We start from the raw sequence: 56,832 nt of genomic DNA, 5'->3' as shown, positions 1-56,832 counted from the left end.
TCTGCGTAGTCGCTGCCGCTGCGCTTGGAGCGCAGCTCGGTCGGTGTGAAGCAGAACACCGAGGTCATGGCCCGGTGCAGTTGCCGTGGTCCGCCGAACCCTGCGGCGCGCGCGATCTCGGCGAACGTCAGATCGGTGTCGTCGATGAGGCAGCGCGCGAAGTGCGCCCGGCGGGAGCGGGCAATCGTGGTGGGGGTGGCGCCGACATGCTGTTCGAACAGGCGTCGAAGCTGCCGGCCGCTGTAGCCCACGTGGGTCGCCAGCGTCTCCTCGTCATGGCTGTCGAGGTAGCCGTCGTTGATGTGCAGCAGCGCCGCCGCGACCGGCGCGGGCACGTCGAGATCGGCGAGCGAACCGGCGCGGCGTTCGGGGTGGCAGCGCAGGCAGGGCCGGAACCCTGCTGCTTCTGCCGCTACTTGGTTGGAGTAGTGCGTGACGTTGTGCGGCAGCGGCTCCGCCGAGCAGTCAGCGCGGCAGTAGATGCCAGTGGTGCGAACGGCCTCGACCTGCATGCGAGCAGTCTGGCGCCTACCAGTCGGACAGAAACGGACATTATGTTGCGTGTCCGAATATGTCTGGTTCAGCTGTCTGCACGATGGGCACGGCGGCGGCGGAGCCACCACCACGCCACCAGGAGCGCAATCGCGATGACCGGCAGGAACGGCAACAGCGCGCCGATGACCAGCAGCACACCGTTCCCGACAGCCACCAGGGCATCCCAGCCCCCGCTCAGCGCGTCACCGAAGCCAGGCGACGCCTCCTCTTCGTAGACGAAGAGGTACAGACCGTGGCTGCGGGCCAGGCGGGCGAGCTCTGTGCCGGCTTCGGTGACTGGCACGGCGCTGAGGCGCACATCGATCTCAAGTCCCCGCGTGGCCACTCGGCCCGCGATGCGGCCATCGGTCACTGTCTCTGTCAGCGTGGCGACCACTCGTTCACCCGGTTCGATCCGCTCCAGGTCCGCGCCGTTGAGCACGGTCAGATCGTCGTTGGCGAAGCGCAGCGCATGCGAGCTGAGCCGTATGTCGGTCAGCGCCGTCTCGCCGTCGTTCTCCAGCTCTATGCAGAGGCCGACGTCGCCGTCAGGCGGTGAGTCCACGTGCTCGAATCCGAGGCAGGGATCCTCGTCGCCGAGCGCCAGCCAGGCTTGCATGACCACTGAGGTGGGCGGCACCGCCTCGACGGACTCGGTGATGGACAGTGTGATCGTCGACAACTCCACCCGATTTCGCAGCGACCGCAGCTGCCCGCGGAGGCGCTCCAGGTTGGATTCGCGGTTTGCCAGCTCGCGCTCCAGCTCGGCCACGCCGTCTACCTCTGTGGCCTGTGACAGGAATTCCCGCAGCCGGTTCACGCTGATCTCCGCGGTGGAGATGCGGCTGTTCAGGTCCACGACGACGTCGCTGACGTCTTCCGCGTTCACGGACTGCTCGACCAGCTCACCGACGTTGGACAGCTGCGCCAGCGCAGTGCGGAACTGCTCCGGTCGGATCTTGAACGTCAGCGTGGTGTGCGCTCGGCCCTGGGTGCGGGTGTCCTGGGCGAACGTGAAGCCGCCGAGCGTCTCGATGATCGAGCTGGCTCGGGCCGCTGCGGCAGCCACGTCGGCCGACTCCACCGCGATCCAGGCTGTGTAGATGATGTCGCGGTCCAGATCCGCCGGCACTGCGGGCACGCCGGCTGCCAGGGTGCTGGTGCCAGATTCGTCCGACATCTCTTCGTCCGCTGCGGCGTCTCCGAGCGCCCGCCTGCTCGCCTGGCCCTCTGTCAACGTCACCTCAGCGGCCATCTCCTCCTCCGTCATCTCCTCGGCGAACATGGCGTCGTCAGATGCAGCGAAGCTCGCCGGCGCGTCTTCGGTGTAGGCGGAGTCGCTGTCGTCGCTCCCGCCGGCGCAGGCCGCTGCCAGCAGCAGTGCTGCGGCCACCGCCAGCCACCGTGCCCATCTGCCCCCGGAGCGCTTGATCGTTGAATCTGCTGGAACAGCCATGGCGTTCCCTCCCCTCGGCGGCTGCGCGTTGCGCAGCTCTACCCGAATGACGTCCATCGTTCCGGCGGCGTTCCGGCAGCGCCATTGCAGTTCCGTGTCGTTCAGGAAACTATGACGCACCTCGGTGTCATGGGGCGGTGCGCGCCGTCAGCGGAAGGCGGGGATATTGGTGATCTGCTGGCCGAGGATCAACCCGTGGATCTCCTCGGTGCCCTCGTAGGTCATGACCGATTCCATGTTCGCCGCATGGCGCATCGGCGCGTATTCCGTCGAGACCCCGTTGGCGCCCATCATCGCTCGGGCGGTGCGGGCCGTATCGATGGCCACCCGGCAGTTGTGCCGCTTGGCCATCGAGATGTGGTGGGGCCGCAGGCGGTGCTGTTCTTTGAGCTGGCCGAGCCGCATGGCCTGCAGGTTGGCATTGGTGATGTCGGTGAGCATGTCGGCGAACTTGATCTGGCTGATCTGGAAGCCGGCCAGCGGCTTGCCGAACTGCGGGCGTTCGAGCTGGTAGTCGAGTGCCGCTTCGTAGCAGCAGCGGGCCACGCCCACGGCGCCGAAGGCGATGCCGAAACGGGCCTCGGACAGGCAGCTCAGCGGCGCGCCGATGCTGAGTGCGTCGGGCAGGCGCATCGACTCGGGCACCTCGACGTCGTCCATGTAGAACTCGCCGGTCACCGAGGCCCGCAGCGAGAGCTTGTTCTGGATCTTGCGAGCCTCGAAGCCAGGCGAGTCGGTGGGCACCAGGAAGCCCCGGAAGCCGTCGTCGGTGTTGGCCCACACGATGGCCAGATCGGCCAGCCCGGCATTGGTGATCCACCGCTTGGCCCCGTTGAGGATCCAGCTGTCGCCCCGGCGCACGGCGCGGGTCGTCATCGACGCCGGATCGGAGCCGTGGTCGGGCTCGGTCAGCCCGAAGCAGCCGATGACCTCGCCCGCGGCCATGCGCGGCAGCCACTGCTCCTTCTGCTCAGTCGAGCCGTAGCGCCAGATGGGGAACATGCACAGCGATCCCTGCACCGACACGAAGCTGCGCAGCCCGCTGTCGCCGGCTTCCAGCTCCCGGCAGGCCACGCCGTACGCCATCGCCGAGGCGCCGGCGCAGCCGTAGCCGTCGAGATGCATGCCGAGCAGGCCCATGTCGGCGATGGTCGGGACCAGCTCCATGGGGAAGGTGCCCGCCTCGAAGTGGTCGCCCACGATCGGATCCCATTCTTTGGCGACGAACGCGGCGACCGTGTCGCGGATCATGGTTTCCTCGTCAGAGAGGAATTCGTCCATCTCGTAGAAGTCCGACAAGGGCGCAGGCGTCTGGCTCATGGCCGAATACTGCCGCGCAGACGGCACGGGAGCCAACCTGCCGCCGATGAGTACTGTGCGCTGTCATGGGTGATGAAACTGCCGGCGCCCCACAGGCTCACCAGCACGACGAGAGCAGGCTCTACTTCCGCCAGCTGCTGTCGGGACAGGACTTCGCCACCAGCGACCCGATTGCCCGTCAGATGGTCAACTTCTCGTATCTGATCGGCGACCGCGAGACCCGCGAGGCAGTCGTGGTGGACCCGGCATATGCCGTCGACGACCTGCTCGACATCCTGGCTGCAGACGAGATGAACCTGTCGGGGGTGCTGGCCACGCACTTTCACGCCGACCACGTGGGCGGCAACATGATGGGCTACAGCATTGAGGGCGTCGCCCAGCTGCTCGAGCGCCAGGGCACCAAGATCCACGTGCAGGCGCCCGAGGCCGAGCTGGTGCTCAAGACCACCGGCATCTCCGTGAGCGACATGGAGCTGCATGCCCCCGGCGATGTCGTGTCGGTGGGCGACATCGACATCGAGCTGCTGCACACACCGGGGCACACGCCGGGCAGCCAGTGCTTCCTGGTGGAGGGGGCGCTGGTTGCGGGTGACACGCTCTTTCTGGACGGCTGCGGCCGCATGGATCTGCCCGGCAGCGATCCCGCGGCGATGTACCGCTCGCTGCATGACACGCTCGCCAAGGTGCCCGACTCGACGGTGCTGTTTCCCGGTCACCGGTACTCGTTCGAGCCCTACGCCACCATGGGCCAGACGCGCCAGATGAACTACGTCTTCAAGCCGAGCAGCGAACAGCAGTGGCTGATGATGTTCGGGCAAGGCTGAGGCACGCCGCAGTGCTGCCGCCGGTTGTCGAAGCGTCCGAGATCACGGGTCGCGACGAGATCGTCCTGTGCGACGTGCGCTGGTACCTGGACGGACGGTCAGGCCATGCGGCGTATCTCGCCGGGCACATCCCCGGGGCCATATGGGTCGATCTGGATGCCCACCTGTCCGCTCACGGTGCTCCCGAGCTGGGCAGGCACCCGCTGCCCACGGCTGAGAGCTTCGCTGCGTCGCTGGGGAGCCTCGGCATCGGTCCCGATGACCCGGTGGTGGCCTACGACGACTTGGGCGGCACCGCGGCCGGCCGGATGGTGTGGATGCTGCGAGTGCTCGGACACGATGCGGCGTTGCTGGATGGCGGCTTGGGAGCGTGGACCGGCAACTCGGAAACTGCGCCGAATGAGCGCACCGCAGCTCACTGCCCGGTGCGGGCCTGGCCCGCAAGTGCGTTCGTCGACATCGACGGAGCGGCGGGCGCGGGCGCCAGCGGGGAAGTGGTGCTCATCGACGCACGCGGCGGCGATCGTTATCGCGGCGAGACCGAACCGGTCGATCCTCGACCCGGGCACATTCCCGGAGCGGTCAACGTGCCGATGACCGACAACCTCGGCCCCGACGGCCGCTTTGCCGACGCTGCGACGCTGCGCTCCCGCTACCAGGCCGAAGGTGTGACGGGGGCTGGTGGCAGCAACAACGCCGTCGTGTACTGCGGCTCAGGCGTCAGCGCCTGCATGGACGCGCTGGCCATGGAGCGGGCCGGGCTGGGCCGACCTGGGCTGTATGTCGGCTCGTGGTCGCAGTGGAGCCACACCGACCGCCCCGCCGAAACCGCCTAGGTCGGCGAGCCAGGCGGCGGACCTGCTGAAGCGAAGCGCGTGCCGGGCGGATCGACCGCCCACGGCGGGACCTGTTCCCAGCGGTCCTCGTAGACCACCTCGTTCAGAGGCCGCCTCCGCACCGGTCCGTGCCGCCCAGCGGGCCGACCCAACGGGATGGTCGCATGAATCGCCACGCCGTCCGGAATGCCGAGCAGCGTGCGCAGCTCGTCCTCGACCTCACGATGCCATCCGGTGATCACACCGCCATAGCCGAGCGCCCGGGCCGCCAGCAACAGGTTCTGCACCGCCGGATACACCGAACCCCCCTCGGTGGGTGTGGGCCGGCGGTACCGCACCAGGCACGCCAGGATCACCACCGGCGTCTCCTCGAAATGGTCGACGAAGTGCTGCATGGTGCGGGCCATGCGTGCCTTGGGCGAATCGTCGTCGGCGCCGGAGCCCTGCGTGTAGCCGTCGCCTGAACGCTTCGAGTTCCAGCCATTGCGAAAGCACTCGCCGAGCAGCGCCTTGGCTCGCTGCGCAGTCGGACCGTCGCGCAGCACGACGAAGCGGAACATCTGCCGGTTGGAGCCGCTGGGCGCCCGGCCGGCGTGCCACAGGATCGTCGCCAGGTCCTCATCGGGGATCGGGTCGGGCAGGTAACGCCGGATGGCCCGCGTAGTCGCCAGGCCCTCGAGCAATCCAATCGACTCGGTCTCGGTTTCGAATTCGGCCTCACTCATCGTCTGATCTGCCCCCCTCTGGCGAGCTCAGCGGTCGCCCTGTGTCTCATTGAGGAAATCCACCAGCTTGACGATGGCGTTCTCGGTGACCACGCCCGCGATGCGCCCGCCGCTGTCGATCACCGGGTACAGCTCGATATCGGCGTCAGCCATCGCTTCGGTGACCTCGCGCAGCGTCCACGACGGGCGTGCCGGGGTGATGTCGGTGGTCATCACCTCGCCGCACGTCACCGACATCCAGTCGTTTCGGTCCACGTCGCGGGTGTCGCTCAGCCGTATCACGCCTAGGAAATCCTGAGCCGGTCCGACCACGATGGCCTCGAGCTGCTTGCGGGGCAGCGCCACGCCCCACACGAAATCGGCGAGCGGGGCATCGGCGTTCACTGTCGGCACCTCGGTGGACATGGCGGAGTTGACCGGCATCTCAAGGCGTCGTTCCAGATGGCCCGTGCGACTGTCGCGCTGGTACTGCGAGACCGAGGCGTTGCCGATGAGCACCTGCGACACGGCCACTGCCACCAGCGCGGGCACGACGAACAGCGGCGCCCCGGTGGACTCGGCCACGAACATCACCGCTGCGAGCGGGGTGCGGTAGCCGGCGGCTAGGAACGCTGCCACGCCGATGAAGGGGAAGAACGCCAGCGACTCGGGTCCCAGCTCGATCCATCCGCCGACCAGGCGACCCACGATCAGGCCGAAGACGGCGAGCGGGATGAACACGCCGCCCACGCCGCCCCCCGCCAGCACGGTCGACGTCGCCACGATCCGGATCACGAGCAGGACGCCCAGCAACCACAGCGACGCCTCGGGGTTCAGCGCCCAGTCCGTCAGCTGTCCCTCAGCGGTCGGTCCCAGCGACAGGGGCGCGTCGAACAGCACCTCGCACAGCGCAGCGAGACCCACCAGAATCCCCCCGGCGCTCAGCGCGATCAGCCACCACGGACGGTCAGAGGCGTGAATCCGCTTGGCCAGGCTCAGCACGCGGCAGAACGCCGACGCCAGGAGCCCGCAGAGGGCGCCGACTACTGCGGCCCCCAGCAGTTCCTGGCGGCCGAACTGCACGCTTACCAGCTCGGTGCCGATCTCGAAGGGGCGATCGTCGAAGTCGGTGACCAGCACGTACACGACGTAGCTGGCGGCGCTGGAGAGCAGTGCGGGAAGCAAGGCCCGGCGACCGAGGTCGCTCTTGTAGGGGGCTTCGAGCGCGAACAGCACGCCGGTGGCGGGCGCTTGGAAGATGGCGCTGACACCTGCGGCGGCGCCTGCCACGAGCAGCGCGTAGCCCTCGCGGCCTCGGAACAGCCGGCGGACGACCCGCTGCATCGCATTCCCCGCCGTGGCGCCGGCATAGATGGACGGACCCTCGAGACCGACCGCGCCGCCGGAGCCCACCGTCACGATGCCTGCAAGCAGGCGCGTGGGCAGGTCCCGGAATCGCATCGGGTGGTTGCGGTCGTGGAAGGCGCGGATGTACTCCTCGGAGGTTGAGGGCGCGAGCCGCCGGCCGGCGTCGGCCCAGCGCAGCAGCAGCACGGCGCCCCACAGACCGAGTGCCGGCGCGATCATCCGTTGCCAGGGCGGCAGGTGCAGCACTCGCTCCAGCAGCACCTTCTCGCTGAGCTCGGCCACTGCGGCGACGATCAAACCAGTGACGACGCCCACGGCGACATATGTCGCGAAGCGAAGCAGCCGGTTTCTCATGCAGGTCGTTTCACTTCGGGCGATTAGGAGGTGCGGAGAGGGTGGGATTCGAACCCACGAACCACCTTGCGGCAGTTACTTCCTTAGCAGGGAAGCGCCTTCAACCGGACTCGGCCACCTCTCCATTGCAACCAGCCGACAATGGCCGGTGCGCCGACTCAAGATAGCCCCACCTGAGCACGGACCGCGATGCCCCGAGCTGCCGGTGCTGGTGGGACCTGCCGGTAGGTTGGCCGGCGGAGGGGTGGCAGAGTGGACGATTGCGACGGTCTTGAAAACCGTTGAGGCGCAAGCCTCCGGGGGTTCGAATCCCCCTCCCTCCGCCAAGTCGCTCAGGCCAAAGGAGCCGATGCAATGAAGAGGACGCCAGTCAACCCGTGGCCGTGGTCACTGAACTTCGGCTTCAACCAGGCCGAGATCATCGAGGGAGCGAGCAGGCAACTGGTCTGTTCAGGTCAGACATCGGTCGATGCCGAAGGCAAGCCGCAGCACGCCGGGGACATGCGAAGCCAGATGGCGCTGGCGCTCGACAATCTCGAAGCCGTCGTGAACGCCGCTGACATGGATCTCACCAACATCACGCGTCTCACCGTCTACGTCACCGACATGGATGAGGCGCTGAAGCACTTCGGCGCGTTCGGCGAACGGTTCGGACCGCTGGGCGCAACCCCTCCCATGACGTTGATCGGGGCCACCCAGCTCGCCTTCCCCGGACTCATGATCGAGATCGAGGCCATCGCCGCCGACTGAGACACCCGACCCAAGGCCGCCTTCACCGCGGCGATTCGGGCCTCGCCGGCAAGCTGTTACCCGGCTGAGGCGAGTTCAGTGGTTTCGGTAGATGTCGCGGCGGTGGCCGATCCGGACGACTTGGATCACGAGCCGGTCATCGATGACGTCGTACACGATCCGGTAGTCACCTACCCGCACCCGGTACGCAGACGCTTCACCAGCAAGCTTCACGCAGCCAGGCGGACGTGGTTCGTCCGCCAGCAGGTCGATCGCTGCCCGAATCCGGAGTTGATCCGCGCGTTCAAGCCCGGCGATCGTCTTGACCGCCCGGCGGGAGATCTCGACCGTGTACTGGCTCACTGATGTGCCGGCTCACTCGAGCCCGAGGGCAGCCTTGACCTCTTCCCACGGCACGTAGTCATTCTCGGCTCGGGCCGCGTCGAGCTCACGGCGGTCTTCGGCCTCATCGGCCCGATCGACGAGTTGGTCGAACGCGTCGGCGCCCAGAATCACTGCAACACGACGGCCGCGCCTCGTCACCGAAATCGGTTCGCCGGACCGGCTGGTCTCGGTGATCACGTCGGCCAGGCGATTCCGTGCGTCGCTGAACGCGATCTCAGTCATGTACAAATTGTACATATACAGCACTGGCGGATCCGCCCGAGGGTCGCTCTGCGACGTTTCTGGACCAGGCAGCTGGCCTTCGCGTGTGTGTCATACCGGCGAGAGTTGCGAACCCGCCGCAGCCCGAGCTTGAGCGATGAGCTCCTTGGCGATGATGAGTTGCTGGATTTCGCTGGTGCCATCGAAGATCCGAAATGCACGGATCTCCCGGTAGAGCCGTTCAACAATCGTTCCTCGGGTAACACCGAGTCCTCCGAATATCTGCACAGCGTCGTCAATCACCTGCTGGGCACCCTCGGTGGCAAACAGCTTGGCGGCCGACGCCGCCTGAGTGAGCGGTGCATCCGTGTGGTCGTGTCGCCAGGCTGCACGCCAGACAAGCGATGAAGCGGCGTCAACAGTGGTGGCCATATTGGCGAGCTTCGCCTGAATGAGTTGGTGGTCGCAGATGGGTCGCCCCGATGCAGTTCGCGTCAGACTGCGTCGTGTTGCTTCTTCAAGCGCGCGTCGGGCGAATCCGACCGCTGCTGCGCCAACCGTCGGCCGGAATCTGCTGAGCGCCGCCATCGCGAGAGAGAAGCCCTCGCCGGGCTCACCGATGCGATTGCGGGCCGGGACGCCGCAATCGGTGAAACGCAGTGTTCCCACAGTGTGGGGCGACATCACCTCCAGGCGCTCCTCAAGAACAATGCCCGGAGCTTGGCCGTCGACGACGAACGCCGACAGGGCTCGCGGGCCTTCGGCGGGCTCCCGGGCAAAGAGCACATATGCATCCGCGACACCAGCGTTGGACGTCCAGGTCTTCGTTCCGTTGATGAGGTACGTCGCGCCACGACGCTTGGCAGTGGTAGTCATGGCTGCGACGTCAGATCCGGCACCTGGTTCGGACAGCGCGAACGCGGCGAGGCAATGCCCGGAGCGCAGATCGTCAAGGAACTCGCGTGCCGGGCCTTGCGATTCCCGCTGGAGGGGCAGGCTCGCAAGCCACGGCTCAGAGAAGGACACGTCGGCCATAGCACTGCTGTAGGCGAGCAGCTCTCGGATGAGACAGGCATTGATGAGCCCTGACCGGTTCGGATGCTCGGCCAGCTCGGCCGCGGCAAACCAACCGTCGGCGGCGAGCCGGGCATACAGCGTCCGAGCCGGCTCGCCGGTTCCTGCGATGGCTTCGATGTGCGGTTCGGCGTGCGTGGTGACCCACGCCGTGAGATCCGCCGCGAGGTCGCGATGAGCATTCGTGAACCAGGGCGAGCTCAACCAGTCCTCCGGCAGGCCTGCCGGCACTACTGGACCTCTTCGAGGCTGACGGCGACTGTGGTCGTGCGCGAGCGGTATTCCTCGAGCACGACACCGGCCGCCTGACGGTGGTTGGTTTCGCACCACTCCAGCAGGTCGGCGTAAGCGCTTGCGAAAGGGGTGTTTCTCTCGTGGGACACGAGCGCAAAGTCACCCCCGGGCAACTCTTCGATCGGGATCGAATGGGGCCACGGTGGGTCGACATCGGCATAGACAGCCACCTCGACGGGGTCCGACTCCAGGTCGAGCGGAAACATCGCTCCATACCATTCCGGATTCGCTGCTCCAGCCGTTCGGAGTTGGGCTCTCAGGCGCACGATCAAGCGCCGCACGTCTTTGGCGGCGGAAGCAACGGACACATGACCTCGCAACCTCGCGACGACCGCGGGGGGCCGTGTCTCGATCGTCACCCGGCCGCGGGTGCGCCGCCGGGAGGTCGCGAGCAGTTCATCGAGCCGGGAAATCGCGCGTTCGCGATCCTCCATTTCGGAGATCAGCCGATTGCGATGCGCCTTGAGCGCGACGGACAAATCGCCACCACCAGTGACGACGGCAATGTCTGCTGGCGGCATGCCGAGCTGGCGCAGGTCGCTTATCAGCACAGCCGTATCCAGCTGATCCGATTCGTAGTAGCGATAGCCACTCGACGCATCCACGCGAGCGGGTAGCAACACTCCGATCTCGTGGTAGTAGCGCAGCGTCGAGACAGGCAGGCGAGACCAGCGCGCAAACTCGCCGATGGAGAGCTCGCGGTCGTCTGGTTGCTTCACGACATCCAGACTGACATTGACAGTCGACTTGCGTACCACTCCGAGATCATCGACCCTCCAGCTGCTTGAGAGTCAAGGCAGGTTGCCGCGACGACCTCGTGTCAAGCGAGAGGAGCGGTGGCTGATTCGACTGCGGGGACGAGGGCTTCGTCGGTGAGCAGCTGATCGGCTGCGGCGAGTTCGGGGGACAGCCAGCGGTCGGGGCCTGGGCCGGGCACTGCGCTGCGCAGCAGGTTGAGCGCGGCTGCGGTGCCTGCCGCGGGCTGCAGGGGCGCTCGCAGCTCGATGCCGCGGGCGGCGGTCACCCATTCGATCGCGAGAATGCGGCGCAGGTTGGCGACGGCGCGGCGCAGCTTGCGGGCCGCACCCCAGCCCATCGACACGTGGTCCTCCTGCATGGCGGAAGTGGGCAGCGAGTCGACCGCTGCCGGCGAGGCCAGGCGACGATTCTCTGCGCACAGAGCTGCCGCGGTGTACTGGCCGATCATCAGACCGCTGTCCACGCCTGGGTCATCAGCCAGAAACGGGGGCAGGCCGTGGGAACGCTTGGCATCGAGCAGCCGGTCGATGCGTCGCTCCGAGATGGCGCCGACCTCGGCCGCGGCGATGGCGAGATAGTCGGCTGCCAGCGCGACCGGTGCTCCGTGAAAGTTGCCGCACGACTCGACCCGGCCGTCGCCCAGCACCATCGGATTGTCGATCGCCGACGCCAGCTCCCGATCTGTCACCTCGGCGGCGAAGTCGAAGGTGTCGCGAGCCGCGCCGTGCACCTGGGGGGTGCACCGGATGGAGTAGGCGTCCTGCACACGGTCGTCGTCGTGGCGGTGGCTGGCCACGATGGGCGAGCCCGCCAGCACCGTGCGAAGGTTGGCGGCGCTGGCCTGCTGGCCGGGATGGGGTCGCAACGCCAGCAGGTCGGCGGCGAAGGCCCGATCGGTGGCCAGCAACGCCTCCACGCTGCAGGCGGCCACGATGTCGGCGACGCGCAGCAGCCCGGCCAGATCGTGGACGGCCAAGCACAGCATTCCCAGGATCCCGTCGGTGCCATTGGTGAGGGCCAGACCCTCCTTCTCGGCCAGTACCAAGGGCTCGATGCCCGCCGCCGCAAGCGCCGCGGCCCCGCTGATCGTGCCCCCGTCACCGGTCAGGGCCTCGCCTTCGCCCATCAGCACCAGCGCAGCGTGGGCCAGCGGGGCAAGATCGCCGCTGGCGCCGAGCGAGCCGTGCTCGGGCACCACGGGCACGACACCGGCGTTGATCAGACGCACCAGCGTCTCGGCCACCTGCGGTCTCGCTCCCGAGGCTCCGAAGGCGAGCGTGCGTGCTCGCAGGAACATCATGGCCCGCACGACTTCGGCCTCGACTGGCGGGCCCATTCCGGCGGCGTGGGAGCGGATCAGCGACTGCTGCAAGGCGACCCGGCGCTCGACGGGAATCGTGGTGTTGGCCAGGGCGCCGAAGCCGGTGGAGATTCCGTAGGCCGGCTCGCCCTCGGCCAGGGTCTCGACGATGCTGCGGGCCGCGGCCATCCGGTCGAGGGCGTCGGCGCTCAGGTGCACATGGGATCCGTGGCGGGCAACCGCGACGACATCGGAAACGGCGACGCCAGGACCGTCCAGTTCCACGGCTAGGTCACCTCTGCAAGGCCGGACGACAGCGCGGACGAAGTGGCCATGGCCGCTTGGGTCACGGCGTCGGCTGCCGTCTGCAGGCGGGTGCCGGTGAGCCGATCCGCCGGACCCAGCACGGACAACGCCGCGATCGGGCCCGCCAGGCCACCGATCGGCGCGCACACTGCGGTGACGTCGGGCTCGATGGCGCCGGTGTTGAAGATGGGAGCGGGACGCGCGCCGGGCTCGAGCGGCGCTGCCAGCAGTGCCTCGCCCACCGCGGTGCCCTCGATGGGCACCGAACGGCCCACCCAGCCGACATGGCGGATGGCCCGGCGGCCTTCGACCGTGGCGATGTAGACAGCGGCGTCGCCGTCGCGCACGGCCAGGTATGCGGACTCCTCGGTGACCTCGACGATCCGCTCGAGCTCGGGCTGGGCTGCGGCCCTCAGCCGTGCGTAGGGGCCGGACTGCAACGATGCCAAGGCGGTGCGCACGAAGGCCGGGCCCACCGAGTACGAGCCGGAACTGCCCTTGACGAGGTAGCCGCGGCCGGTCAGCACCCGCAGATGGCGCAGGGCCGTGCTGGCCGGCATGTCTGTCTGGGCGGCGGCTGCCGTCAGGCTGAGTTCGCCGCTGGTCACCACGGCATCCAGCAGCGCCAGTACCCGTTCTGCCGAGCGCGACCTGTGCAGGGGAGTAGCAGCGTCTATTTCAGTCTCTGAAACCTCTTGCTGCATATTGACAGCATAGGCGGCCGCTCACTAACGTGTGGCACACCGCACATCTCGCAGTTCGAGGTCGTTTATGGCTTCCAGCACGCAGCACTCCGCCGACGCCCCGCCCGGCGGGGTGAGAGCCCCCACCGGCACTTCGCTGACCTGCCGGAGCTGGCCCCAGGAAGCGGCGTTCCGGATGCTGCAGAACAACCTCGATCCCGACGTGGCCGAACGTCCCGAAGAGCTCGTCGTGTACGGGGGGACCGGCCGTGCGGCCCGCTCGTGGCCTGCGTTTCACGCCATGATCCGGGCGCTGACCGACCTGGCCGATGACGAGACCCTGCTGGTGCAGTCAGGCAAGCCGGTGGGCGTGGTCCAAACGCACGAATGGGCGCCAAGGGTGCTCATCGCCAACTCCAACCTGGTGCCCGACTGGGGCAACTGGGACGAGTTCCGCCGCCTCGAGCATCTCGGACTCACCATGTTCGGCCAGATGACGGCCGGGTCGTGGATCTACATCGGTACCCAGGGGATCCTGCAGGGCACCTACGAATGCTTCGGGGCCATCGCCCGCAAGCGCTTCGGCGGGTCGCTGGCCGGAACGCTCACCGTCACCTCCGGCCTGGGCGGGATGGGCGGCGCACAGCCGCTGGCCATCACCATGAACGAGGGGGTTGCCCTGTGCATCGAGGTCGACCCCGAACGGGTCGCTCGACGCGTGGAGACCCGCTATCTCGACGTGGTCGCCGACGACTACGCCGATGCGCTTCGCCGCTGCGAGGAGGCCGTGCGGGCGCGCCGCCCGCTGTCGGTGGGGCTGGTCGGCAACGCGGCCGACCTGATGCCGCGCCTGCTGGCCGACAGCGTCGCTGCTGACATCGTCACCGACCAGACCTCCGCGCACGATCCGCTCACCTACGTGCCCAACGACCTGTCGCCCGAGGCGTCAGAGGAGATGCGCCGCAACCAGCCCGACGAGCTCATCCGCCGCTCCCGTGCGGCCATGGCCACCCACGTGGAAGCCATGGTGGGCTTCCTCGACGCCGGCTCGGAGGTGTTCGACTACGGCAACAGCCTGCGAGCCGAAGCTGAGCTGGGCGGCTACAACCGGGCGTTCGACTATCCGGGCTTCCTGCCCGCCTACATCCGGCCCCTGTTCTGCGAGGGCAAGGGACCGTTCCGCTGGGTGGCGCTGTCGGGCGACCCCGCCGACATCGCCGCCACCGACCGGGCCGTGCTCGAAGAGTTCCCCGACGACGAGCCGCTCAAGCGATGGATCACGCTGGCCGGCGAGCGAGTGGCCTTCCAGGGCCTGCCGGCTCGGATCTGCTGGCTCGGCTACGGGGAGCGTCACCGGCTGGGCCTGCGGTTCAACGAGCTGGTCGCCTCAGGCGAGATCAAGGCGCCCATCGTCATCGGGCGCGACCATCTCGACTCGGGCTCGGTGGCCTCGCCCTACCGCGAGACCGAGGACATGGCAGACGGCAGCGACGCGATTGCCGACTGGCCCCTGCTGAACGCGATGGTCAACACGTCGTCGGGAGCGTCGTGGGTGAGCATTCATCACGGCGGCGGCGTGGGCATCGGTCGGTCGATCCATGCCGGCCAGGTGAGCGTGGCCGACGGGAGCGACCTGGCGGCGCAGAAGCTGGAACGGGTGCTGCTCAACGACCCGGGCACCGGGGTGATGCGCCATGCCGACGCTGGTTACGACCGTGCGTGGGAAGTTGCCGCCGAGCGCGGCGTGCAGATCCCGGCCGACCGGCCGGCCGCGCAATGAGCGTCAGGCGACACGCATGACCGTCCGGGAGATCCTGCAGATCGGCCATCCGTCGCTGCGGCAACCGGCTGCGGCCGTGCCGCCTGCGGACATTGCCGGTGCACGCGTGCAGGGCATCGTCGATGATCTCATCGACACAATGCGCCACGCCAACGGGGCGGGCCTGGCGGCGAACCAGATCGGCGAGACGGACCGGATCGTCGTCATCGAGGTGAATGACAACCCCCGCTACCCCTATAAGCCGCGCATTCCATTGACCGTGGCCGTCAATCCTGAGCTCGAGGTGCTCGGCGACGAGACCGTGGTGATCAACGAGGGCTGCCTGTCGGTGCCGTTGCGCGGCGACGTGGTCCGCTCGGTCCATCTCGGGGTGCGCTACCTCGACCGGGATGGCAACGAGCACTGCATCACCGCACGAGGCCTGACGGCAGGGACGTGGCAGCACGAGTGCGATCACCTCGACGGGGTGCTGATCACCGACCGGGCCGACCCCTCCACGCTGTGCACGTGGGAGCAGTTCGAACAGCACCACCGTGACGCCTTCATCGAGCGCATCACCCGCTTCAACGAGCGCGTGCTCGCATGACCGCTCACTACTGGTGCGAGCTGGCCTGGCTCGGCGGTCCCCGGGCTGACGAAGGCGTGGTGATCGCCGTCGACGACGACCGCATCACCGCAGTCTGTGCCGGTGTGCCAGTCCGGCCCGAGGGGGCCGTGCCTCTGGCGGGCCTGACCCTGCCGGCGATGGCCAATGCGCACAGCCACGCCTTCCACCGGGCCCTGCGGGGCCGTACTCACGCAGGCCGGGGCAGTTTCTGGAGCTGGCGCGACCTGATGTACCGGGTGGCGAACCGCCTCGACCCCGACTCGTATCGCAGGCTGGCCCGGGCGGTGTTCGCGGAGATGGCATTGGCAGGCATCGGCACCGTCGGCGAGTTTCACTATGTCCACCACCGTCCCGACGGCACTGCGTACGACGATCCCAATGCGATGGGCACAGCGGTGGTGGAGGCGGCTCGCGACGCCGGCATCCGCCTGACCCTGCTCGACACGCTGTACCTGCGCGGCGGGCTGGACGCCGCGTCGGACGACGGCTACGAGCCGCTGCAACCGGCTCAGGCCCGCTTCAGCGACGGCAGTGCCGACCGATGGGCTCATCGGGTCGAGCGGCTGGCCTCGACCGTGTCGGGGCCGATGACCCGGGTCGGCGCGGCGGTGCACTCGGTGAGGGCGGTCGATCCGCCGTCCATCAAGGTGGCCACCGATTGGGCCCGCGAGCGCGGCGCTCCGCTGCACTTCCACGCTTCCGAGCAGCCCGCAGAGAACGAGCAGTGCGTCGCCGTGCACGGCATGTCACCGGTCGAGGTGATCGCCCAGGCCGGAGGCTTGGGTTCGGGCACGACCTTGGTGCACGCCACCCATGCCAACGAGCGCGACCAAGCGCTGATCGGCGAGGCCGGTGCGCTCTGCTGCCTGTGCCCGTCGACCGAGCGGGACCTCGCCGACGGCACTGGACCCAGCGTCGGCCTGGCCCGCCACGGTGTCGGACTGTGCCTGGGCTCAGACTCCCACGCCGCTATCGACCTCTTCGAAGAGGCCCGCACGGTCGAGCTCGACCAGCGGGCGGCTTCCGGTGTCCGCGGCGTGTTCAGCACCGAATCGCTGGCAGAGATGGCCACCTCCGCCGGCTGCCGGTCGCTCGGGTGGCCGGAGGGCGGGCGGCTCGAGGCCGGTGCGCTGGCCGACTTCGCCACGGTGGCATTCGACTCGGTGCGGATGGCCGGGACCGATGCCGGCACTGCGCTGGATGCGACGGTTTTCGCGGCCACCAGTGCTGATGTGCAGCACCTGGTCGTCGGCGGCAGAACGGTCGTGCGTGACGGGCGCCACACGACCGTTGACGTTGCGGCCGAGCTGGCCGCAGCCATCGCGGAGGTCACTGCGCCATGACCTTGGTCATCGACAACATCGCCGAGCTGGTCACCAACGATCCTGAGCTCGGCGACGGCCCGCTCGGCATCGTGACCGATGCATCGCTGGTCATCGACGGCGACACTGTGGTGGCGGTGGGCCCGTCTGGGGCCGTCGCCGATGAGCGTCTCGACGCCGGCGGCCGCTGCGTGCTGCCCGGCTTCGTCGACTCCCACTCTCACCTGGTGTTCGCCGGCGACCGGGCCGAGGAATTCACCCGGCGGATGGCGGGCGAGCCCTACGACGGCGGCGGCATCCGGGTCACCACCGAGGCCACGCGCAGCGCGGGCCGGGACGCGCTGGCGGCTTCGCTCGATCAGCGGCTGGCCGAGGTGCACCGGGCAGGCACCACCACGGTGGAGATCAAGACCGGTTACGGCCTGTCGCTGGACTCCGAGATCGAGCTGGCCTCGCTGGCCGCGGACGCCACGCCCGAGGCCACGTTCTTGGGCGCCCACCTGCTGCCTCACGAGTACGCGAGACGCGCCGACGACTACATCGACCTGGTCTGCGGGCCGATGCTGGAGGCGGTCAAGGACCGCGTGCGCTGGATCGACGTGTTCTGCGAGACCGGTGCCTTCAACGTCGAGCAGTCCCGGGCAGTGCTCGAAGCTGGACGTGCCGCCGGGCTAGGTCTGCGCGTGCATGGCAACCAGCTCGGCCACGGGCCGGGCGTGCAGCTCGCCGTCGAGATGGGCTGCTCGTCGGTCGACCACTGCACCTACCTCTCCGATGACGACATCGAGGCCTTGGCCGGCAGCGACACCGTGGCCACGTTCCTGCCGGCCACCGACTTCTCCACCCGCCAGCCGTACCCCGATGCCCGACGGGCGATTGACGCCGGGGTCACGGTGGCGATGGCCTCGAACTGCAACCCCGGTTCCAGCTACACGACGTCCATCTCGTTCTGCATTGCGATGGCAGTGCGCGACATGGGCATGACGATCGACGAAGCCGTCGCCGCAGTGACGGTCGGCGGAGCAGTCGCGCTGGGCCGGACTGACGTTGGGCGGCTCACCAACGGCAGTCCGGCTCACGTGACCATCCTGGACGCGCCCAGCCGCTACCACCTCGCCTACCGGCCCGGCGTCCCCTTGATCTGGCGGACACTGGGGGCTGACTACAGGCTCCCGCCCGCCGACAACCAATCGTGATCCCAAGATGACTGAACAGAAAGAACAACAGCCATGACCAACACCATTCCCAATCCGACCGGACACAACCAGTGGTACCCCTTCGCCAACCGGCCCCTGCCGCCAGAGGTGGAGGGCCAGGCGGTCAACCCGGCCGCCATCCCGGTGTTCGACGCCGTGCCGTTGCCGGCCCACGCCCGGTTCGTGGTGGTCGGCGCAGGCGTGCACGGGCTGTCGAGCGCCTACCACCTGGCCATGTACCTCGAGCGCACCGGCAAGGGCTCGGGCAGCGACGTGGTGCTGATCGACAAGCAGGGTCCGGGGGCGGGCGCCACCGGGCTGGCGTGCGGCTGCGTCCGCAACATGTACATGACCGGTCCCCTGCACGCGATCCTGCGGGCCAGCGTGGAGGTCTGGGAGTCGGACCCGGTGAACTTCGGCTTCCAGCAGGTCGGCTACGTGTCCGTCGGCGAGGCCAACCAGACCGACGACTACCTCAAGCTGCAGGCGTCCCAAGCGGCCAGCGGGTACCCCTCCGACGTCTACACCGGTGCAGAGGCTCGCGCCTTCCTCACCAACCTGTGGCCCGACTTCAAGACCGAGAACTGCGATGTGGTGCTGCACGAGCATCGCTCCGGCTACGCCGGCACCCACCTGGCGGTGTGGGGCTTGGACCAGAAGTGCCGCCAGTGGGGCGTGCAGCGGGTGTACGGCGCCACGGTGACCGGCTATGAGTTCGACAACTCAGGCTCGGTGACCGCGGTCGAGACCACTCAGGGGTCGATTGCCTGCGAGCAGGTCGTCGTGGGTGCGGGGGCGTGGACGCCCACGCACTGGGAATGGCTGGGCGGCCCCAGCCACCTCGACGTGGTCTATCCCGACGGTCATGTCGAAAAGCAGATGGACATGTGGACCTACTGGCGGCTGCTGGAGGGCGAGGTTCTGCTGCCCCCCGGCGTCGACTTCCGCACCGCCCAGCACCGCGACTCGCCGGTGCTGCACGTGGAGCTCATGAATACGCCCGTGTACTCACCCGACGGCCGGTTCTTGAAGGACCACTTCTACACCTACACGCGCTATGCGGCGGAGCGGGTGGGCGCACCCGGGCTGCAGGGCGGGACGATCCCGATCAAGATCGGTCCGCGGGCTGCAGTGGAGCCCTACGGCCACCTGAACGACGAGTACCAGGCGGAGGAGTGGTTCGCCGACTACTACTGCGCAACCCTCGGCATGCTGTTCAAGCGCCTGGAAGATCTGCGGCCGTACTTCAAGGAGCGCCGCAACGGCGGCATCGGTGCGTTCACCCCCGACAACGTGCCGGTGTTCGACTACGTGGCCGACAACGCCTGGGTGATCGCCGACTCCAACCACGGCTTCAAGATGATCGGGGTGGGCAAGCTCACCGCCGAGATGATGGTGCACGGCGACAAGCCCGACGAGCTCAAGCCGTTCACCCTCGACCGCTACCGCACCGGCGGCACCTTCGGCGACCGCAACTCCAACTGCCCCTGGGTGTAACCCGCCGCGGCTCCGCGCTGCGTGTGTTGATGCCGCATCAATCAGATACGACGAGTGCGATGTCGTCACGCTCGCATTCGGGGTAAGGACGCGTCTTTCAGTCCCAGATCTGATCGGCGTCGAAGGCAAGATCGATCGCGACGATGTCGCCGCCCGGCGCGAATCCAGTCGCGCCGTCAGGCGCATCTAAAGAAACATACATAGATGTTTGGAACATATAACTAAACGACATATGCCCTCGCCGAAATTGTCTCATCTCAGCCCAAAGGAGACGCAGAAGTGAGAACCACAAGACATGTCGGCACAATGTTGCGCTTGTCGGCCGTGCTACTCGGCGCAGCCGTCCTCGCCACAGCCATCGCCAGTCCCGTAGGTGCCGAACCCAAGATCGACCAGCCCGAACAGGAGCAGCAGGCACCTGAGCAGGAATAAGAGGCGCCCCAATCAGAGCAGGAAGCATCTGAACCAGAGCAGCAGGCACCTGAGCAGGAACAAGCGGTGCCCCAGTCAGAGCAACGGGCACCTCGACGGGTCACCAAGGCTGTATGTGGCACTCACGAGCACTACTCGACAACGAGTGGGATGACTCCGGCATCGCAAGGTTGCAACTCCGCATGGGATCCGGCGCCAGCTCCGACCCCGACGCCAACCGTCGTCCAAGGTGTCATCATGGTCGGCGGCGCTGTCGCAGTCGGATGGGCTGCCGGCCCAAAACTCGGTCTAGCCGCCGGGGGCGCATACGGACTCACTGTATTCATGCAACAGAACGACTAATCAGATGCAGCCCACAGGCAACGCGATACGCCAGTGGGACCGCGCCCGCTGGTCCCGAGCACGGCTCACTAGCTCCGACGTTCGCCAGTTCGTCCGGGTCTTGGGCTACTTCGCGGTATTCGCGGCGTTCTTCGGCTACCTCCAAATGGGAGAGCCGGACGGCGGCGCGTTTGTCTTCGTGAGCGCTCTCCTGCTTGGGGCACTCCTGGTCGTCGAGCAGGTCGCGAAATGGGCCTCAGCAGCTCATACCCGCGCCACCTCTGACGACTCATGAACCGCACCCGCTGACTCGCCCGCGTTCATCGCGGCCGCGATAACCCCGTGCGTCAACGGCGGGTTCCTATGGTGATGACTGGCCACCAATCGTGGTTTGGTGCATCGAGAAATCGCCAGTCGGTCAATCGCAGGCGAGTTCGGCGTAGCGGGCTTCGTACTGGCTCGGGTCGGCGTCGATGAAGGGTGGCGCCTCGCCGGTGTCGACCAGAGCGCACAGTTGGTCCAGGCAGATGTGGTAGCCCGCTGCCACGAGGTGCACGGCTGGGCTCTTGGTTCCGAGATCGATGTTCAGCTTGAGCTGTGTGCCGGCGGGTGATGGCTCGAGGTCATAGGTGAGCAGCTCGTCGTCCCATTCCCATGCGAAGGTGCTGGGTGGGTGCCAGGTGACGATGCGTCCGGTGAGCACCGTGTCCTCGATGCCGTACTTGGCGACGATGTCGTCCCAGAATGGGGCGGCGACCTCGGCTCCTGCTTCCCGAGGCCCGACGATGTCGCACGGCATCCAGTGCCGGAGTTGGTCGCTCTCGGTGAGCGCCTGCCACACCCGCTCTGGCGGGCGCGCCAGCTTGCGTTCGAAGCGCAGGCTCGTGTCCCCGTTGCCGTGACGGACGATGTCGCCAAGTGGTTGGGAGGTCTGCTTCATCTGTCAGTCCAGTTCATCGAGGCGAGCTGGCGGCTGCTCGTTGCGGCGGGCAACCATGCGGACAAGTCCCAGCGTTCGCCCTGCATCGACGGCGAGCATGTCCGCCTCGTCGGCGGGCTTGTTGAGCCGTTCGGACCACATCAGGTCTGACTGCATCCAGTGCCTCCACCCGTCCGGTGCGAGGTCCGCGAGCTCGACGGTCACCATCCCGCTGCGTTCCCAGTGACGCTTCCACCACGCTGGGCTGTGGAAGCTGAAGAATGCGGGCTCCCAGTAGCGCCGGAGATGCGCCGGCGGCCCGGTTGGGGTCAGCTCGTCGACCAGGCCGGGAACCACGATGCCGAGCTGACCGCCGAGCGTGACCAGCCCGCCCAGATGACTCTCCAGATAGAGGTCGTCGGTGCCGAAGTAGTGATAGGCGTCGATGCTCACCATGGCGTCGAAGAACCCCTCGGCAAAGGGCAGTGCATGTGCTTCGGCACCGATGGGAAACACCCGGTCCTCGACGCCGGCGGCGCAGATCCGGCGGTAGTTCTCGCTGGCGTCGATCCATAGGTCGGTCGCCCACACCTGCACGCCGAACTCCTTGGCGAGAAAGATCGAGCTCAGTGCCCGGCCACAGCCCAAGTCGAGGACGCGCATTCCCGGGCTGAACTCCATGGTTGCAGTCAGCGACTCCGTGAGCCACAGCGCATTGGGGCCCATCATGTTGTCGAGGACCCAATCGGGGTCGTACTCGGCCGAACGAGGGAACTCAGCCGGCCGGTCGGCGTCGGGGCGCATCAGCGGCGGTCAACTGATGAGGCGGCGCAGCGACTTCAGCCAGTCGTCCGACGAGGTCCAGGCCTCCTCGCTGACGCGCTCACGGCCTGACGAGTTGCCGTTCGCCGCAGGGAACGAGCCCAGGAACTTGACGTCGCGCTGCTTCATCTTGAGCGCCCGCAGGCAATCGGCGACCACTTCGTCGGAGATGTGACCCTCGAAGTCGAGCAGAAAACAGTATTCGCCGAGCCCTCGCCGGGTCGGTCGCGACTCCAGCCGGGACAGGTCGAGACGGCGCGCCTCGAACTCCATGAGGATTCCCAGCAGGCTGCCCGGCTCGTTCTGCTGCTGGAACACCACGATGCTGGTCTTGTCGTTGCCGCTGGCCGGCGGCACCTGGTTCTTGGCCAGCAGCAAGAAGCGGGTCTGGTTCTCGCGATGGTCCTCGATGCCGGCCACGACGGTCTCCAGCCCGTAGATCTCTGCCGCCGTGGGGCTGGCGATCGCCGCCACGCCGGCGAGCCGTTCTTCGCCGATGCGCCGCGCCGCGAGGGCGGTCGAGGTGGCTGCCTCGATCTCGGCATCGGGCAGTTGGGTGTGCAGGAACGCACGGCACTGGGCGATCGCGACCGGGAACGACAGCACAGTGTGAATGGCCGACAAATCCTCGGCGCTGGCGGTGCCCGGCAGCGCCATCAGATCGAGCTGGACGTTCACCACCACTTCGCGCTGGATGAGGAAATCGAAGTCGAACGCCAGCGCGTCCTGCGTGACGTTGACCGCACCCTCGATGGCGTTCTCCACCGGCACGAAGCCGTAGTCGACCGTCCCGTCGTCGAGCGCCGAGAGCACCTCGGGCACCGAGATGAGCGGGACGGGGGTGCACTGCGACAAGTCGGGCTGGGTCGCCAGCGCAGCCTCGGTAAAGGTGCCGTGCGGGCCCATGTACCCGATGCGGGTCGACGGCGACAGGGCAGGGGTGCCCTGGGGTGCAGCGGCAGCAGTCATCGGGGCAGGATACGCACCGTGCCGCGGGCACCGAACCCTGGGCCGCGGCGGGTAGAACGGCAGGCGATGGACGCAGAACAGCTCGCCGGGTTGCTGGCGGAAGTGCGCGACGGGACGCTGAGCGCCGATGAGGCGATGGCAAGGCTGCGCCGGCTGCCGTATGCGGACATCGCCGGTGCCCGCATCGATCATCACCGCACGCTGCGCACCGGCCATCCCGAGGCCGTGTACGGGCCTGGCAAGTCGCCCAGCCAGTGCGCCCGCATCGTGGCCGAGATGCTGAGCGGCGGCTCGGGCCCGGTGCTGCTGACCAGGGCGAGCACCGACCAGGTCGCAGCAGCACTGGCCGCATGTCCCGGCGGTGTGGTGCATCGCCCAGCCGATCGGGAGCCCGAGGGGGCCGACGATGCAGCCAAGCCCTCGGCCGACTTGGCGACGGTGGTGTGGCGCGCCGCCGCCGCCCGTGCGGAGCGAGTGGTGGTGGCCGCTGCAGGAACCTCGGACGGACCGGTGGCAGCCGAAGCGGCGGCGGTGCTCGGCGCCTTCGGCATCGATGCCGGAATGGTGACCGACATCGGCCTTGCGGGACTGCACCGCTTCCTGGCCGAGATCGACACGTTGGCAGCGGCCGAGGTGGTCATCGTGGTGGCGGGCATGGAGGGAGCACTCGCCACTGCCGTCGCAGGCGTCGTGCCCGCACCTGTCATCGCTGTGCCGACCAGTGCCGGTTACGGCGCAGCGCTTGACGGCGTGACGGCACTGCTGGCCATGCACGCGTCGTGTGCCGCCGGCATCACTGTGGTGGGCATCGACAATGGCTTCGGCGCAGCGATGGCGGCCATGCGGATCCTGGACCTGGCGGCAACTCAGCGAGACAGGGCGGGATGATGCACGACAGCCACGGAGCCGTCGCGCCCGTCGTCGAGCCGCGTCCCGCACGAGCCGAGACGACTGCGCCCGCGGGACGTGAACCGTCGGGCAACACGGTGGCCTGGTTCGACCCGGTGTCGGGCATCGCCGGTGACATGGCGCTCGGAGCGTTGCTGGATGCGGGAGCAGATCTCGACTTTGTTACCGCCCAGATCGACACGCTCGGGCTCGACGGCTGGAAGCTGGGCGTCGAGCGGGTGACCAGAAACGAGATTGCTGCCACTCACGCCGTCGTGGATGCGCCTGAGGGCCATCATCACCGACGCTGGCGGGACATACGGGAACTGCTCGCTGTGTCGCCGCTGCATGAACGCGTGCGGAAGCGTGCGATGGACGTCTTCGAGGCGCTGGCAGTCGCCGAAGGCCTGGTTCACGGGGTTCCGGCCGACGAGGTGCACTTCCACGAGGTCGGTGCACTCGACGCGATCGTCGACATCGTGGGGGTGTGCGCCGCGCTCGAGTCGCTCGGCGTCGACGCAGTGTGCTGCGGACCGGTCGCCGTGGGCAAGGGCACCGTCAATGCCGCCCACGGCGTGCTGCCGAACCCGCCGCCCGCCGTGGTGAACCTGCTCGCCGACCGACCGATCGTCGGCGTGGACATCGACATGGAACTCACCACGCCGACGGGGGCCGCGATCGTTGCGGCCTTGGCCGGTCACTTCGGAGCGGCGCCGGCCATGACCATCGCCAGTTCCGGTTTCGGCGCCGGCACCCGTGAGCTGCCCGGCCGCCCCAACGTCACCGGCGTGCTGATCGGCACCGTTGCGGGGAACGAGCAGGCGACCTCGTTGGCCGCTGACATGGCGGCCGTGGAGGGCGCCAGCAGCACGACCGAGCTGGTGGAGCTGGCGACGAATCTGGACGATGTCTCCGGCGAGGTGCTGGGACATGCCATCGACGCGCTGCTCGGTGCCGGCGCGCTGGATGCGTGGGCCGTCCCGATCGTGATGAAGAAGGGCCGCCCTGCGTACACGCTCACGGCCCTGTGCCGGCCCGAAGATGTGACCCGCCTGGCCGACCTGGCGGCACAGCTCACCGGCACGCTGGGACTGCGGGCGCGCACCGTCGTGCGCACGGCACTCGAACGGCACACCTCGACGGTCGATGTCGACGGGCACACCGTCCGGATCAAGCACGGCCCGCACCGCAGCAAGCCCGAGTGGGACGATGTCGTAGCTGCCGCCGAATCCCTCAACCGCCCCCCAGCCGATATCGCCCGCGAAGCTGGCTCGTAGACTGTTCGGACGCTGACGGACCTCGGGTCCGATCACGCGGCAGCCAGCGCTTGTAGCTCAATTGGACAGAGCATCTGACTACGGATCAGAAGGTTCGGGGTTCGAATCCCTGCAAGCGCGCTGAGGCATCCTGAGCGGTGGGAGCACGATGACGCAGCGCAGGATCGCAATCATCGGTGGCGGCATGTCGGGGCTGGGCGCAGCGTGGGCGCTGGCGCAGCATCCTGACCGGTTCGACTTCCGGCTGTTCGAGGCCAACGATCGCCTCGGCGGCAATGCGTTCACCGCCGACATGCCCCAGGACGACGGCACATCGATCCCCTTCGACATCTCGGTCACGGCGCTCATTCCGTCGGTATATGACCACGTCCTGCTGCTGCTGGAGCGCTTCGGCATCGAGCTGTTCGACACCAAGTTCAACTACAGCGTGAAATACCAGGGCCGCAGGTACGCCCACGACTTCGACTCCGACATCAAGGACCAGCTGCAGGACGAGATCGAGCGATTCCAGCGCCTGCTGCGCCGCCTGCACTCCTTCGGCCGCCTCACCCGGGCACGGTCGAAGCTCCTGAACGCGCTGAACCCCTTCAACTACGTCAGCATGAAGACCGTGCTGAACCTCGGCGGGTTCTCCGCCGACTTCAGGTACAAGATTCTCAAGCCGATGTTCGTCAACTTCCTGATGGCGACCAACGTGTTCGACATGCCCGCCGCGCTGTTCGCGCGCTATCTCGAGTTCTTCGACATCGAATCGGCGACGCCCATGCAGACTTGGGATCAGGGCACGCGGCGCATCTACGAGCACCTGTCAGCGGATTTCCGGGACAAGATCCATCTGAGCCGGCCGGTCAGCAAGGTGTACCGCGGGGCATCGGACGTGGTGGTGGAGGACGCAGACGGGGTCCGCGAGACGTTCGACGAGGTGATCTTCGCCGCCAACGCCAACCAGACCCTGATGATGCTGGACAAGCCCACGGCGCTGGAGCGCTACGTGCTCTCGTCGGTCCGCTACGAGAGCGAGCTGCACAACCACACGCTGGTGCATTCCGACTCGTCGGTCCTGCCCGACGACGAGGTGGCATGCCTGCGAACGCGCACCAATCACGTTGAGCAGTACGGCGCCAGGCCGGACAACTACGAGATCACCTACATCATGCACAACCAGCAGCCCTGGGCTTACGGTTCCGACAAGCCCTGCCTGGTGACCTACAACCCGATCTCGCCGATCGACGACACCAAGGTCATCAAGCGCTGGTGGTTCCAGCACGTCGTTCACGACGTGCGTCATGTGGCACTGCTCGTGCCGCTGTTCCGTTTCATCCAGGGCAAGCGCCGCAGCTGGTACTGCGGGGCGCACACGCTGGTGAACAGCCAGGAGACCTGCTTCGTGACCGGACTCGCCGCCGCCACCCAGATCGGTGCGGACTACCCGTTCGACGACGCCAACGCCCGCGAGGTCTTCAACTACTACGGCGGCATCCTGCACGGCGCCCGCTTTCGCAAGATCACTCCCTAACGACTCGAGCCAACAGGCACAGATGTCACAGCGGGCGCACCTACTCCCGCGGCTCCTCAGTCGCAGTTCGAACCGAATCCCTTGCGCCGGGGGTCGTCTCGATATAGCGTTCGATTAGAGATCGTCATATCGACGGCATTGGCCGAACGGGTATGAGCGGCTGGACATGAGCACAGGCACCGCGGCTGCGACGGCACATGTGGACCGGTTCGTCCTCGAACGCCTGCCGCCTGCAGAGCACTGGCCGCAGATCAGGCTGGACGAGTCGCGGTACTGCTACCCGACCCGGCTGAATGCTGCCGCCGTCCTGCTGGACGGGGCGATCGAGCGGGGCTGGGGACAGCGCCCCTGCATGGGGCTCGGTGACGACGTGTGGTCCTACGCCGAGGTGGCCGACTGCGCCAACCGGATCGCCGCGGTGCTCGTCGAGGACTACGGCGTCGCTGCAGGCAACCGCGTCCTGCTCCGGGGTGTCAATGCTCCCTGGATGGTGGCTGCCTGGTTTGCCGTGCTGAAAGCCGGCGCCGTGGCGGTCACGACGATGCCGCTGCTGCGGGCCGCCGAGCTTGCGAAGGTGATCTCGAAGTGCGAGCCGGCGGTCTCGCTGTGCGAAGCGGGAATGGAGGCCGAGCTGCGCCGAGCGGCCAGCGGCCCAGTCGCCATCTGGGGCCCGAACGGTGATCTCAACACCGCGGCTGCAGCCAAGTCCGGCAAGTTCGCTGCCGTGGACACCGCCGCGACCGATCCTGCCCTGCTGGCGTCCACCTCGGGCACTACCGGCGACCCCAAGGTCGCTGTGCACTTCCACCGCGACCTGCTGGTGATCGCCGACGCGTTCGAGCCGATCCTGCGCGCAGGCCCCGACGATGTGTTCGTCGGGAGTCCGCCGCTGGCGTTCACGTTCGGCTTGGGCGGGGAGGTCGTCTTCCCGATGCGCGCAGGAGCGTGCACCTGGTTCTGTGACGAGCCAGGTCCCGCCGCACTGGCGGAGCTCATCGTCAAACGACGGGCCACCGTGTGCTTCAGCTCGCCCACGGCGTACCGGGCCATGGTGGCGCTCGATCCCCGACCGGACCTGTCCTCGCTGCGATGCGGCGTGTCGGCCGGCGAGTGGCTGCCGCAGTCGACATTCGAGCTCGTCGAGCGCGAGCTCGGCCTGAGGCTGACCGACGGGATCGGCGCAACCGAGCTGCTGCACATCTTCATCTCAGCGGCCGGCGCCGAGATCCGGCCGGGTTCGACCGGCAAGCCCCTCCCGGGGTGGGAAGCGGCGATCTTCGACGCCGACGGCACTCCCGTCCCAGACGGCGAAGCAGGGCTGCTTGCCGTGCGCGGGCCGATCGGCTGCCGCTATCTCGACGACGACCGCCAGACCGCCTATGTGCGCAACGGCTGGAACTTCACCGGCGATGTCTATGTCCGCGATGCCGATGGCTACTTCTGGTACCAGGCCCGCGCCGACGACATGATCATCAGCGCCGGCTACAACATCGCCGCCCCCGAAGTCGAGGAAGCTTTGCTGAGCCACGAGGCGGTCGCCGAGGCGGGAGTCATCGGCACGCCTGACGCACATCGGGGGATGGTGGTCCATGCATTCGTCCACCTGCGCGACCCGTCGTCGGCTACCGACCCGCTGGCGTGCGAACTGCAGAACCACGTGAAGGCCTCGATTGCCCCCTACAAGTACCCTCGCCGGATCACGTTCTGTGCCGATCCGCTGCCCACGACGCCGACGGGCAAGCTCCAGCGGCGCGGGCTGACGGCGCTGGCCGGCGAGTAGCGGCGGGACGGGGCCCAGGACCCTATGACGAAGTTCCCAAGAGACCGCATTCTCGATACCTACGGGCTGTTCGCCCGTGACTACGGGGGCTGGGTCGCCGTCAGCGGCCTCATCGCATTGCTGCGTGAGCTCGATGTCGACGCGCAGGCCGTGCGATCCGCGGCTTCTCGCATGAAACGTTCCGGGCTGCTGGTGCCCGAACGGGTGGACGGCAAGGCCGGGTACGCCCTCAGCGCCGACGGGCGCGAGATCCTCGAAGCAGGCGACCGGCGCATCTTCGGCAACGGAGTGCGGCCCAGCCACGACCGGTGGCTGCTGGTGCTGTTCTCGATCCCCGAGCCAGAGCGCAGCAAGCGCTATCTGATCCGGTCGCAGCTGGCCCGTTTGGGCTTCGCGCCCGGTCCTGCTGCGTCGTGGATTGCCCCCGCCTCGCTGGCGGACGAGGCTCGCACGATGCTGCGGCGCCATGGGCTCGACGGCTACGTGTCGTTCTTCGAGGGCGACTTCCGCCCCCACGGCGACGAGCCCCACATCGCGACCGAGGCGTGGGACTTTGGGGTGATCAACAAGCTTTACAGCGAGTACCTGGCAACACAGCAGCCGATCTCAGAGGCCTGGGTCGCCGAGCCGGGTTCTGACCGCGACGCGTTCGTGGCCCACATGAACAACATCAGTGCCTGGCGGCCATTGCCCTATGCCGATCCCGGCCTGCCGCCCTCAGTCACACCCTCCGGCTGGCTCGCAGACGAAGCCCGCGAGACGTTCACCAAGCTGCACCGCCAACTCCGCCCCGCAGCCCACCGCTTCTACCTGGCGACGCTTGAAGCAGCCACCCGCCGTTAGGAAACCGAGCCGATAGGCACAGATGCTCTAGCGGCGGGGGCGGCAGCGGATTCTGCGACGTTGCGACCTGCCGGATCGCTGGTCGCAGAATCCGCTGCCGCTCCCGAAGCGGGCGCAGCTACCGCAGATCGCGATCGATCAGCGCCTCCGGAACCTGCTCGCGCCGACGGCTAGTACGCCCCTGCCAGTACTGGATCGGCCAAGGCTGCTCGCTGCGACCGAGATCGATCGCCGCGTTCAGCGTCCAGTAAGGATCGACCAGGTGAGCCCGGGCGATCAGGCAGAGGTCGGCCCGACCCGCCATCAGCACGGTGTTGACGTCGTCGATGCTGGAGATGGCGCCCACGGCCATGGTCGGGATGCCGACCGTGTTGCGGATCGCCTCGGCGAACGGCGTCTGGTACAGCCGGCCGTAGGCGGGTTGGCCGGCAGGGTCCACCTGGCCGCTCGACACATCGATGATGTCGACGCCGGCGCCTTTGAGCATGTCGCTCAGCTCGATGGCCTCCGAGCGGCCGAACCCGCCCTCGATCCAATCGGTGGCCGAGATCCGCACCGACAGCGGCTTGGCATGCGGCCAGGTCTCCCGAACCGCCTCAGTGACGCGCAGCAGGAAGCGAGCCCGGTTCTCCAATGAGCCGCCGTGGTCGTCGCTTCGCCGGTTGGTCACCGGCGACAGGAACGACGACAGCAGGTAACCGTGCGCGGCATGCAGCTCGACAAGATCAAAGTCAGCCTCGGCTGCGCGTCGGGTGGCCGCCACGAAGTCGTCGAGAGCGGCGTCCATCTGCGCGTACGTCATCTCTTGGGGAACCTGGCAGCCGGCCCTGTAGCGCAGCGGGGACGCTGAGATCAGCGGCCAGTTGCCTTCGTCCAGCGGGACATCCTCGCCTTCCCACGGCACCTTCGTGGAGCCCTTGCGGCCGGCGTGCCCGAGCTGCATCCCGATCCTGGCGCCGGTGAAGTCGTGCACGAATCGGGTGATGCCGGCCCATGCCTCGGTCTGCTGGGCGTTCCAGATGCCGGTGCAGCCGGGTGTGATGCGCGCGCCGGGCGACGTGCAGGTCATCTCGGTCATCACGAGCGCGGCACCGCCGACGGCGCGGCTGCCGAGGTGCACCTTGTGCCAGTCGTTCGGCATCCCGTCGACGGCGCTGTACTGCGCCATCGGCGACACGCCGATTCGGTTGTGAAGTGTCATCTCGCGCAGGACGAACGGGTAGAAGATCGGCGGCGTGTCGGGGGTCGGCGGTTGGTGAGCGGGCGGCTGCTGGGATGCGAACCACTTCAGGGTTTCTTCGTGGTAGCGGGCGTCGCGCTCGCGCAGGTTGTCGTAGGTCACCCGCTGTGACCTGGTGAACAGCGAGAACGCGAACTGCTCGAAGGGCCGCTGGCGGTGGTGATCGACGTGGCTGAACCAGTCCTCGCTGGTTGCCGCTGCCCGCTGCAGGCTCTCGATCTGGGGCCGCCGCTCGGACTCGTAGTTCTTGAGCGCGGTGGCGACGTCACCGCCAGCAGTCGTCTCAGTGGCCATGGCATCAGCGAGTGCGATGGCGTCCTCCAGCGCCATCTTGGTACCGCTGCCCACCGAGTAGTGAGCGGTGTGGGCGGCGTCGCCCAGCAGGACGATGTTGTTCACGACCCATGAACTGCACGAGATGCGGGGGAAGCTGATCCATCTCGAGTTGTTGCCGATGAGGGGCCGGCCGCCTAGGTGACGGCTGAAGAGTCGGCTGCACCACTCCAACGCGTGCTCGTCGGATTCGCCTGGGCTGAGGCCTGTGTCGTGACCTCCGAGCTGGAGCCGTTCCCAGGTTGACTCGGCCATCTCCACGATGAACGTCGAACGCGTGTCGTCGTAGGGGTAGATGTGCGCCTGCACGGTGCGATGCGTTTCGCCGCCGCTGTGTTCGATGTCTTCGAGGAACAAGTCCTCGCTGTGTTCGATGTCTTCGAGGAACAAGTCCTCGAAGATGAACGTGAAGCGGTCGAAGGGGGCGTCGGTGGCGGTCCAGATGTACTTCGCCGCACCGCTGCGGATCGCCGGGCGCAGGTCGTCGGCGTAGCGGGTTCGGGTGCTGCTGTTGACGCCGTCACCGGCGACGACCAGGTCGACATCTCCGGCCACGCCATCAACATCGGCCTCGGTCTCGAACTCGACGCGGACGCCGAGCTCGATGGCCCGGCTCGTCAGGATCTCGAGCAGCCGCACCCGGGAGAGCGCAGCGAAACCGTGACCGTCGGAGGTGATCGTCCGCCCCCGGTAGCGGACGTCCATCGCCCCCCAGTAGCGGAACTCCGACTCGATCGCGGCAATCGAATCGGGGTCGGTCTCGGCGATGTTGGCGAGCGTCTCATCGGAGAACACCACGCCGAACCCGAACGTGTCGCCGCGACGGTTGCGCTCGTACACGGTGATGTCGTGGCCCGCGTCCTGCTTGGCCATCAGGATGCTGAAGAACAGGCTCGCCGGGCCGCCGCCGATGCAGGCGATCTTCATCGAGGCATCCGTTCAGGATTCATCGGCGCGGTCTCATTCATGGCATCGCGGGAAATTTGCGATGTGAAAAACAGTAGTACGGTCTTGGGAATGGTGAGCCCCGCCGCTGTCCGCCAGCACTCGCCCGCCCATCTAGCCGGCGGGTGTGCCCTCGAGGCGGCGGCATGAGCACAGCGGTTGTCACCGGGGGGACCCGCGGGATCGGCGCGGCCATCAGCGCTGAGCTTGCCGCCGAGGGTCACCGTGTCATCGCACTGGCGACCTCCGAACCTCCCGCGCCGCTGGACGGCATCGAGGCTCGTATCTGCGATGTCACGGATCCCTCCCAGGTGGCTGCGACGTTCTCGGAAATCGGCTCGGTGGATGTCCTCGTGAACAACGCGGGGGTGTCAGGCTCGAACCGGCTGGGTCGCACGACGCTGGAGGAGTGGAACCGCAACATGGCGGTCAATGCGACCGGGGCGTTCCTGTGCACTCAAGCGGTCATCGACCAGATGCTCGAACGCGACGCCGGAAAGATCGTGACCGTTGCGTCCATTGCCGGCGTCGAGGGCGCCCCCTATATCGCCGCCTACGCCGCCTCCAAGCATGCGGTCATGGGCCTCATCCGGGTCGTGGCAGCCGAGGTGGCGGGCACCGGGGTCACCGTCAACTCGGTGTGCCCCACCTTTGTCCGCACCGAGATGACCGTGGCCACGATCGCCAACATCGCCGAACGGACCGGCAAGAACCTCGCTGATGCCGAGGCCGCACTGGCCAAGGCCACGCCGCACGGCCGGATCATCGAGATCGCGGAGGTCGTCGACGCGGTGATGGAGCTGCTGACCGGCGACCTCAGCGGGCAGGAGATCGTGCTGGACGGAGGCCCGTCATGACATTCCGCGCATCCGCCCGCTTCACCGACGACTGGGAGCATTTCGGCTTCAGCGTCGACGACCGGGTGGCCACCATCACCTTCCAGCGGCCCACCAAGCTCAACGCGCTCACGTTCGACATCTACGCCGACCTGAGGGATCTGTTCCGGGAGGCGCCGCTGCGCGGCGATATCGACGCCATCGTCATCACCGGCGAGGGCCGCGGCTTCTGCTCGGGCGGGGATGTCGACGAGATCATCGGCGAGCTGGTGAAGTTCGATCCGAAGCAGTTGCTCGAGTTCACCCACATGACCGGCGCGGTGATCCAGAACATGCGCGAGTGCCCGATCCCGATCATCGCCGCCATCAACGGCACGGTCGCCGGAGCGGGCGCGGTGATCGCGCTGGCATCGGACTTCCGCATCTGCGTGCCCCATGCCAAGTTCCGGTTCCTGTTCACCAACGTCGGGCTGTCGGGCGGCGACATGGGCTCTGCGTACTTGCTGCCTCGCCTCGTCGGGCAGGGGCGCGCCACCGAGATCCTGATGCTCGGCGATGCCGTGACTGCCGCCGACGCGGTCCAGATCGGCCTGGCGAACCGGGTCGTTGCCCCCGACGAGCTGCTGGCGGAGTCCACGGCGCTGGCGCGGCGGCTCGCCGACGGGCCCCGGCTGGCCTACCAAGCCACCAAGCTGCTGATCAGCCGGGAGGCCGACATGAGCCTGCCCGCCGCCATCGAGCTGGAAGCCATGACCCAGGCGCTGCTCATGCGCACCGACGATCACGCAGAATTCCACCGTGCGTTCGGGGCTTCGGAGGCACCGAACTGGACTGGACGATGAAATGCAGGCTCACCAGCACAGGAGGACGATGAAGTGACCACGCCGCACCGGCTGATCAGCCCCGACTCCATGTCGCCGTCCCCCGGCTTCGCTCACGCCGTCGTGCCGGCCGACGGGCGGACCGTCTACCTCGCCGGGCAGATCGCTGCAGACTCGACCGGGGCCGTCGTCGGCGACACCTTCGCCGAGCAGTACGACGTGGCATTGGGCAATGTCGTCGAGGCGCTGGCGCACGCTGGCGGCGAGCCGCACGACATCGTGTCGCTGGTGGTCTATGCCACTGATGTGCAGGCCTACCGCGACGACCTCCGCGGCGTGGGCGCTGCCCATCGCAAACATCTCGACCGGCACTTCCCGGCAATGGCGCTGCTGGGCACGACCGGTTTGGTCGAGCCCGATGCGATGGTGGAGATCATCGCCACGGCCGTCGTTCCTGACTGAGAGCAGGCCGTGAGACGGACCGCGGCGCCGACGGCCCATAGGGTCCTGCCATGAGCGTGTCGCCAGAGGCCGAGCCCCGGGCCCGAGCGGCCCGTGAGCGCAGCGAACAAGAGCGGGAAACGCAGGGCGGCTGGGACTTCTGGGTCGATCGCGGGGGCACCTTCACCGATGTCGTGGCGCGCCGACCCGACGGCAGCCTGGTGACGCACAAGCTGCTGAGCGAGGACCCTCGCCGCTACGACGACGCTGCCACGACAGCCATTGCCGACCTGCTTGATGTCCCCCGGAACGAGCCCCTGCCGCCCGAGCGCATCAGGTCGGTGAAGATGGGCACCACGGTGGCCACCAATGCGCTGCTGCAGCGCCGCGGCGTGCCGACCCTGTTCGTCACCACGGCCGGCTTCGGCGATGTGTTGCGCATCGGGTACCAGACCCGCCCGCACCTGTTCAAGCTGGACATCGTGTTGCCCGAGATGCTGTATGCGGAGGTGCTCGAGGTCGACGAGCGCATCGCCGCCGACGGCACGGTGCTGTGCCCGCTGGGTCTGGACGCGGCGACCGTCGGCATGGCCGCGGCCCGCGAGCGGGGCATGCAGGCAGTCGCCATCGTGCTGGTGCACGGCTACCGGCACCCGTCGCACGAAGCCGCGCTCGCAGATGCGGCCCGCGAGATCGGCTTCTCCCAAGTCTCGGTCAGCAACGAGGTGGATCCGCTGGTCAAGATCGTTCCCCGCGGCGACACCACCGTGGCCGACGCCTACCTGTCCCCGATCCTGCGCAGCTACGTCGATGCTGTTGCATCGAGAATCGGCACAGCAGCTTCGGCGGACGGGCCGCAGCTGCAGTTCATGCAGTCCAACGGCGGCTTGGCCGATGCCCGTCGCTTTACCGGGCGCGACGCGTTGCTGTCAGGGCCCGCCGGCGGCGTGGTGGGCATGGCCCGGATCGCGCAAGCCGCCGGCTTCGAGCGCGTCATCGGCTTCGACATGGGCGGAACGTCGACCGATGTCTCCCACTTCGCCGGCGAGTTCGAGCGAGCCAATGAGACCGAGGTCGCAGGCATCCGGGTTCGCACACCCATCATCGACATGCACACGGTCGCGGCCGGCGGCGGCTCGCTGCTCACGTTCGACGGCAGTCGCCTGCGGGTCGGGCCGGAATCTGCCGGCGCGAACCCCGGCCCCGCTTGTTACGGCAACGGCGGACCGCTCGCGCTCACCGATGCCAACGCCGTGCTCGGCGTCATCCGGCCCGAGTATTTCCCTGCGGTGTTCGGCGCCGATGGCGCGCAGCCGCTCGATGTCGCGGCCTCCACCAGCGGTATCGCCGCGTTGGCGGACCAGATCGCGCACTCCACCGGCGTTCGGCGCAGCACCGCGGAGGTGGCATTCGGGTACGGCGAGATCGCGGCGGAGAACATGGCCAACGCGATCCGCAAGATCAGCACCGAGCGAGGTCACGACATCACCGCCTACACGCTGGTGTGCTTCGGCGGTGCGGGTGGTCAGCACGCCTGCCGGGTGGCGGACCGGCTGGGCATCACCGTCATCCTCATCCACCCTCACGCCGGGGTGCTCTCCGCTCTCGGCATCGGGCTGGCAGATGTCACCGACCTGCGCTCGGAACCCGTCGAGACGCCGCTGGACGAGGCGCTGATCGCTGAGCTCATCGAACGCCTGGCGGCCGCCAGTCCGGCGGCCATCGAGGCCGTCGCCGCAGCGGGTGTGCCAACCGACCGGATCGAGGTGACCGGGCGTCTCGCCGTTCGCTACCGGGGCTCGGACACGACGCTCGAAGTGCCGTTGGCAAGCACGGCCGCCATGGGGGCGGCGCCAACAAGCACGGCCGCCATGGTGGCGGCGCCAGTAAACACAGCACATGAGGTAGCGCGCGACTTCGCGACGGCACACCGGACGCGATTCGGCTTCAGCCCACCCGGCGAAGCGAACTCGGCGACAGCGCTGGTGGTTGATGCATTGCACATCGAGGCTCGCGGGCGCGCCGTCGATCCGCCTCCGGCGACGCCGCCGGCCGGCGACCGCGACGCGCTGGTGGCCGCGCACATCACCTGGATGAGCGCAGGCGTGGCGCAGGCCGATGACGGAGCGTCGCATGACGGCCCGTCCCCGCACACGTGTGCTCCGTACGACACGCCGTTCTGGGATCGCACAGCGCTGGCGCCGGGTGCTGTCATGGCCGGCCCGGCGGTGGTGGTGGAACCGAACGCCACCACCGTGATCGAGCCTGGCTGGCAGGGCACCGTCACCGACCGCGGCGACCTCGTGCTGGAACGTGTCACCGCGCGGCCGACGAGCGTCGCCATCGGCACCAGCATCGATCCGGTGCAGCTCGAGATTTTCAACAACCTGTTCATGAACATCGCCGAGCAGATGGGTGTGGTGCTCGAGCACACGGCCGTGTCGGTGAACATCAAGGAGCGGCGCGACTTCAGCTGTGCGCTGTTCGATCTATCCGGCGAGCTGGTGGCCAACGCACCGCACCTGCCGGTGCATCTCGGCTCGATGAGCGAGTCCATCCGGACCGTCATCGAACAGAACCCCGAGATGTCGCCCGGCGACGTGTTCGTGCTCAACAATCCCTACAACGGCGGCACCCACCTGCCGGACGTGACGGTCGTGCGGCCGGTGTTCGACGCGGCGGGCAGCGAGCGGATCTTCTACGTCGCCTCCCGCGGCCACCACGCCGACATCGGCGGCAGCGTGCCCGGCTCGGCCCCGGCCGACTCCACCACCATCGACCAGGAAGGGCTGGTGCTCGACAACCTGCAGATCGTCGCCGGGGGCCGCTTCCTGGAAGACACGGTGCGCGAGGTGCTCGCCAGCGGACCATGGCCGGCCCGCAATCCCGACCAGAACATCGCCGACCTGCGTGCCCAGGTGGCTGCATGCGAGCGCGGAGCCGTCGAGCTGGCCCGCATCGTCGAGTACTACGGCCTCGACGTCGTGCACGCCTACATGGGCCATGTCGCCGACAACGCCGAGGAGATGGTGCGGCGGGTCATCGACGCGCTCGATGACGGCAGCTACCGCATGGAGCTCGACGACGGCAGCGTCATCTGCGTCCGGATCTCGGTGGATGCCGCGGGGCGCAGTGCGGTCGTGGACTTCACCGGCACGAGCGGTCAGCACCCGGGCAACTTCAACGCCCCGGTGGCGGTGTGCCGCTCCGCGGTGCTGTACGTGTTCCGCTGCATGGTGGACGATGCCATCCCGCTGAACGCCGGCTGCCTGCGGCCCCTCGAGCTGGTGGTGCCGGATCCTTCGATGCTGTCGCCGCATCCGCCCGCTGCGGTCATCGCCGGCAACGTCGAGACTTCCCAGCAGATCACCGATGCGCTGTTCGGCGCGCTGGGGGTGGTGGCCGCCTCGCAGGGCACCATGAACAACTTCATCTGGGGAAACGCCGAGCACCAGTACTACGAGACGATCTGCGGTGGCGCCGGCGCCACGGCACGCCGCCGGGGCGCCGATGCGGTGCACACCCACATGACCAACACCCGCCTGACCGACCCCGAGATTCTCGAGCAGCGCCATCCCGTGCTGCTCGAACGCTTCGAGGTGCGCCGAGGCTCGGGCGGCAACGGCAGAAACCAGGGCGGCGACGGGGTCATCCGGCGGCTGCGCTTCGGCGAGCCGATGACGGCCAACCTGCTGTCGAGCTGCCGCCGCATCGCCCCGTTCGGCGCTGCCGGGGGGGAAGAGGGATCGCGAGGCCGCAACCTGCTCATGCGGGCTGACGGCAGCGTGATCGAGCTGGCCGGCTGTGCGCGGGTCGAAGTGGACGAAGGCGACGTCATGGAGATCCACACGCCCGGAGGCGGCGGCTATGGACCGCCGCTGGGGACCGCTTCACGACGAGTGCCCGATGAGCCGTTGCAGGAATTGCCGAACCAGACAGGGTGAGCGATGAATGAACAGGTGCTGACGCCCGAACGCGCCGAGCTGGTGGCCAGGATGGCCGAGCTGGGCCCGGCTTTCGCCGAGCGTGCGCCCAAGTACGACCGGGAGGCGAGCTTCCCGCACGAGAACTGGGCGGACCTTGCCGATGCCGGGTTCCTGGGCCTGTGCGTGCCCAAAGAGGTGGGCGGGCTGGGTGCTGACTTTGTCGGGTATGCGCTGGTGGCCGAGGAGATGGGCCGGCACTGCGCCACCACGGCGCTGACGTTCAACATGCACACGGCCACGGCGCTGCTGTCTGGGCCGATCGCTGAGGCGTTGCTGGCCGGCGAGCGCGGGCGCGAGCTGGATCCCGACGGGTCCATGGCTGCGCACCTAGCCAACACCCGCCCGCACTTGTGGGAGGGCATGGTGCACGGCCGGGTCATCCACTCCCAGCCCTTCTCTGAGGGCCAGGCACCGGGTGCCCGATCGGGTTTCAGCACCGTCGCGGTGCCGACTGAGGGCGGTTATCGCGTGACCGGGCGCAAGATCTTCGCCTCGCTGAGCGGCGCTGCTCATGTCCACAACGTGCTGGCGGTGGTGGAGGGCGACCCCCACATCCGCCTGCTCGGCGTGCCGGCCGACGGCGAGGGCGCCGAGATCGTCGGCGACTGGGACCCGATCGGCATGCGCGGCACTGATTCCCGCACGCTGGTGATGGACGACGTGTTCGTGCCTGCCCGCAACGAGGTGCTGCCGCCGGGCATGTTCAACGCCATGGTGTCGCGCTTCCCGCAGTTCTACATGAGTCTTACCTTCAGCTACCTGGGGCTGATGCGCGCCATCCTCGATGCCACCCGCACCTACCTGCGGGGCGAGTCGGGAGTGAAGGCGTCGCGCGATCATCCGATCAAGCAGACCGGCTGGGCGCAGATGCAGCTCATCTACGACCGGGCGCAATCGCTGACCTACCGGGTACTGAGCGAGCTTCGTGCCGACCCCAGCCCCGACGAGCTGCGGCGGGCGCACGTGGCAACGGTCACCACCATGGAGAGCGCGCCAGAGATGGCATCGCTGGCGCTGCGCACGTGCGGCGGCCGATCGCTGCTGCGGCCCGGCCGCCTCGAGCAGCACTACCGCGATGCTCGCTGCGGCGCCACCATGCTGCCGTGGAGCACCGAGGAGCTGCTGGTGCGCCTCGGCCGCAACGGCCTCTACGACGACCTCACCGACAACGAGTAGGGCCTCGATTCCGTCAGCTCGTTCGTCATCGCAACGTAACGTCGGGCGTGGAACCCTCGAGGAGCGCGTGGCGTCGTGTGAATTGATGACGAATCCACCCAAGCGCACCAAGACCGGACGGATGCTCGCGGTGCTGGTTGCCGTGAGCCTGTTGGCCGCAGCTTGCGCCAGCGATCCGAGTGACAGCGCCGCCGACGAGCTGCCGCCGGACACCGCTGAACCCACGACGGCCACCAGCGCGGGCGATGCCGAGCCCGACCCCGACGTGGCGGACGCGGCCGGTGCCGGGACCGACGACGACCCGGCTTCTGCCCCCGATGAGCCAGCCGCCGAAGACCTCTCTGAAGAGACACCAAGCAGCGCTGAGCCCGGCACCGATGAGGCCGACACCGCGGTGACGGCGGCGGCGTTGCGCCAATTCGGCGAATGCGACGCTGTGCTCAGCTACGTGCAGGAGCACGCGGCCCAGGCTGTCGGCCCGTGGGGATTGGGTGGCGACTTCGGCTTCGACGAGGCACTGGAAGAGGGTGCGATCGCGGTGGACACCCAGGCTGACGGCGGTTTCGGCCCGCTGCAGCCCGGGGTCGACTACAGCACGTCCAACGTGCAGGAGGCAGGTATCGACGAGCCCCACGTGCTCAAGACCGACGGCCGGCGCATCGTCGTGGCGAGCGAGAACCGGGTGCATGTGGTGGACGTGACCGGCCCGGCACCGGTGCTGGTGGCCACGGTCGACGTCGGCGATCACTGGATCTCGAACCTGTTGCTGCACGGCGACCGCGTGCTCGTGTTCGCCTCGCAGTGGGACGTCATCGTGCCGTTCGCCGAACCGGGAGGCACCGATTCCGGCATCGGGCCGACATCGTCGTGGGGGCCGACGACCGGGATCGTCGAGATCGATCTGAGCGGCGCAACCCCGCATGTCACCAGGCGGCTGGACATCGAGGGCGACTACGTCGGCGCCCGCCTGACCGACGGCGTCCTGCGGCTGGTCACCCGCTCACGCCCGCGTGCAATTCCCTGGGCAGTGCCCGAGACCGCCGACCTCGCCGCACAGGAACGGGCGACCGGGGCGAATCGGGATCTCATCGCAAGCACGACCGTTGACGACTGGCTGCCGCGCTTTGCGCTCAGCGATGCATCCGGCTCCGCCACAGCAGGTGGGCGCCTCGTCGCCTGCGATAGCGTCTGGGTGCCCCCGCACTACGCCGGCCCCGGCACGCTCAGCGTCACCACCATCGACATCTCGTCGGACGGGCTCGACGGGCCCATGGACACCAGCTCGATCATGTCGGACGGCAGCACGGTGTACGCCTCACCAGAGCACCTGTACGTGACCACGACGCGCTGGCACGACTGGCGCCTCGAACCGGCAGGTCCCGGTGACGGCGCACCGGTCGAGACCGAGGTCCACATGTTCGACACCACCGGCCGGGCGACGAGCAACTACGTCGGGTCCGCATCGGTGATCGGCACCGTGCTGAACCAGTACTCGATGTCCGAGCACGAGGACCACTTGCGAATTGCCACCACGACTGCTCCGGTGTGGCAGCCGTGGCGCACCGAAGGCGGGCCCGAGTCCGAGAGCTTCGTGACGATGTTCGCCCTCAGCACCGAAGGTCTGTCTGAAGTCGGCCAGGTCGGCGGGCTCGGCATCGGCGAACGCATCTTCGCCGTGCGTTACCTGGGTGACATCGCCGCCGTGGTGACATTCCGCCAAGTCGATCCGCTGTACCTGCTGGACCTGTCCGACCCGAGCGCGCCCGCCGTGCGCGGTGAGCTGAAGATCACCGGCTACTCGGCGTACCTTCACCCGCTCGGCGACGACCTGCTGCTGGGCGTCGGCCAGGAAGCCACCGACGAGGGCTTCACCGTGGGCACCCAGGTGTCGCTGTTCGACATTGCCGACCTGGACCGGCCCGAACGCATCGCCCAGTGGACCGCCCCAGGCGGGCACAGCCAGGTGGAGTTCAATGCGCTTGCCTTCCTGCACTGGCAGCCCAGCAACCTCGCCGTGCTGCCGCTGAACCAGCACCCGTTCGACGACAGCGGCAACGAGCCGCCGTTCCTCGGCGCCGTGGCGCTTGACACCGCAGGCACCGAGCTGACCGAGCGGGCACGTCTCAGCCACGCAGATCCGCCATTGCGCAAGTGCCGCGAGTCGCGCGAGATCATCGTCCGTCCCGACGGCACCGAGCAACCCGGTCCGTGGGAGCGCTACTGCTGGTTCGACACCGATTGGCAGGCACAGGTGACCGCCAGCGCGGTGGTCGGCGACCGGCTCTACCTGGCGTCGCACAAGGCGCTCGAATCGGTCTCGCTGGAGTCGCTGGAGCGTGTCGCGCTGCTGAGGTGGACACGCTGAGCGCGAATTGCGGGCGTGATCGGCCCGCGCATCGGCCATAGTGATGGCGTGAACAACGCCGATCAGGCCAACGCTGGAGCCGAGCAACCGATCGTCGTCTGGGACGGCGCACCCAAGCTGCAGAATCCGCTCTTGCTGGTTGCGTTCGAGGGCTGGTTCGACGCCGGCGAATGCGCCACCGGCGCGCTGGCGTGGATCCGTGAGCGCAGCGAGGCGCGGCGGGTCTGCCACATCGATCCCGAGGAGTTCTTCGACTTTCAGGAGAGCCGCCCGCACATCGAGATCACCTCCGAAAGGGAACGGCGCATTCGCTGGCCCGAGATCGAGTGCCACGTCGTGCCGGCGGCGCCCCCGCACGACTTGGTGCTGTTGTCAGGCATCGAGCCGCGGATGCGCTGGCGCACGTTCTGCGAAGGGGTGGCCGAGATCGCCAGCGGGCTGGGCTGCCAGATGGTGGTGACGCTCGGCGCGATGGTCGCGGGCGTGGCGCACTCGCGGGCAGCCTCTGTGAAGGGCAGCGCCGCCAATGGCGAGCTGGCAGCCCGCCTGGGTCTCGACCGGCCCACGTACCAAGGCCCCACTGGCATCATCGGGACGCTGCATGACGTACTCGACCGGGCCGCGTTGCCCGTGGTGTCGTTGCGGGTCGGCGTTCCCCACTACGTCGCAGGCCCGCCGAATCCCAAGGGCACGCGTGCGCTGCTGGCCCACTTCGAGACGGTCACCGGCGTGACCACCGGCTACCGCGAGCTGGACGCCAGCGTGCAGACGTGGGAACAGCGGGTCGATGAGGCCGTCGCCCGCGATCCCGAGATCGTGGCCTACATCCGGCAGCTCGAATCCGAAGCGGACCGCACCGAAGAGGAAAACCTGCCCAGCGGCGATGACATAGCGCTCGAGTTCCAGAAGTTCCTGGCCGAGCAGCGCGAGTCGCCCCCCGACGAGGGGTTCTGACATGGGCGGCAGCACGTTCGGGGAGCGCTTCGCGGTCACCACGTTCGGCGAATCGCATGGCGGAGCGCTGGGGGTGATTATCGACGGCTGCCCAGCGCGCATCGAGCTGAGCGAAGCCGATGTGCAGGTCGATCTCGATCGCCGCCGGCCGGGCCAGAGCCGCATCGTCACCCAGCGCCAGGAGGCCGACCGGGTGACGATCCATTCGGGCGTCTTCGAGGGCCTCACGCTCGGCACGCCGATCGGCATGACCGTGGCCAACACCGACGCTCGACCCGGCGCGTATTCCGAGATGGCCACCACGTACCGGCCGAGCCACGCCGACTACACCACCGAGGCCAAGTACGGCATCCGGAATTGGCAGGGGGGCGGCCGTGCATCGGCTCGTGAGACGGTCGGGCGGGTCGCGGCGGGGGCGGTGGCCCGCAAGATCCTGGCAGTGGCCGGGGTGGAGGTGCTGGGCTGGGTCAGCTCGGTCAGCGACATCACCGCTGATGTCGATCCAGCGGCAGTGACCCGCAACGACGTCGAGACCGACCCGACGCGCTGTCCCGATCCGGCGGCCGCAGCTCGCATCACCGAGGCCATCGACGCTGCCCGCCATGACGGCAACTCGCTGGGCGGTGTCGTGGCCTGCGTGGCGCGCGGCGTGCCGCCGGGCTTGGGCGAACCGGTTTTCGACAAGCTCGACGCCGAGCTGGCCGGAGCGGTGATGTCACTGCCGGCAGCCAAGGGCATGGAGATCGGCAGCGGCTTCGCCGGAACGCTGATGACCGGTCGCACGCACAACGACGAGTTCGCACCAGGTCCCGACGGTCGACCCGTCACGGTGACCAACCGCAGCGGCGGCATCCAGGGCGGCATCAGCAACGGCGCCGACATCGTGCTGCGAGTGGCCTTCAAGCCCACGGCCACTATCGCGAGCGAGCAGAAGACGGTCACGGACGCCAACGAAGCGACCGTGCTGGCGGCTCGGGGCCGTCATGATCCGTGCGTGCTTCCCCGGGCGGTGCCGATGGTCGAGGCGATGGTCTGCCTCGTGCTGGCCGACCATCTCCTGCGACAGCAGACAACCCAGCTCTCAGACACTCCTTCGCCGCCGCAGCCATCCGGCTGACGGGCAGCCGATGGACATCGCACAGATTGCGCTCGTCGCGGCCGCGGGCGTGGTCGCGGGCGTGGTGAATGCCATGGCCGGCGGCGGTTCGCTGCTGACCGTCAGCCTGCTCACGGTGGTGGGCGACCTCGGCGGGCTGGTGGCCAACGGCACGAATCGGATCGGCGTCGTGACGCAGAACCTGGCCTCGGTGGCTGGCTACCGGTCCGAGGGCGTGTCGGGCTTGCGGCGCTCGGTGCCTGTGCTGGTTCCGGCGCTGATCGGCTCGGTGATCGGCGCCAACGCCGTTGCGAGACTGCTCAGCGACACCGCGTTCGAGCGCATCTTCGGGATCTTGATGGTGCCGCTGCTGATCCTGAGCCTCTGGCCGCCGAAGACTCGCGGTGAGGAGATCATCTGGCCGCGGGTGCTGACCGTCGCGGTGTTCTTCTGCATCGGTCTCTACGGCGGGGCCTTCCAGGCCGGTGTCGGTCTCATGTTGGTCGCGGCGCTCTCGCACGCGGGCCTGGATCTGGTGAATGCGAACGCGGTCAAGGTTGTGGTGATCGCTGCGATGACCATCGTGGCGGTGCCGGCGTTCGTGCTGAACGACCAGGTGCACTGGGGTTTCGCCGTGATCGTCGCGGCGGGTTTCGCCGTGGGCGGTTGGCTCGGTGCGCGCTGGGCGGTGCGCGGCGGCGAGCGGCTGATCCGCCCTGTCCTGGCCGTCGCAGTCCTCGGCCTCGCCGGCCGCATGATCGGCCTGTACTGAGAACTCGGCGGCTGGGCGCGTAGGGTCACGCCGTGATATTCGATCTGGACGCCGAACGGGTTCGGAATCGCCCCGGCATCAAATGGGGACGGGAAGGCCCGGACGTGCTGGCGGCCTGGGTCGCAGACATGGACGTGGAGCTGCCCGCCGTCGTGCTCGATGCGGTGCGCGAGCGCATCGATTCCGGCGGCCTGGGCTACGACTTCTACGACCAGCCGATCCCCGTGCTGCGCGTCTTCGCCAAGCGCATGAGCGAGGCGTTCGGCTGGCAGGTCGACCCGCTCGATGTCGTGCGGGTCCATGACGTGATCCAGGGCTTGGAGCTGGCCATCACCTACTGCACCGAACCCGGCGACGGCATCATCTTCCAGACGCCCGCCTACCCGCCGTTCTTCTCCAGCGTGGAGGGACATGGGCGCCGGGTGGTGCCCAATCCGCTCATCCGTGACGATGACGGCTGGCGGCTGGATCTGGACCACTTCGAATCGGTGGCCTCGGCGCCGGATGTGACGGCGGTGATCCTGTGCCAGCCGCACAACCCGTGCGGCATGGTGCTCGACGCCGACGGCATTGCCGCAGTAATCGACATTGCCGAGCGTCACGACCTGGTGGTGATCTCCGATGAGATCCACTGCGACTTGGTGTATGCGCCTCGACGGCATGTTCCGGTGGCGTCGGTCAGCGAGTTGGCGTCTGAGCGGACCGTCACCGTCACTGCTGCCACGAAGTCGTTCAATATGGCGGGTCTCCGCATGGCCTTTCTGCACTCGGCGTCGTCGCGCTATGGCCCGATCGTCCGCAAGATCCCCAAGCGGCTGATCGGCGGCATCGGGATCCTCGGGCAGGTTGCCACCATCGCCGGCTGGACCGAGGCGCTGGACTGGCTGGACGAACTGGTGGCCGGCTTGGACAGCAACCGCCGCCTGCTGGCGGAGCTGCTCGCGGAGCGATTGCCCGAGGTTCGCTACCGGCCGCCTGATGCCACCTACCTGGCGTGGATGGACTGCCGGGAGCTGGATCTTGGCGACGATCCTGCCTCGGTGTTCTTGGGGCGGGGTCGCGTGTACCTGAACTCGGGGCTGGACTTCGGGCCCGAGGGTGCGGGCCACGTGCGCCTCAACTTCGCCACCTCGCCGGCCATGCTCGACGAGGCCACGGCTCGCATGGCCAAAGCCATCGGCCGCTAGTCGTCGGCGATCTGTTCGGATTCGCCTTTGCGGGCTTGGTGGCGGAGCACGAGCGTGTAGCCGACGATGGCGACGGCGGCGAAGCTGAACCACTGGAACGTGTAGCCCAGGTGCGGCCCGGCGTCGAGCTCGGGCGGCGGCAGTAGCCGCAGCGTTGCGGTCTCACTGGTCGCGCCGAGTGTTGCGGTGCTCGTCAGCTCGACGTAGACGGGCACGAGATCGAGCGTCGTCTGCTGGTCAATGCGGGTGACGTCTGTGCGAGCCAGCGAATCCAGCCGTCCTTGGGCCGGGTCGGATGGTCCGAGCAGGCCGCGTTCCTGGCTCCGGCGGATGCGGCCCCCGATCTGGCGCTCGCTGTCGAGTTCAGGTCGCAGGTCGCGTCCGAGTCCGTCGGGTTCCTGTTCGCACGCCGCTTGGTGAAGCCATCCCGCGACGATCAGTACGCCCCGCGGTTCGGCGCTGCCGGCGGAGGTCACGGCGGCCGGCACGGCAAGGTGACACCCGGCGAGGCCGTTGAAGCTGCGGTTGCGGATCAGCACGCTGTCGTGCCAGTCGAAGCGCTCCACCGGCAGCGTCACCGACCGGTACTCAAGCTGGTCGATGCGCTCGGTATCGGTCACAGCCTCGAAGAAGCGGTCGACTTCGACGGCCTGCATGTCTTGGCGTTCAGCGACCGCTGCGTTGCGGTCGCGCACTTCGTTGTGGCGGCTGAGCTGCCAGTAGCCGGCGACCACGAAGATCACCAGCAGGCTGCCGGCGAGCGCGTGTCCGGCTAGCCAGATCGGCTTCCGGGCGAAGCTGTACACGGCACGAACCTATTGGCGTTAGCGGCCGTGCCCTTCACGCACTTCGACGCGGGCGATGTCGCCTGCGGGCTCGAAGCCCAAGACCTGGCCGAGGAACGACAGCTCGGCTTCGAGTGCCGCCACGATGTTGGGCCCTCGGCGGAAGCCGTGCCCCTCGCCCTCGAACAGCAGGTAGGCGTGCGGCACGCCTGCGTCTGCCAGGGCAGCCACCACCTGTTCGGACTGGCTCTGGGGCACCACCCGGTCCTCGGTGCCTTGCAGCACGATCATCGGGGTTCGCAGCTGGTCGGTTCGCCAGATGGGCGACCGCTCCCGGTACAGGTCGGCCCGCTCGGGCCAAGGACCGATGAGCCCGTCGAGATAGCGGGCTTCGAACTTGTGGGTGTCGCGAGCGAGGGCCTCCAGGTCGGCCACGCCATATCGGGAGATGCCGGCGGCGAACACGTCGCTGCCGGTCAGTGCGCACAGGGTGGTGTAGCCGCCCGCCGAGCCGCCTTTGATGACTAGGCGCTCGGGATCGGCGACACCGTCCTGAGCCAGATGGAGGGCTGCGGCGATGCAGTCCTGCGTGTCGACGACGCCCCACTGGCCGCGCAGCAGGTTGCGGAAGGCAGTGCCGTAGCCGGTGCTGCCGCCGTAGTTGACGTCCACCACGGCGACGCCGCGGCTGGTCCAGTACTGGATGCCCAGGTCGAGCGAGCTGCGGGCTGAGCCGGTGGGCCCGCCGTGGCTGAGCACCATCAGCGGCGGCAGCTCGGCGGGCGGTGAGGTCACGGTCGAGTTGGCGGGCGGGAAGAAGAACGCGTGGGCGTGGCGCCCGGCGTCGCTGTCGAAGGTGAACGCCTGGGGCACCGAGACGTCGCCTGCCTCCAGCGCCGAGGGCTCGCTGGCGCTGAGCTCGCGGTGTGTGCCGTCGGACGCGATCTCCACCACGGCAGCCCGGCGTGTCCAGCCCGCGGCCACGGTGACGACCGAGCCCCCGGACGTGACCGCAAGCCGGCCGAAGTCGGTGAACTCGCTCGGAATCTCCTCCAGGCGTCCGTCGCGGATGGTTCCGAGGTGCCCGACGCCGTCTGACATCCAGGTGCACCACAGCGTGCCGCTGCCGTCCCAGCCGTAGGTGGCCTGGGCGAAGACCCATGCGGGCACGCCGAACTCGCAGCGGGGTGCTTCGCCGGCCGCGGCGTCGTCGAGCACCGGTTCGGTTGCACCGGTCTCGGCATCGACGCGGTGGATCGACCACCAGCCGTCGATGTCGGTGACGATGTGCAGGACGCCGTCAGGGCTCCAGGCTGGCTGGGTCAGTGCAGGACCGTCGCAGAGCACTCGGTCGCTGCCCGGCACCGGCTCGCCGTCACGGAGATCGACGAGATGCAGGCGGGTGTGATCCCACGGCATGTTCGGGTGATCCCAGCAGAGATACGCCAGCGTCGATCCGTCGGGTGAGGGCCGTGGCGAGGAATAGAAGTCGGCACCGGCCGCCACCACGGTGACGGTGCCGTCCAGGCGGACCGCGACCAGCTCGTTGCGAGGATCGTGCCCTGTGTCGTCGTGGGCTTCGCGCACCCACACGCTGACCGGGCCGAAGGCGCTGTCGCCGGAGTTGCCGTGTGGCACCGGCACCAGCGCAGGGTCGGCGTACCGCAGGCCCCTCGGCGTGTCCGGCTCCGGGGTCACCGCACGCGGTGCCGTGTGCCCGGTCGCGTCGAACAGCCGGACCCGATGGTCGCTCATGCAGCTGGCCAGCACGAAGTGGTTTCCATCTGGCGCTTCGAACGGCAGCCACGCGCCGCCGCCGTATTCGTGCACCGCAGTGCGAATGTCCGCCTCCGCTGTATGGGCGATGTCGGAGGGTTGAGCGCCGGCTTCGTCGAGCTGCACCCGGACTATCGCGCCCCGCCCACGGTCATCGGGACGCTCTTCGGCCCAGTAGGCCCACCCGCTGGCTACCCGCGGCTCGATCCGCCGCACCGCGCCAGCGGCGACGTCGGCTGCCTGCAGCGGCGACGGCCACGCGCCATGCGGAAAAATCCCGGAGTTGCTGGGCTTTTGGGCGGCGTCAGGATGACCGGATGCTTCTTGACAGGGCGGTGGCGAACTCATAGGTTCCTCGTTGGTTTCGACGAGCGGCCGCGGTCACTCACAGTGGGCAGATTCCGCGGCAGCGTGAGCGTGCGCTCCGGGTTTTCCACCGGCCCGTGACGCGCAGGTGGACCGGGGGAGCGCCCACCAACTCCCTCGGTCCACACATGCCCGCACGGCTGCCGTTCAGGAGTCTTCCTCCGCGGTCGTCGGCGGATCATGCTGGGCCAGAATCGTCTGCAGGGACAGTTCAGTGGCGTGCAGCCGCCCTTCGCAGTGCGCGATGAGGTGCGAGGCGCGTTCGACCTGCGAAGCCAGCGCATCGATGTCGACGTCATCGCTCTCGAGGCTGGCCAAGATTGCCTCGAGCTCGGCCATCGACTCGGCGTAGCCGCCGAATGCTGTTGCGCCTCTGTCAGCGCCGCTGTCGGCTTCTTCAGTCATCAGTGGTCCTTCCGGTAGCCGGATCGTCATCGGGTTCGCCTGGCTGCGGGTTGGCCGACCTGTCGTGGTCGACAACGCTGGCGAACACTGCGTGCTGGGTCTGTGTGGAGATCGTGTCGCCGGAGGCAGGCAGCTCGCGCACGATGCTCCCGTCGGCTGAGCGCGTGATCGAGAATCCCCGAGCCAGGGTTCGCTCCGGCGCGACCGCCGACACCAAGGCCGACGCGGAACGCAGCCGAGCCTTCGCGGCGTCGAGACGTCGCGTCGAGGCTCGCTGCAGCCGGGGTCGCTGGGAGCGGAGCGATGCCATGCCGCGCTGGGCATAGGCACGGCTGCGCTGCAGCGCTTGACGCGCACCGGCGAGTTTGCCGGTCGCAGCGCGGCAGTGGCGCTGCGCGTGATGACCCAGCCGCAGCCGGATCTCGCCGAGCCGCGCACGCGGGCGAACCAGGCGGCGCTCGGCCAGCAGCCCCAGCGTGCGGCGAGCTCCGACCAGGCGTTCGTCGAACGCGGCCACATGGGCGACGAGCGCACCCGCACACGCGGTGGGTGTCTTGGCAGCCGTGTGTGCCACCTGATCGGCCACCGAGGTGTCGGTCTCGTGGCCGATGCCGCAGAACACCGGCAGCGGGCACAGCGCGATGGCCTTGGCCACGCCGGCGAGGTCGAACGCCAGCAGATCAGTGCGGTCGCCCCCGCCGCGCACCACGGCGACCACGTCGACGTCGGCACCGCCGAGAGTCCGCAGCGCTGCGACTACATCGGCTTCGGCCGTGACGCCCTGCACCCGGGCGTCGCACAGCAGCACCTCGAACGCGTAGCCGCTCGTCTCCAGCTCATGGACGAAGTCGGCGTGGGCGGCGCTGCCTGCAGCCGTGACGAGGCCGACGCGCAGCGGCACCAGGGCCAGCGGCACGGCGGCATTGCGGCGCAGCAGCCCCGATTTGGTCAGCTCGGCCAGCGTGCGTTCACGGTCAGCCGCCAGCACGCCGAGAGTGAAGTGCGGGTCGACGCCGCTCATGATCAGCTGGACCTGTCCGCTGCCGGCGTAGTACTCCACCTCGGCCCGGATTCGCACCTCGATGCCGTCGTCGAGCGTCAACCCGCCCGCTGCGGCCAAGTCCCGGTTCACCCCACGCTGGCGTCCCTTGAACAAGGCCACCCGCATGCGTGCGCCGCGACGGTCGTTGCCCGCACCCGGTTCGATGAGGTTGAAGTAGACGTGGCCGCTCGCCGCCGCTGAATACCCGATGATCTCGCCGCGCACCCACACTTCGCTGGGGAAGGCCCGCTGGATCGTCTCGCCCACGGCCGCAGCCAGACCAGAAACCGACCACGTGCCATCGGGCTGGCCGGCAGTGTCTCCGACCACCGCGCCGATGCCCTCGACAGCGCTGCTCACGGCCCCGAGGCTGTCACGAATTCACCCCCGACGCGGCCGAATTATCGCTCGCTGCACCGGCTGCGGGCCGGGCGGTCAGCCGCGCAGGCGTCGATAGGGTGCGCTGCGGAAGGTTGCCAGAGCGGACGAATGGGGCGGTCTCGAAAACCGTTGTGGCCTTCGGGTCACCGTGGGTTCGAATCCCACACCTTCCGCCACCTGCTGGCGCTGGCAAGCGCCGCGTGACAGCCAGCAACCACTCAGCGGTAGCTGCCGAAGAAATCGCTGAGCAGCTCGCCGCACTCCTCCTCGCGCACACCGCCCACGACTTCGGAATTGTGGTTGAAGCGCGGGTCCACGAGCAGGTTGTAGAGCGTCGCCGTGGCGCCTGCCTTGGGGTCGTAGGCCCCGAACACCACCCGGGGCACCCGGGCCGCGAGCACCGCCCCGGCGCACATGGGGCACGGTTCGAGCGTCGTCGCCAGGGTTGCGCCGCTGAGCCGCCAGTCGCCTATGGCCGCGGCGGCATCGCGCAGGGCCAGCACCTCGGCGTGCGCGGTGGGATCGTTGGTGGCCTCGCGCTCGTTGTGGCGCGCAGCGATCACCTCGCCGTCGACGATCACCACAGCGCCGACCGGCACCTCGCCCGCGGCTGCCGCCTGCCGGGCCTGTTCCAACGCCAACTCGATGGCCGCTTCGTCTGTCACACCCGCAGTGTGGCCGCTAGTGCGTCACGTCAGGCAGCAGTGATGCCGCGCCTTCGCTTCGCCCGCTCGCGCATCCGGGCGTGGGCCTCGGGCGTGCCGTCGTGGAAGGTGCCGAACAGCTTGTCGAGCGGCACCGGCCGGTTGCCGTAGTTGCACTCGAAGTAGCGATGATGCAGGTGGTGGAAGTAGTCGGCACCGGCCATGGTGGGACCCTCCCGCTTGCCGATCTCGAAGCGCTCGAACCCCGAGTGGGAGAACGAGGTGGCCACGGCGTTGGACAGCAGGGTGAGGATCAGGATGAACGGGTGAGCGGGCACCACCCACCACAGCACGATCATGCTCAGGTACATCATGTGCTCGACCGGGTGCATCGACAGCCCGCTCCACGGCCCGGTGTTCACGTTGCGGTGATGCAGGTAGTGCACGTGGTCGTACACCCAGCGCATGTGCAGCACCCGGTGGATGCAGTAGAAGTGCACGACTGACCACAGCGACGCGATCACCGTGAGCGCGCAGATGTAGGGCCACCACGTGCCCCACTCCACCGACGGGATCCAGTCGTTGGCGTAGAACCACATCGTCAGCGCCTCGTACGCAGACCACACCGCGCAGCCGCTGACCAGGCACCAGAAGATGTTGTCGCGGGTCTGGTGGTTCCACAGGAACGCCCGGTTGGTGGTGCTGAGCCACTGGCGGTTGTACTTGTAGCGCTGCTGCTGAACCCGCCGGACGTACAGCGCCACGTGCAGCGTCCCCGCGACCAGCGTGAACAGCACCACGTTGCGCAGATAGATCTCCAGGACCCACCTGGGGCGCAGGCTGGCCATGCGCTCCATGGACGGCGTGAAGAAGTTCCACACCACCGCGGACATCGCCACCCACAGCAGTCCCTGGGGGAGCATCATCAGCGAGATGTGCCGCAGGGTCTGCAGGGGCCGCGGCGGCCAGTCCAAAATCGTGGACACCGAGATGGGCAGGTCCGGCTCGTATCCCTTGGCGTCCCTGGTGGGCAGCCGGGGGCTGGTCATCACTGCTCAGTCTGACATGCGGAGAGTGTGGGATTCGAACCCACGGAGGCCGATGAAAGCCTCACACGCTTTCCAAGCGAGCCCATTCGTCCACTCTGGCAACTCTCCGTATCAATCCGGGATCGCGTGGCGATCCCGCGAAGGCGCCCCACCTCCGGCGAGACGGAGATAAGGGCGGTGTCACCGTCTGGCGAGGCGGCCAGGCGATCTGCGGCACACAACGAGGTCCGCTGAGAGCTGCTGCCTCCCGGCCCTGACTCGGTTCACGGGTCGCCGTTGCACAGGACCCGGCCGCCACGTCAGACGGCGACACACGCCAAACGCTAACCGCAGAGAGCCCGGGCTACTCACAGAAACACGAGCTGGTTGGGCGGGCGAGAACTCTGCGACGTTGCGACCTGCTGGATCGCTGGTCGCAGAGTTCTTGGCCGCCCAACCGGCGGGCGCAGCAACTGGCTGGACTGCTTAGGATCGCCGCGAGATGCAGCACCAGTCGCTCTACCGGAGGTTCCGGCCTCAGCGATTTGCGGAGGTGGTCGGCCAGCCGCACCTGGTCCGCGCCTTGCGCAACGCAGTTCGGGAGGACCGCGTCGGGCACGCGTACCTGCTGAGCGGTCCTCGCGGCACCGGCAAGACGTCGACGGCGCGCATCCTTGCCAAAGCACTCAACTGCGAGGCGCTCACCGACGACGGGGAGCCCTGCGATGCCTGCGGCAGCTGCGCCGCAGTCGCCGCGGGCACCTCGATGGATCTCATCGAGCTTGACGCTGCGTCCAACAATTCGGTGAACCACATACGGGACATGACCGAGAAGGCGGCCTTGGTCAGCTCCGGGCGTCGCAAGGTGTACCTGCTCGACGAGGTGCACATGCTCTCGGCAGCGGCATCCAATGCGCTGCTCAAGACCTTGGAGGAACCGCCGGCCCACGTGGTGTTCATCCTCGCCACGACCGATCCGAACAAGGTGCTGCCCACCATCCGCAGCCGCACCCAGCAGTTCGAGCTGTCGCTGGTCGGCGCCGACGAGATGGCTCCGCATGTGCGGGCGATCGCCGAAGCGGCCGACGCGCCGATCGATGACGCCGTCGTCGACTATGTGACCGAGCGCGGCGCCGGGTCGGTGCGCGATGCGCTTTCAGCGCTCGACACGGTGCTGGCGGCGGGGGGCATCCCTGACGACCGCACCGACGTGAACGCGCTGGTGCAGGCCCTGGCACGCGCTGATTTGGCGGCGACGTTGATCGCTGTGGCCACGGCCACCGCGGCGGGCGTCGACGCCCGCGATCTCGCCGAGCGCACCGCACGCCGTCTGCGTGACATGTTCCTGGTGGGTGCCGGCGTGGAGCCCGCTGAGCTGCCGCCGGCCGACATCACCTCGGCGCGCGAGCTGAGCGATGTAATGGGTCGCCGCGCCAACGTGCGAGCACTCGAGGCCATCGGCAGCGCGCTGGCGCAGATGCCGCAATCGGCCGACCGTCGCCTGACCTTGGAGACGGCCCTGGTGGGGCTGCTCGCCGACGATCTGCTCGGTGCAGGTGCGCCCGACGCAGGCTCGTCCGCCGCCGCGCCAGCCAGTAGCGGCACCGATGCTTCAACGCCCCCCGGCGCCGGTCCCGCTGCCGCCCGCGCGGCGATGGCCGCGACCAAAGCCCCGCCCTCGCTCGACGCGCCGACGAGCGCCACACCACCAGCGCCCCCCGCCCCCCCAGCTCCCGCGCCGCCAGCAGCACCAGCGCCGGCCGCACCTGTGCCAGCTCCCGCGGCGGCACCCACGCCGCCGGTGTCGGCTGGGGATGAGGCACCGCAGCCGGAATCCGCAGACGAACCCGCGGCAGCACCCGCCGCCCCGACGACCGTGACAGCCCAGGACCTGCAACGCATCTGGGAGCCGCAGGTAGTCGAACGGCTCCGCCCACTCGCTGCCGGCCTGTTTCGCGAAGCCGAAGTTCTTGCTCGCGATCACAACGTGGTGACGATCCGGCTCAGCGATGGCGTGCCGATCGAGCAGGCACGGCGACGCAGCAACGAGGCCGAAGCGATCCTGTCTGAGGTGCTCGATCAGACCATTCGCATCGAGGTCAGCGACGAGGCCGCCGCCGCGAGCAGCTCGGCGACGACCCGTTCCGAGGAAGCTCCCGCACCTGCTTCCTCCGCGGAGGCTGCCGCATCTGCCTCCTCACCGGAGGCCGGCGCATCTGCTTCCTCCCCGGAAGCCAAGGTGCAGCGGATAGTGGACCACTTCCCCGGCTCGGTCGTGGTCCGCGACGATGAAGGTGCGACCTGACAGCCTTGATCGACCACCAGCGGCGGGGGCTGACGTGTACGACGACGCCGTCGAAGACCTGATCGACGAACTCAGCCGACTGCCCGGCATCGGTCCCAAGGGCGCCCAGCGCATCACGTTCTGGCTGCTGAAGCGGCCGGCTGACGACGCGCACCGACTCGCTGCGGCCATCACGGCCGCCAAGGACCGGGTCGGCTTCTGCAGCCAGTGCTGGAATCTCAGCGAGACCGACCCCTGCCCCACCTGTGCCGACCCGGCCCGGGCCAACGGGATGATCTGCGTGGTGGAGGAACCGCGGGATGTGGTGGCGATGGAGAAGGCGGGTTTCCGGGGCCGCTATCACGTGCTCGGCGGGGCGCTGAACCCGCTGGAGGGGGTGGGGCCCGAACAGCTCCGCATCCGCGAGCTGATCGCACGGCTCGACAGCGAGTCGGTCGCGGAGCTGATCGTGTGCACGAACCCGAACATCGAGGGCGACACGACCGCCATGTATCTCGCTCGCCAGCTTGAGCCGCTCGGCCTGCAGGTGACTCGCCTCGCCAGCGGCCTGCCGGTCGGCGGCGACCTCGAATACGCCGACGAGCTCACCCTGGAACGAGCCCTCCGCAACCGTCGCACCCTCACCCCGTAGCACTCCCTAATTCGCTGGACGGATTGGCTGCGAATGCCTACGGTCCGCCCACACTTCCCCAGCGGCCTGCACCCACAAGGAGTGCCATGGCCGCCTTCGATCCCCACCATCCGACGTCACACGACCTGCCGGTCGCGGTGTTCCGCCCGTCGCCCGCCGAACGCGTCGTGGTGGCAGGGCCATGCCACGCCCGAGCCCTGTGCTTGAGTGCTGCCGCGTCGCCGCGAGGCGTCGCCGCGGTGTTCGTGGATCCGTGCGGAGTGCTGCTGGCGATCGCGACCGCGCCGGCAGCCGTGGTCGGGGCGATGCTGGTCGATCCGGCCCCGTTCGCCCGGCTGACCGAGCTGCTGGCAGCGAGCCGCATCTACCTGGAGGTGCCGGCCGCGGACGCCGCTGCGATCAGCGATGCGATCTCTGCTGCCCTCTGGCCGCTCTGCGTCGCGACTGAAGTGCTCGCCCGGCCCGAAGCGGCCTGACGAGCTCTCGGCGCCGCTGGTGCTGGGCGGGTGTGCCGTGACCCGACGGCTACGCCACGCGCAAGACCACGGCGTCGCCCTGGCCGCCGCCCCCGCAGAGCGCCGCAGCCCCTAGGCCGCCGCCCCGGCGACGCAGCTCGCTGGCGAGGGTGAGCGCCAGGCGGGCACCTGACATGCCGATGGGATGGCCGAGCGCCACCGCACCGCCGTTCGGATTCACGATCTCCGGTGACACGCCCAGATCCTGCGTCGACGCCACAGCCACCGCGGCGAAGGCTTCGTTGATCTCGAACAGTGACAGGTCCTCCACCGTCAAGCCGGCGCGCTCGAGCGCACGCCCGATGGCGCGCGACGGCTGGTGCAGCAAGCAGGTGTCCGGCCCCGCGACCATGCCGTAGGACACGACCTCAGCGAGCGGCTCGGCGCCATGTCGTTCGGCGGCCTCGGGCGACATGAGCACGAGCGCACAGCCGCCGTCGGAGATCTGGGACGCATTGCCGGCCGTGACGGCCCCGTCGGCAGCGAACGCCGGCCGCAGGCCGGACAGGCTCTCCGACGTCGTGCCGGGTCGGATGCCTTCGTCGTCGAGCACCGTCAGCGGATCGCCGCGGCGCTGAGGGATGCTGACGGCCACGATCTCGTCGTCGAAGCGGCCGTCCTTCTGTGCAGCCGCCGCGCGTTCGTGCGATTGGGCGGAGTATTCGTCCATGGCGCTGCGCGGGATGCCGGCGCTCGCGGCGTCCCGTTCGGTGCCGTCCCCCATGTGGCCGTCGTCGAAGGCGCACCACAGGCCGTCGTGGATCATCGCGTCGAGCACGGTGCCCGAGCCCATCCGCATGCCGTTGCGGCCGTCGGGCAACAAGTACGGCGCGTTGGTCATGGACTCCATGCCGCCGGCGACGACCACGTCCGCGTCGCCCGCGGCGATCATCTGGTCTGCCATGTAGACGGCGTTCAGACCCGACAGGCACACCTTGTTGACGGTGATGGCCGGCACGTCCATGGGGATGCCTGCCTCGGTCGCCGCCTGCCGGGCGGTGATCTGGCCCTGACCGGCCTGCAGCACCTGACCCATGACCACGTAGTCGACATCGCCGGGCGCAACGCCGGACCGCTCCAGCGCTCCGGTGATCGCAACGCCGCCGAGCTGAGCGCCGGTCAGGCCGGCTAGCCCGCCGTTGAACTTGCCGATCGGCGTGCGTGCGCCCCCGGCGATCACCGAACCAGGCATTGTGACCCCCTCACCTGTACCGACGCGCCGGCCGCTGGGCTGGGCGACGGATCTGTGAACGGCGAGTGTACGAAACGGTCTGTGAGCCTGCCGAGGCGTCGAGCCCGAGGCAGAGCCGATGTCTCAGAAATGCGTGGAACCGGCAGCTCTCTCGCACCGTTAGCGTTCGGCCCGTGAAGCAGATCGCTGATGCCATCGCCGCCGGCGCATCGGGTCCCGAGCTGGAGGCCCTGCCCATACCGGAGAGCTTCAGGGCTGCCTATGTACTGCGCAACGAGCAGACGATGTTCGAAG

The 56,832-nt window shown here is 68.3% G+C and carries 50 protein-coding genes, 5 tRNA genes and 1 other RNA gene (2 of these 56 only partly in view); 31 read left to right on the top strand and 25 right to left on the bottom strand.

What is annotated here, in order from left to right; genetic code table 11:
• The 3 genes from ACOGXE_RS08360 to ACOGXE_RS08350 form a co-directional block, all read right to left on the bottom strand.
• Positions 1-512, bottom strand: partial view of an AlkA N-terminal domain-containing protein gene (locus ACOGXE_RS08360; RefSeq protein WP_419930488.1) — the start only. 943 nt of this gene lie to the left of the window's left edge; 512 of the gene's 1,455 nt are visible here — the first part of the coding sequence; it begins with the start codon at positions 510-512; the stop codon falls past the left edge of the window.
• Positions 513-580: 68 nt separating this feature from the next.
• Positions 581-1,990: a DUF4349 domain-containing protein gene (locus tag ACOGXE_RS08355; RefSeq protein WP_419930487.1), complete on the bottom strand. Its 1,410-nt coding sequence runs from the start codon at positions 1,988-1,990 to the stop codon at positions 581-583.
• A 147-nt stretch (positions 1,991-2,137) separates the two neighbouring features.
• Positions 2,138-3,310: an acyl-CoA dehydrogenase family protein gene (locus ACOGXE_RS08350; RefSeq protein ID WP_419930486.1), complete on the bottom strand. Its 1,173-nt coding sequence runs from the start codon at positions 3,308-3,310 to the stop codon at positions 2,138-2,140.
• Positions 3,311-3,375: 65 nt separating this feature from the next.
• Between ACOGXE_RS08350 and ACOGXE_RS08345 the strand changes: the two genes are divergently transcribed.
• Together ACOGXE_RS08345 and ACOGXE_RS08340 are read left to right on the top strand one after the other, a co-directional pair.
• Complete coding sequence (locus ACOGXE_RS08345) at positions 3,376-4,134, top strand: MBL fold metallo-hydrolase (protein WP_419930485.1); 759 nt, start codon at positions 3,376-3,378, stop codon at positions 4,132-4,134.
• A gap of 11 nt (positions 4,135-4,145) precedes the next feature.
• On the top strand, positions 4,146-4,970 hold the full coding sequence (locus ACOGXE_RS08340; protein ID WP_419930484.1) for a sulfurtransferase: 825 nt from the start codon (positions 4,146-4,148) through the stop codon (positions 4,968-4,970).
• Here ACOGXE_RS08340 and ACOGXE_RS08335 read toward each other — a convergent pair.
• From ACOGXE_RS08335 to ACOGXE_RS08325, 3 genes are all read right to left on the bottom strand, one after another.
• Positions 4,967-5,695 (bottom strand): nitroreductase family protein, encoded by a 729-nt coding sequence (locus ACOGXE_RS08335; RefSeq protein ID WP_419930483.1) that lies wholly within the window; start codon positions 5,693-5,695, stop codon positions 4,967-4,969. The genes ACOGXE_RS08340 and ACOGXE_RS08335 overlap by 4 nt on opposite strands.
• Before the next feature lie 27 nt (positions 5,696-5,722).
• A complete protein-coding gene (locus ACOGXE_RS08330; protein WP_419930482.1) occupies positions 5,723-7,396 on the bottom strand; it encodes a chloride channel protein in 1,674 nt (557 codons plus the stop codon).
• Positions 7,397-7,429: 33 nt separating this feature from the next.
• A tRNA-Ser gene (locus tag ACOGXE_RS08325) sits at positions 7,430-7,520 on the bottom strand.
• Between the two features lie 114 nt (positions 7,521-7,634).
• Between ACOGXE_RS08325 and ACOGXE_RS08320 the strand changes: the two genes are divergently transcribed.
• Positions 7,635-7,722: transfer RNA gene (locus ACOGXE_RS08320), tRNA-Ser, on the top strand.
• 28 nt (positions 7,723-7,750) lie between these two features.
• Positions 7,751-8,146 (top strand): RidA family protein, encoded by a 396-nt coding sequence (locus ACOGXE_RS08315; RefSeq protein WP_419930481.1) that lies wholly within the window; start codon positions 7,751-7,753, stop codon positions 8,144-8,146.
• 75 nt (positions 8,147-8,221) lie between these two features.
• On the opposite strand, the gene ACOGXE_RS08310 is transcribed toward ACOGXE_RS08315, so the two are convergent.
• The 6 genes from ACOGXE_RS08310 to ACOGXE_RS08285 form a co-directional block, all read right to left on the bottom strand.
• Positions 8,222-8,488 (bottom strand): type II toxin-antitoxin system RelE family toxin, encoded by a 267-nt coding sequence (locus ACOGXE_RS08310; protein WP_419930480.1) that lies wholly within the window; start codon positions 8,486-8,488, stop codon positions 8,222-8,224.
• A gap of 12 nt (positions 8,489-8,500) precedes the next feature.
• Positions 8,501-8,752 carry a type II toxin-antitoxin system Phd/YefM family antitoxin gene (locus ACOGXE_RS08305; protein ID WP_419930479.1) on the bottom strand — a complete coding sequence of 84 codons (252 nt, stop codon included), beginning with the start codon at positions 8,750-8,752 and terminating at the stop codon, positions 8,501-8,503.
• A gap of 90 nt (positions 8,753-8,842) precedes the next feature.
• Positions 8,843-10,009 carry an acyl-CoA dehydrogenase family protein gene (locus tag ACOGXE_RS08300; RefSeq protein ID WP_419930478.1) on the bottom strand — a complete coding sequence of 389 codons (1,167 nt, stop codon included), beginning with the start codon at positions 10,007-10,009 and terminating at the stop codon, positions 8,843-8,845.
• Between the two features lie 26 nt (positions 10,010-10,035).
• On the bottom strand, positions 10,036-10,818 hold the full coding sequence (locus ACOGXE_RS08295) for a MerR family transcriptional regulator (RefSeq protein ID WP_419930477.1): 783 nt from the start codon (positions 10,816-10,818) through the stop codon (positions 10,036-10,038).
• 101 nt (positions 10,819-10,919) lie between these two features.
• Positions 10,920-12,443: a histidine ammonia-lyase gene (hutH, locus tag ACOGXE_RS08290; RefSeq protein ID WP_419930476.1), complete on the bottom strand. Its 1,524-nt coding sequence runs from the start codon at positions 12,441-12,443 to the stop codon at positions 10,920-10,922.
• Positions 12,444-12,445: 2 nt separating this feature from the next.
• A complete protein-coding gene (locus ACOGXE_RS08285; RefSeq protein WP_419930475.1) occupies positions 12,446-13,168 on the bottom strand; it encodes an IclR family transcriptional regulator in 723 nt (240 codons plus the stop codon).
• A gap of 67 nt (positions 13,169-13,235) precedes the next feature.
• On the opposite strand from ACOGXE_RS08285, the gene hutU reads away from it, so the two are divergent.
• The 6 genes from hutU (at position 13,236) to ACOGXE_RS08255 (ending at position 20,597) form a co-directional block, all read left to right on the top strand.
• On the top strand, positions 13,236-14,927 hold the full coding sequence (gene hutU, locus ACOGXE_RS08280; RefSeq protein WP_419930474.1) for a urocanate hydratase: 1,692 nt from the start codon (positions 13,236-13,238) through the stop codon (positions 14,925-14,927).
• A 16-nt stretch (positions 14,928-14,943) separates the two neighbouring features.
• Positions 14,944-15,513 carry a peptide deformylase gene (gene def / locus ACOGXE_RS08275; protein WP_419930473.1) on the top strand — a complete coding sequence of 190 codons (570 nt, stop codon included), beginning with the start codon at positions 14,944-14,946 and terminating at the stop codon, positions 15,511-15,513.
• Positions 15,510-16,877, top strand: coding sequence for a formimidoylglutamate deiminase (locus ACOGXE_RS08270; RefSeq protein WP_419930472.1), 1,368 nt, complete (start codon positions 15,510-15,512; stop codon positions 16,875-16,877). The genes def and ACOGXE_RS08270 overlap by 4 nt, the downstream gene beginning before the upstream one ends.
• Positions 16,874-18,052, top strand: a complete 1,179-nt coding sequence (hutI, locus tag ACOGXE_RS08265; protein ID WP_419930471.1) for an imidazolonepropionase — start codon at positions 16,874-16,876, stop codon at positions 18,050-18,052. The genes ACOGXE_RS08270 and hutI overlap by 4 nt, the downstream gene beginning before the upstream one ends.
• A 33-nt stretch (positions 18,053-18,085) precedes the next feature.
• Positions 18,086-19,549, top strand: coding sequence for an NAD(P)/FAD-dependent oxidoreductase (locus tag ACOGXE_RS08260; RefSeq protein WP_419930470.1), 1,464 nt, complete (start codon positions 18,086-18,088; stop codon positions 19,547-19,549).
• A 778-nt stretch (positions 19,550-20,327) separates the two neighbouring features.
• Positions 20,328-20,597: a hypothetical protein gene (locus tag ACOGXE_RS08255; RefSeq protein ID WP_419930469.1), complete on the top strand. Its 270-nt coding sequence runs from the start codon at positions 20,328-20,330 to the stop codon at positions 20,595-20,597.
• A gap of 123 nt (positions 20,598-20,720) precedes the next feature.
• Here ACOGXE_RS08255 and ACOGXE_RS08250 read toward each other — a convergent pair whose 3' ends face one another.
• Genes ACOGXE_RS08250 through pheA form a run of 3 tightly spaced genes read right to left on the bottom strand, consistent with a single transcriptional unit; the run spans position 20,721 to position 23,012 of the window.
• Positions 20,721-21,242, bottom strand: coding sequence for an SRPBCC domain-containing protein (locus ACOGXE_RS08250; RefSeq protein WP_419930468.1), 522 nt, complete (start codon positions 21,240-21,242; stop codon positions 20,721-20,723).
• Positions 21,243-21,245: 3 nt separating this feature from the next.
• Positions 21,246-22,025: an SAM-dependent methyltransferase gene (locus ACOGXE_RS08245; protein ID WP_419930467.1), complete on the bottom strand. Its 780-nt coding sequence runs from the start codon at positions 22,023-22,025 to the stop codon at positions 21,246-21,248.
• Between the two features lie 9 nt (positions 22,026-22,034).
• The gene (gene pheA / locus ACOGXE_RS08240; protein WP_419930466.1) at positions 22,035-23,012 is read right to left on the bottom strand and encodes a prephenate dehydratase; all 978 of its coding nucleotides are present in this window, start codon (positions 23,010-23,012) and stop codon (positions 22,035-22,037) included.
• A gap of 66 nt (positions 23,013-23,078) precedes the next feature.
• On the opposite strand from pheA, the gene larB reads away from it, so the two are divergent.
• The 6 genes from larB (at position 23,079) to ACOGXE_RS08210 (ending at position 29,316) form a co-directional block, all read left to right on the top strand.
• Entirely contained in the window at positions 23,079-23,900 is an 822-nt protein-coding gene (gene larB, locus ACOGXE_RS08235) for a nickel pincer cofactor biosynthesis protein LarB (RefSeq protein WP_419930465.1), read from the top strand.
• Positions 23,900-25,177 carry a nickel pincer cofactor biosynthesis protein LarC gene (larC, locus tag ACOGXE_RS08230; protein ID WP_419930464.1) on the top strand — a complete coding sequence of 426 codons (1,278 nt, stop codon included), beginning with the start codon at positions 23,900-23,902 and terminating at the stop codon, positions 25,175-25,177. Before larB ends, larC begins: the two co-directional genes overlap by 1 nt.
• 46 nt (positions 25,178-25,223) lie before the next feature.
• Positions 25,224-25,297, top strand: a tRNA-Arg gene (locus tag ACOGXE_RS08225).
• Positions 25,298-25,325: 28 nt separating this feature from the next.
• Complete coding sequence (locus ACOGXE_RS08220) at positions 25,326-26,693, top strand: FAD-dependent oxidoreductase (RefSeq protein ID WP_419930463.1); 1,368 nt, start codon at positions 25,326-25,328, stop codon at positions 26,691-26,693.
• Between the two features lie 166 nt (positions 26,694-26,859).
• Positions 26,860-28,473 (top strand): AMP-binding protein, encoded by a 1,614-nt coding sequence (locus ACOGXE_RS08215; RefSeq protein WP_419933453.1) that lies wholly within the window; start codon positions 26,860-26,862, stop codon positions 28,471-28,473.
• Positions 28,474-28,497: 24 nt separating this feature from the next.
• A complete protein-coding gene (locus ACOGXE_RS08210; RefSeq protein WP_419933452.1) occupies positions 28,498-29,316 on the top strand; it encodes a PaaX family transcriptional regulator C-terminal domain-containing protein in 819 nt (272 codons plus the stop codon).
• A 118-nt stretch (positions 29,317-29,434) separates the two neighbouring features.
• Here the strand turns inward: ACOGXE_RS08210 and ACOGXE_RS08205 are convergent, their stop codons facing one another.
• A complete protein-coding gene (locus tag ACOGXE_RS08205) occupies positions 29,435-31,816 on the bottom strand; it encodes an FAD-dependent monooxygenase (RefSeq protein WP_419933451.1) in 2,382 nt (793 codons plus the stop codon).
• Positions 31,817-31,980: 164 nt separating this feature from the next.
• Here ACOGXE_RS08205 and ACOGXE_RS08200 point away from each other — a divergent pair, with 164 nt between their 5' ends.
• The 10 genes from ACOGXE_RS08200 to ACOGXE_RS08155 all read left to right on the top strand — a co-directional run bounded on the left by ACOGXE_RS08200 (position 31,981) and on the right by ACOGXE_RS08155 (position 45,468).
• The gene (locus ACOGXE_RS08200; protein WP_419933450.1) at positions 31,981-32,691 is read left to right on the top strand and encodes an SDR family NAD(P)-dependent oxidoreductase; all 711 of its coding nucleotides are present in this window, start codon (positions 31,981-31,983) and stop codon (positions 32,689-32,691) included.
• Positions 32,688-33,512: an enoyl-CoA hydratase family protein gene (locus ACOGXE_RS08195; RefSeq protein ID WP_419933449.1), complete on the top strand. Its 825-nt coding sequence runs from the start codon at positions 32,688-32,690 to the stop codon at positions 33,510-33,512. Before ACOGXE_RS08200 ends, ACOGXE_RS08195 begins: the two co-directional genes overlap by 4 nt.
• Before the next feature lie 33 nt (positions 33,513-33,545).
• The gene (locus ACOGXE_RS08190) at positions 33,546-33,953 is read left to right on the top strand and encodes a RidA family protein (RefSeq protein ID WP_419933448.1); all 408 of its coding nucleotides are present in this window, start codon (positions 33,546-33,548) and stop codon (positions 33,951-33,953) included.
• 50 nt (positions 33,954-34,003) lie between these two features.
• Positions 34,004-37,876, top strand: a complete 3,873-nt coding sequence (locus tag ACOGXE_RS08185) for a hydantoinase B/oxoprolinase family protein (RefSeq protein WP_419933447.1) — start codon at positions 34,004-34,006, stop codon at positions 37,874-37,876.
• A gap of 3 nt (positions 37,877-37,879) precedes the next feature.
• On the top strand, positions 37,880-39,094 hold the full coding sequence (locus tag ACOGXE_RS08180; RefSeq protein WP_419933446.1) for an acyl-CoA dehydrogenase family protein: 1,215 nt from the start codon (positions 37,880-37,882) through the stop codon (positions 39,092-39,094).
• Between the two features lie 85 nt (positions 39,095-39,179).
• Complete coding sequence (locus tag ACOGXE_RS08175; protein ID WP_419933445.1) at positions 39,180-41,459, top strand: beta-propeller domain-containing protein; 2,280 nt, start codon at positions 39,180-39,182, stop codon at positions 41,457-41,459.
• Between the two features lie 15 nt (positions 41,460-41,474).
• A complete protein-coding gene (locus ACOGXE_RS08170) occupies positions 41,475-42,413 on the top strand; it encodes a PAC2 family protein (protein ID WP_419933444.1) in 939 nt (312 codons plus the stop codon).
• Between the two features lies 1 nt (position 42,414).
• The gene (aroC, locus tag ACOGXE_RS08165; protein ID WP_419933443.1) at positions 42,415-43,530 is read left to right on the top strand and encodes a chorismate synthase; all 1,116 of its coding nucleotides are present in this window, start codon (positions 42,415-42,417) and stop codon (positions 43,528-43,530) included.
• 10 nt (positions 43,531-43,540) lie between these two features.
• Entirely contained in the window at positions 43,541-44,281 is a 741-nt protein-coding gene (locus ACOGXE_RS08160) for a sulfite exporter TauE/SafE family protein (RefSeq protein ID WP_419933442.1), read from the top strand.
• Positions 44,282-44,313: 32 nt separating this feature from the next.
• Positions 44,314-45,468 (top strand): MalY/PatB family protein, encoded by a 1,155-nt coding sequence (locus ACOGXE_RS08155; RefSeq protein ID WP_419933441.1) that lies wholly within the window; start codon positions 44,314-44,316, stop codon positions 45,466-45,468.
• Here ACOGXE_RS08155 and ACOGXE_RS08150 read toward each other — a convergent pair.
• From ACOGXE_RS08150 to xseA, 4 genes are all read right to left on the bottom strand, one after another.
• Positions 45,465-46,274, bottom strand: coding sequence for an SURF1 family protein (locus ACOGXE_RS08150; RefSeq protein ID WP_419933440.1), 810 nt, complete (start codon positions 46,272-46,274; stop codon positions 45,465-45,467). The two genes, ACOGXE_RS08155 and ACOGXE_RS08150, sit on opposite strands and share 4 nt — an antisense overlap.
• An 18-nt stretch (positions 46,275-46,292) precedes the next feature.
• Complete coding sequence (locus ACOGXE_RS08145) at positions 46,293-48,377, bottom strand: prolyl oligopeptidase family serine peptidase (RefSeq protein ID WP_419933439.1); 2,085 nt, start codon at positions 48,375-48,377, stop codon at positions 46,293-46,295.
• Positions 48,378-48,542: 165 nt separating this feature from the next.
• Entirely contained in the window at positions 48,543-48,800 is a 258-nt protein-coding gene (gene xseB / locus ACOGXE_RS08140) for an exodeoxyribonuclease VII small subunit (RefSeq protein ID WP_419933438.1), read from the bottom strand.
• A complete protein-coding gene (xseA, locus tag ACOGXE_RS08135; RefSeq protein WP_419933437.1) occupies positions 48,793-50,202 on the bottom strand; it encodes an exodeoxyribonuclease VII large subunit in 1,410 nt (469 codons plus the stop codon). The genes xseB and xseA overlap by 8 nt, the downstream gene beginning before the upstream one ends.
• 107 nt (positions 50,203-50,309) lie before the next feature.
• Here xseA and ACOGXE_RS08130 point away from each other — a divergent pair.
• Positions 50,310-50,399: transfer RNA gene (locus tag ACOGXE_RS08130), tRNA-Ser, on the top strand.
• A gap of 42 nt (positions 50,400-50,441) precedes the next feature.
• Here the strand turns inward: ACOGXE_RS08130 and ACOGXE_RS08125 are convergent.
• The 4 genes from ACOGXE_RS08125 to ffs all read right to left on the bottom strand — a co-directional run bounded on the left by ACOGXE_RS08125 (position 50,442) and on the right by ffs (position 52,209).
• Entirely contained in the window at positions 50,442-50,888 is a 447-nt protein-coding gene (locus ACOGXE_RS08125; RefSeq protein ID WP_419933436.1) for a nucleoside deaminase, read from the bottom strand.
• A gap of 29 nt (positions 50,889-50,917) precedes the next feature.
• Positions 50,918-51,916 carry a sterol desaturase family protein gene (locus ACOGXE_RS08120; protein WP_419933435.1) on the bottom strand — a complete coding sequence of 333 codons (999 nt, stop codon included), beginning with the start codon at positions 51,914-51,916 and terminating at the stop codon, positions 50,918-50,920.
• 19 nt (positions 51,917-51,935) lie between these two features.
• Positions 51,936-52,024, bottom strand: a tRNA-Ser gene (locus tag ACOGXE_RS08115).
• Between the two features lie 86 nt (positions 52,025-52,110).
• Positions 52,111-52,209: signal recognition particle sRNA small type (gene ffs / locus ACOGXE_RS08110), an RNA gene on the bottom strand.
• Positions 52,210-52,397: 188 nt separating this feature from the next.
• Between ffs and dnaX the strand changes: the two genes are divergently transcribed.
• The 3 genes from dnaX (at position 52,398) to ACOGXE_RS08095 (ending at position 55,307) form a co-directional block, all read left to right on the top strand.
• Complete coding sequence (gene dnaX, locus ACOGXE_RS08105) at positions 52,398-54,200, top strand: DNA polymerase III subunit gamma/tau (RefSeq protein WP_419933434.1); 1,803 nt, start codon at positions 52,398-52,400, stop codon at positions 54,198-54,200.
• A 34-nt stretch (positions 54,201-54,234) separates the two neighbouring features.
• Complete coding sequence (gene recR / locus ACOGXE_RS08100; RefSeq protein WP_419933493.1) at positions 54,235-54,831, top strand: recombination mediator RecR; 597 nt, start codon at positions 54,235-54,237, stop codon at positions 54,829-54,831.
• A gap of 86 nt (positions 54,832-54,917) precedes the next feature.
• The gene (locus tag ACOGXE_RS08095) at positions 54,918-55,307 is read left to right on the top strand and encodes a hypothetical protein (protein WP_419933433.1); all 390 of its coding nucleotides are present in this window, start codon (positions 54,918-54,920) and stop codon (positions 55,305-55,307) included.
• A gap of 49 nt (positions 55,308-55,356) precedes the next feature.
• Here the strand turns inward: ACOGXE_RS08095 and ACOGXE_RS08090 are convergent, their stop codons facing one another.
• The gene (locus tag ACOGXE_RS08090; RefSeq protein WP_419933432.1) at positions 55,357-56,538 is read right to left on the bottom strand and encodes an acetyl-CoA C-acetyltransferase; all 1,182 of its coding nucleotides are present in this window, start codon (positions 56,536-56,538) and stop codon (positions 55,357-55,359) included.
• A 173-nt stretch (positions 56,539-56,711) separates the two neighbouring features.
• Here ACOGXE_RS08090 and ccrA point away from each other — a divergent pair, with 173 nt between their 5' ends.
• Positions 56,712-56,832 carry the 5' end (the start) of a crotonyl-CoA carboxylase/reductase gene (gene ccrA, locus ACOGXE_RS08085; protein ID WP_419933431.1) on the top strand. The gene runs 1,247 nt beyond the window's last position, so only the first 121 of its 1,368 coding nucleotides appear in the window; its start codon is at positions 56,712-56,714; its stop codon lies beyond the right edge, outside the window.

The sequence above is a fragment of the Candidatus Poriferisodalis sp. genome (assembly GCF_965208555.1).
Classification (GTDB): domain Bacteria; phylum Actinomycetota; class Acidimicrobiia; order Acidimicrobiales; family Poriferisodalaceae; genus Poriferisodalis.
This window is presented reverse-complemented; position numbering and strand designations above follow the sequence as displayed.

Bases quoted from the DNA above. Each gene is read 5' to 3' on its own strand.
- ACOGXE_RS08355 (WP_419930487.1), bottom strand. From the start codon at position 1,990: ATGGCTGTTCCAGCAGATTCAACGATCAAGCGCTCCGGGGGCAGATGG.
- ACOGXE_RS08350 (WP_419930486.1), bottom strand. From the start codon at position 3,310: ATGAGCCAGACGCCTGCGCCCTTGTCGGACTTCTACGAGATGGACGAA.
- ACOGXE_RS08345 (WP_419930485.1), top strand. From the start codon at position 3,376: ATGGGTGATGAAACTGCCGGCGCCCCACAGGCTCACCAGCACGACGAG.
- ACOGXE_RS08335 (WP_419930483.1), bottom strand. From the start codon at position 5,695: ATGAGTGAGGCCGAATTCGAAACCGAGACCGAGTCGATTGGATTGCTC.
- ACOGXE_RS08330 (WP_419930482.1), bottom strand. From the start codon at position 7,396: ATGAGAAACCGGCTGCTTCGCTTCGCGACATATGTCGCCGTGGGCGTC.
- ACOGXE_RS08315 (WP_419930481.1), top strand. From the start codon at position 7,751: ATGAAGAGGACGCCAGTCAACCCGTGGCCGTGGTCACTGAACTTCGGC.
- ACOGXE_RS08305 (WP_419930479.1), bottom strand. From the start codon at position 8,752: ATGACTGAGATCGCGTTCAGCGACGCACGGAATCGCCTGGCCGACGTG.
- ACOGXE_RS08285 (WP_419930475.1), bottom strand. From the start codon at position 13,168: ATGCAGCAAGAGGTTTCAGAGACTGAAATAGACGCTGCTACTCCCCTG.
- hutU (WP_419930474.1), top strand. From the start codon at position 13,236: ATGGCTTCCAGCACGCAGCACTCCGCCGACGCCCCGCCCGGCGGGGTG.
- def (WP_419930473.1), top strand. From the start codon at position 14,944: ATGACCGTCCGGGAGATCCTGCAGATCGGCCATCCGTCGCTGCGGCAA.
- ACOGXE_RS08270 (WP_419930472.1), top strand. From the start codon at position 15,510: ATGACCGCTCACTACTGGTGCGAGCTGGCCTGGCTCGGCGGTCCCCGG.
- hutI (WP_419930471.1), top strand. From the start codon at position 16,874: ATGACCTTGGTCATCGACAACATCGCCGAGCTGGTCACCAACGATCCT.
- ACOGXE_RS08260 (WP_419930470.1), top strand. From the start codon at position 18,086: ATGACCAACACCATTCCCAATCCGACCGGACACAACCAGTGGTACCCC.
- ACOGXE_RS08255 (WP_419930469.1), top strand. From the start codon at position 20,328: ATGCAGCCCACAGGCAACGCGATACGCCAGTGGGACCGCGCCCGCTGG.
- ACOGXE_RS08250 (WP_419930468.1), bottom strand. From the start codon at position 21,242: ATGAAGCAGACCTCCCAACCACTTGGCGACATCGTCCGTCACGGCAAC.
- ACOGXE_RS08245 (WP_419930467.1), bottom strand. From the start codon at position 22,025: ATGCGCCCCGACGCCGACCGGCCGGCTGAGTTCCCTCGTTCGGCCGAG.
- pheA (WP_419930466.1), bottom strand. From the start codon at position 23,012: ATGACTGCTGCCGCTGCACCCCAGGGCACCCCTGCCCTGTCGCCGTCG.
- larB (WP_419930465.1), top strand. From the start codon at position 23,079: ATGGACGCAGAACAGCTCGCCGGGTTGCTGGCGGAAGTGCGCGACGGG.
- larC (WP_419930464.1), top strand. From the start codon at position 23,900: ATGCACGACAGCCACGGAGCCGTCGCGCCCGTCGTCGAGCCGCGTCCC.
- ACOGXE_RS08220 (WP_419930463.1), top strand. From the start codon at position 25,326: ATGACGCAGCGCAGGATCGCAATCATCGGTGGCGGCATGTCGGGGCTG.
- ACOGXE_RS08215 (WP_419933453.1), top strand. From the start codon at position 26,860: ATGAGCACAGGCACCGCGGCTGCGACGGCACATGTGGACCGGTTCGTC.
- ACOGXE_RS08210 (WP_419933452.1), top strand. From the start codon at position 28,498: ATGACGAAGTTCCCAAGAGACCGCATTCTCGATACCTACGGGCTGTTC.
- ACOGXE_RS08205 (WP_419933451.1), bottom strand. From the start codon at position 31,816: ATGAAGATCGCCTGCATCGGCGGCGGCCCGGCGAGCCTGTTCTTCAGC.
- ACOGXE_RS08200 (WP_419933450.1), top strand. From the start codon at position 31,981: ATGAGCACAGCGGTTGTCACCGGGGGGACCCGCGGGATCGGCGCGGCC.
- ACOGXE_RS08195 (WP_419933449.1), top strand. From the start codon at position 32,688: ATGACATTCCGCGCATCCGCCCGCTTCACCGACGACTGGGAGCATTTC.
- ACOGXE_RS08185 (WP_419933447.1), top strand. From the start codon at position 34,004: ATGAGCGTGTCGCCAGAGGCCGAGCCCCGGGCCCGAGCGGCCCGTGAG.
- ACOGXE_RS08180 (WP_419933446.1), top strand. From the start codon at position 37,880: ATGAATGAACAGGTGCTGACGCCCGAACGCGCCGAGCTGGTGGCCAGG.
- ACOGXE_RS08175 (WP_419933445.1), top strand. From the start codon at position 39,180: ATGACGAATCCACCCAAGCGCACCAAGACCGGACGGATGCTCGCGGTG.
- aroC (WP_419933443.1), top strand. From the start codon at position 42,415: ATGGGCGGCAGCACGTTCGGGGAGCGCTTCGCGGTCACCACGTTCGGC.
- ACOGXE_RS08160 (WP_419933442.1), top strand. From the start codon at position 43,541: ATGGACATCGCACAGATTGCGCTCGTCGCGGCCGCGGGCGTGGTCGCG.
- ACOGXE_RS08145 (WP_419933439.1), bottom strand. From the start codon at position 48,377: ATGAGTTCGCCACCGCCCTGTCAAGAAGCATCCGGTCATCCTGACGCC.
- xseB (WP_419933438.1), bottom strand. From the start codon at position 48,800: ATGACTGAAGAAGCCGACAGCGGCGCTGACAGAGGCGCAACAGCATTC.
- ACOGXE_RS08120 (WP_419933435.1), bottom strand. From the start codon at position 51,916: ATGACCAGCCCCCGGCTGCCCACCAGGGACGCCAAGGGATACGAGCCG.
- dnaX (WP_419933434.1), top strand. From the start codon at position 52,398: ATGCAGCACCAGTCGCTCTACCGGAGGTTCCGGCCTCAGCGATTTGCG.
- ACOGXE_RS08095 (WP_419933433.1), top strand. From the start codon at position 54,918: ATGGCCGCCTTCGATCCCCACCATCCGACGTCACACGACCTGCCGGTC.
- ACOGXE_RS08090 (WP_419933432.1), bottom strand. From the start codon at position 56,538: ATGCCTGGTTCGGTGATCGCCGGGGGCGCACGCACGCCGATCGGCAAG.